54 protein-coding genes (2 of these 54 cut by a window edge) are annotated in these 56633 nt (G+C 68.4%); 21 read left to right on the top strand and 33 right to left on the bottom strand.

From position 1 onward, the window contains the following. Positions 1 to 790 carry the 5' portion of a hypothetical protein gene (locus tag AJAP_RS00555; protein ID WP_228694829.1) on the bottom strand. The gene continues 68 nt to the left of window position 1, outside the view, so only the first 790 of its 858 coding nucleotides appear in the window; it begins with the start codon at positions 788 to 790; its stop codon lies off the left edge, out of view. Between the two features lie 63 nt (positions 791 to 853). Continuing rightward, positions 854 to 1687 carry a helix-turn-helix transcriptional regulator gene (locus tag AJAP_RS00550; RefSeq protein ID WP_148311424.1) on the bottom strand — a complete coding sequence of 278 codons (834 nt, stop codon included), beginning with the start codon at positions 1685 to 1687 and terminating at the stop codon, positions 854 to 856. A 108-nt stretch (positions 1688 to 1795) separates the two neighbouring features. Here AJAP_RS00550 and AJAP_RS00545 point away from each other — a divergent pair, with 108 nt between their 5' ends. From AJAP_RS00545 to AJAP_RS00535, 3 genes are read left to right on the top strand one after another with little or no spacing between them, the layout of a single operon-like run. Then, positions 1796 to 3226, top strand: a complete 1431-nt coding sequence (locus tag AJAP_RS00545) for an MFS transporter (protein ID WP_038507217.1) — start codon at positions 1796 to 1798, stop codon at positions 3224 to 3226. 53 nt (positions 3227 to 3279) lie between these two features. Next, positions 3280 to 3798: an RNA polymerase sigma factor gene (locus AJAP_RS00540; protein ID WP_038507214.1), complete on the top strand. Its 519-nt coding sequence runs from the start codon at positions 3280 to 3282 to the stop codon at positions 3796 to 3798. After that, the gene (locus tag AJAP_RS00535; RefSeq protein ID WP_038507212.1) at positions 3791 to 4678 is read left to right on the top strand and encodes a VOC family protein; all 888 of its coding nucleotides are present in this window, start codon (positions 3791 to 3793) and stop codon (positions 4676 to 4678) included. The genes AJAP_RS00540 and AJAP_RS00535 overlap by 8 nt, the downstream gene beginning before the upstream one ends. Positions 4679 to 4861: 183 nt before the next feature. Here AJAP_RS00535 and AJAP_RS00530 read toward each other — a convergent pair whose 3' ends face one another. Genes AJAP_RS00530 through AJAP_RS00520 form a run of 3 tightly spaced genes read right to left on the bottom strand, consistent with a single transcriptional unit; the run spans position 4862 to position 8272 of the window. Continuing rightward, entirely contained in the window at positions 4862 to 6625 is a 1764-nt protein-coding gene (locus AJAP_RS00530) for a gamma-glutamyltransferase family protein (protein WP_038507209.1), read from the bottom strand. A gap of 32 nt (positions 6626 to 6657) precedes the next feature. Next, positions 6658 to 7068 carry a hypothetical protein gene (locus AJAP_RS00525; RefSeq protein WP_038522124.1) on the bottom strand — a complete coding sequence of 137 codons (411 nt, stop codon included), beginning with the start codon at positions 7066 to 7068 and terminating at the stop codon, positions 6658 to 6660. 10 nt (positions 7069 to 7078) lie between these two features. Then, positions 7079 to 8272: an FAD-dependent monooxygenase gene (locus AJAP_RS00520; protein WP_038507206.1), complete on the bottom strand. Its 1194-nt coding sequence runs from the start codon at positions 8270 to 8272 to the stop codon at positions 7079 to 7081. Between the two features lie 113 nt (positions 8273 to 8385). Between AJAP_RS00520 and AJAP_RS00515 the strand changes: the two genes are divergently transcribed. Continuing rightward, complete coding sequence (locus tag AJAP_RS00515) at positions 8386 to 8964, top strand: TetR/AcrR family transcriptional regulator (protein WP_038507202.1); 579 nt, start codon at positions 8386 to 8388, stop codon at positions 8962 to 8964. Here AJAP_RS00515 and AJAP_RS00510 read toward each other — a convergent pair. Continuing rightward, positions 8959 to 10269, bottom strand: coding sequence for a UDP-glucose dehydrogenase family protein (locus tag AJAP_RS00510; protein WP_084097986.1), 1311 nt, complete (start codon positions 10267 to 10269; stop codon positions 8959 to 8961). The genes AJAP_RS00515 and AJAP_RS00510 overlap by 6 nt on opposite strands. A 158-nt stretch (positions 10270 to 10427) precedes the next feature. Here AJAP_RS00510 and AJAP_RS00505 point away from each other — a divergent pair, with 158 nt between their 5' ends. Then, a complete protein-coding gene (locus AJAP_RS00505) occupies positions 10428 to 11186 on the top strand; it encodes an SDR family NAD(P)-dependent oxidoreductase (protein WP_037333780.1) in 759 nt (252 codons plus the stop codon). Between the two features lie 70 nt (positions 11187 to 11256). On the opposite strand, the gene AJAP_RS00500 is transcribed toward AJAP_RS00505, so the two are convergent. The 3 genes from AJAP_RS00500 to AJAP_RS00490 all read right to left on the bottom strand — a co-directional run bounded on the left by AJAP_RS00500 (position 11257) and on the right by AJAP_RS00490 (position 14419). Beyond that, positions 11257 to 11931, bottom strand: a complete 675-nt coding sequence (locus tag AJAP_RS00500) for a class I SAM-dependent methyltransferase (RefSeq protein WP_038507199.1) — start codon at positions 11929 to 11931, stop codon at positions 11257 to 11259. Between the two features lie 117 nt (positions 11932 to 12048). Then, a complete protein-coding gene (locus AJAP_RS00495) occupies positions 12049 to 12657 on the bottom strand; it encodes a PadR family transcriptional regulator (RefSeq protein WP_038507195.1) in 609 nt (202 codons plus the stop codon). A 79-nt stretch (positions 12658 to 12736) separates the two neighbouring features. Next, positions 12737 to 14419, bottom strand: a complete 1683-nt coding sequence (locus tag AJAP_RS00490; RefSeq protein WP_174492085.1) for a TM0106 family RecB-like putative nuclease — start codon at positions 14417 to 14419, stop codon at positions 12737 to 12739. 54 nt (positions 14420 to 14473) lie between these two features. On the opposite strand from AJAP_RS00490, the gene AJAP_RS00485 reads away from it, so the two are divergent. Next, positions 14474 to 14938, top strand: a complete 465-nt coding sequence (locus tag AJAP_RS00485; RefSeq protein WP_038507189.1) for a DUF6474 family protein — start codon at positions 14474 to 14476, stop codon at positions 14936 to 14938. Between the two features lie 72 nt (positions 14939 to 15010). Here the strand turns inward: AJAP_RS00485 and AJAP_RS00480 are convergent, their stop codons facing one another. Genes AJAP_RS00480 through AJAP_RS00465 form a run of 4 tightly spaced genes read right to left on the bottom strand, consistent with a single transcriptional unit; the run spans position 15011 to position 18561 of the window. Next, positions 15011 to 15970, bottom strand: a complete 960-nt coding sequence (locus AJAP_RS00480) for a glycine betaine ABC transporter substrate-binding protein (RefSeq protein ID WP_038507186.1) — start codon at positions 15968 to 15970, stop codon at positions 15011 to 15013. Between the two features lie 2 nt (positions 15971 to 15972). Continuing rightward, positions 15973 to 16749: an ABC transporter permease gene (locus AJAP_RS00475; protein WP_038507183.1), complete on the bottom strand. Its 777-nt coding sequence runs from the start codon at positions 16747 to 16749 to the stop codon at positions 15973 to 15975. After that, entirely contained in the window at positions 16746 to 17927 is a 1182-nt protein-coding gene (locus AJAP_RS00470; protein WP_378411237.1) for an ABC transporter ATP-binding protein, read from the bottom strand. The genes AJAP_RS00475 and AJAP_RS00470 overlap by 4 nt, the downstream gene beginning before the upstream one ends. Beyond that, entirely contained in the window at positions 17914 to 18561 is a 648-nt protein-coding gene (locus AJAP_RS00465; RefSeq protein ID WP_007030477.1) for an ABC transporter permease, read from the bottom strand. Before AJAP_RS00465 ends, AJAP_RS00470 begins: the two co-directional genes overlap by 14 nt. 291 nt (positions 18562 to 18852) lie before the next feature. On the opposite strand from AJAP_RS00465, the gene AJAP_RS00460 reads away from it, so the two are divergent. The 4 genes from AJAP_RS00460 to AJAP_RS00445 all read left to right on the top strand — a co-directional run bounded on the left by AJAP_RS00460 (position 18853) and on the right by AJAP_RS00445 (position 21776). Beyond that, positions 18853 to 19344, top strand: coding sequence for a hypothetical protein (locus AJAP_RS00460; RefSeq protein ID WP_143202513.1), 492 nt, complete (start codon positions 18853 to 18855; stop codon positions 19342 to 19344). Between the two features lie 69 nt (positions 19345 to 19413). Next, positions 19414 to 20184: a YcnI family copper-binding membrane protein gene (locus AJAP_RS00455; protein WP_038507180.1), complete on the top strand. Its 771-nt coding sequence runs from the start codon at positions 19414 to 19416 to the stop codon at positions 20182 to 20184. After that, positions 20185 to 20748: a copper resistance CopC family protein gene (locus AJAP_RS00450; protein WP_038507177.1), complete on the top strand. Its 564-nt coding sequence runs from the start codon at positions 20185 to 20187 to the stop codon at positions 20746 to 20748. Then, positions 20745 to 21776 carry a copper resistance D family protein gene (locus AJAP_RS00445; RefSeq protein WP_038507174.1) on the top strand — a complete coding sequence of 344 codons (1032 nt, stop codon included), beginning with the start codon at positions 20745 to 20747 and terminating at the stop codon, positions 21774 to 21776. The genes AJAP_RS00450 and AJAP_RS00445 overlap by 4 nt, the downstream gene beginning before the upstream one ends. On the opposite strand, the gene AJAP_RS00440 is transcribed toward AJAP_RS00445, so the two are convergent. Further along, complete coding sequence (locus AJAP_RS00440; RefSeq protein ID WP_038507171.1) at positions 21773 to 22339, bottom strand: dihydrofolate reductase family protein; 567 nt, start codon at positions 22337 to 22339, stop codon at positions 21773 to 21775. The genes AJAP_RS00445 and AJAP_RS00440 overlap by 4 nt on opposite strands. Positions 22340 to 22636: 297 nt before the next feature. Between AJAP_RS00440 and AJAP_RS00435 the strand changes: the two genes are divergently transcribed. Continuing rightward, positions 22637 to 24628 (top strand): tetratricopeptide repeat protein, encoded by a 1992-nt coding sequence (locus AJAP_RS00435; RefSeq protein WP_228694828.1) that lies wholly within the window; start codon positions 22637 to 22639, stop codon positions 24626 to 24628. 212 nt (positions 24629 to 24840) lie between these two features. On the opposite strand, the gene AJAP_RS00430 is transcribed toward AJAP_RS00435, so the two are convergent. Both AJAP_RS00430 and AJAP_RS00425 read right to left on the bottom strand, forming a co-directional pair. After that, entirely contained in the window at positions 24841 to 25779 is a 939-nt protein-coding gene (locus AJAP_RS00430; RefSeq protein ID WP_267284126.1) for a phosphotransferase family protein, read from the bottom strand. Continuing rightward, complete coding sequence (locus tag AJAP_RS00425) at positions 25739 to 27046, bottom strand: helix-turn-helix transcriptional regulator (RefSeq protein ID WP_162483765.1); 1308 nt, start codon at positions 27044 to 27046, stop codon at positions 25739 to 25741. Before AJAP_RS00425 ends, AJAP_RS00430 begins: the two co-directional genes overlap by 41 nt. 423 nt (positions 27047 to 27469) lie before the next feature. On the opposite strand from AJAP_RS00425, the gene AJAP_RS00420 reads away from it, so the two are divergent. Together AJAP_RS00420 and AJAP_RS00415 are read left to right on the top strand one after the other, a co-directional pair. Then, the gene (locus tag AJAP_RS00420; protein WP_016330535.1) at positions 27470 to 27844 is read left to right on the top strand and encodes a hypothetical protein; all 375 of its coding nucleotides are present in this window, start codon (positions 27470 to 27472) and stop codon (positions 27842 to 27844) included. Positions 27845 to 27857: 13 nt separating this feature from the next. Continuing rightward, a complete protein-coding gene (locus AJAP_RS00415; protein ID WP_038507162.1) occupies positions 27858 to 28271 on the top strand; it encodes a hypothetical protein in 414 nt (137 codons plus the stop codon). Positions 28272 to 28584: 313 nt separating this feature from the next. On the opposite strand, the gene AJAP_RS00410 is transcribed toward AJAP_RS00415, so the two are convergent. Then, entirely contained in the window at positions 28585 to 29841 is a 1257-nt protein-coding gene (locus AJAP_RS00410; RefSeq protein WP_038507159.1) for an MFS transporter, read from the bottom strand. Next, a complete protein-coding gene (locus tag AJAP_RS00405) occupies positions 29834 to 31156 on the bottom strand; it encodes a GH1 family beta-glucosidase (RefSeq protein ID WP_038522109.1) in 1323 nt (440 codons plus the stop codon). The genes AJAP_RS00410 and AJAP_RS00405 overlap by 8 nt, the downstream gene beginning before the upstream one ends. Before the next feature lie 126 nt (positions 31157 to 31282). Here AJAP_RS00405 and AJAP_RS00400 point away from each other — a divergent pair, with 126 nt between their 5' ends. Then, a complete protein-coding gene (locus tag AJAP_RS00400) occupies positions 31283 to 31927 on the top strand; it encodes a TetR/AcrR family transcriptional regulator (RefSeq protein ID WP_016330531.1) in 645 nt (214 codons plus the stop codon). Positions 31928 to 32344: 417 nt separating this feature from the next. Here AJAP_RS00400 and AJAP_RS00395 read toward each other — a convergent pair whose 3' ends face one another. Beyond that, positions 32345 to 33529 carry an amino acid deaminase/aldolase gene (locus AJAP_RS00395; RefSeq protein ID WP_038507157.1) on the bottom strand — a complete coding sequence of 395 codons (1185 nt, stop codon included), beginning with the start codon at positions 33527 to 33529 and terminating at the stop codon, positions 32345 to 32347. Between the two features lie 89 nt (positions 33530 to 33618). Here AJAP_RS00395 and AJAP_RS00390 point away from each other — a divergent pair, with 89 nt between their 5' ends. Then, entirely contained in the window at positions 33619 to 34923 is a 1305-nt protein-coding gene (locus AJAP_RS00390) for a D-arabinono-1,4-lactone oxidase (RefSeq protein ID WP_038507153.1), read from the top strand. Here AJAP_RS00390 and AJAP_RS00385 read toward each other — a convergent pair. The 5 genes from AJAP_RS00385 to AJAP_RS00365 all read right to left on the bottom strand — a co-directional run bounded on the left by AJAP_RS00385 (position 34920) and on the right by AJAP_RS00365 (position 42038). Continuing rightward, positions 34920 to 35867, bottom strand: a complete 948-nt coding sequence (locus AJAP_RS00385) for a ribose-phosphate diphosphokinase (RefSeq protein ID WP_037333840.1) — start codon at positions 35865 to 35867, stop codon at positions 34920 to 34922. The two genes, AJAP_RS00390 and AJAP_RS00385, sit on opposite strands and share 4 nt — an antisense overlap. Before the next feature lie 50 nt (positions 35868 to 35917). After that, the gene (locus AJAP_RS00380; protein WP_038507150.1) at positions 35918 to 36568 is read right to left on the bottom strand and encodes an NAD(P)H-binding protein; all 651 of its coding nucleotides are present in this window, start codon (positions 36566 to 36568) and stop codon (positions 35918 to 35920) included. Between the two features lie 19 nt (positions 36569 to 36587). Continuing rightward, positions 36588 to 37238, bottom strand: coding sequence for a hypothetical protein (locus AJAP_RS00375; protein WP_037333848.1), 651 nt, complete (start codon positions 37236 to 37238; stop codon positions 36588 to 36590). A gap of 319 nt (positions 37239 to 37557) precedes the next feature. Next, positions 37558 to 39816, bottom strand: a complete 2259-nt coding sequence (locus tag AJAP_RS00370; protein WP_228694827.1) for a serine/threonine-protein kinase — start codon at positions 39814 to 39816, stop codon at positions 37558 to 37560. A gap of 11 nt (positions 39817 to 39827) precedes the next feature. Beyond that, positions 39828 to 42038 carry a serine/threonine-protein kinase gene (locus tag AJAP_RS00365; protein WP_038507142.1) on the bottom strand — a complete coding sequence of 737 codons (2211 nt, stop codon included), beginning with the start codon at positions 42036 to 42038 and terminating at the stop codon, positions 39828 to 39830. Positions 42039 to 42156: 118 nt separating this feature from the next. On the opposite strand from AJAP_RS00365, the gene AJAP_RS00360 reads away from it, so the two are divergent. The 4 genes from AJAP_RS00360 to AJAP_RS00345 all read left to right on the top strand — a co-directional run bounded on the left by AJAP_RS00360 (position 42157) and on the right by AJAP_RS00345 (position 46108). Next, positions 42157 to 43224, top strand: coding sequence for an HpcH/HpaI aldolase/citrate lyase family protein (locus tag AJAP_RS00360; RefSeq protein ID WP_038507139.1), 1068 nt, complete (start codon positions 42157 to 42159; stop codon positions 43222 to 43224). Beyond that, on the top strand, positions 43224 to 44078 hold the full coding sequence (locus AJAP_RS00355) for an HpcH/HpaI aldolase/citrate lyase family protein (protein WP_038507137.1): 855 nt from the start codon (positions 43224 to 43226) through the stop codon (positions 44076 to 44078). Before AJAP_RS00360 ends, AJAP_RS00355 begins: the two co-directional genes overlap by 1 nt. Before the next feature lie 237 nt (positions 44079 to 44315). After that, positions 44316 to 45437 carry an AAA family ATPase gene (locus AJAP_RS00350; RefSeq protein WP_038507135.1) on the top strand — a complete coding sequence of 374 codons (1122 nt, stop codon included), beginning with the start codon at positions 44316 to 44318 and terminating at the stop codon, positions 45435 to 45437. Then, a complete protein-coding gene (locus tag AJAP_RS00345) occupies positions 45434 to 46108 on the top strand; it encodes a DUF4276 family protein (protein ID WP_038507132.1) in 675 nt (224 codons plus the stop codon). The genes AJAP_RS00350 and AJAP_RS00345 overlap by 4 nt, the downstream gene beginning before the upstream one ends. Here the strand turns inward: AJAP_RS00345 and AJAP_RS00340 are convergent, their stop codons facing one another. Genes AJAP_RS00340 through AJAP_RS00305 form a run of 8 tightly spaced genes read right to left on the bottom strand, consistent with a single transcriptional unit; the run spans position 46109 to position 54413 of the window. After that, on the bottom strand, positions 46109 to 47488 hold the full coding sequence (locus tag AJAP_RS00340; RefSeq protein WP_038507130.1) for an amidase: 1380 nt from the start codon (positions 47486 to 47488) through the stop codon (positions 46109 to 46111). It lies immediately after the preceding gene. A gap of 11 nt (positions 47489 to 47499) precedes the next feature. Beyond that, on the bottom strand, positions 47500 to 48258 hold the full coding sequence (locus tag AJAP_RS00335) for an SDR family NAD(P)-dependent oxidoreductase (protein ID WP_038507128.1): 759 nt from the start codon (positions 48256 to 48258) through the stop codon (positions 47500 to 47502). Further along, positions 48255 to 49676, bottom strand: coding sequence for an aldehyde dehydrogenase family protein (locus AJAP_RS00330; protein ID WP_038507125.1), 1422 nt, complete (start codon positions 49674 to 49676; stop codon positions 48255 to 48257). Before AJAP_RS00330 ends, AJAP_RS00335 begins: the two co-directional genes overlap by 4 nt. Then, positions 49669 to 50439, bottom strand: a complete 771-nt coding sequence (locus tag AJAP_RS00325; protein WP_083649885.1) for an ABC transporter ATP-binding protein — start codon at positions 50437 to 50439, stop codon at positions 49669 to 49671. The genes AJAP_RS00330 and AJAP_RS00325 overlap by 8 nt, the downstream gene beginning before the upstream one ends. Then, positions 50436 to 51173 carry an ABC transporter ATP-binding protein gene (locus AJAP_RS00320; RefSeq protein WP_038507123.1) on the bottom strand — a complete coding sequence of 246 codons (738 nt, stop codon included), beginning with the start codon at positions 51171 to 51173 and terminating at the stop codon, positions 50436 to 50438. Before AJAP_RS00320 ends, AJAP_RS00325 begins: the two co-directional genes overlap by 4 nt. Then, entirely contained in the window at positions 51170 to 51982 is an 813-nt protein-coding gene (locus tag AJAP_RS00315; protein WP_038507120.1) for an ABC transporter permease, read from the bottom strand. The genes AJAP_RS00320 and AJAP_RS00315 overlap by 4 nt, the downstream gene beginning before the upstream one ends. Beyond that, entirely contained in the window at positions 51982 to 52926 is a 945-nt protein-coding gene (locus AJAP_RS00310; RefSeq protein WP_038507117.1) for an ABC transporter permease, read from the bottom strand. The genes AJAP_RS00315 and AJAP_RS00310 overlap by 1 nt, the downstream gene beginning before the upstream one ends. Beyond that, positions 52923 to 54413, bottom strand: a complete 1491-nt coding sequence (locus tag AJAP_RS00305; protein WP_038507114.1) for an ABC transporter substrate-binding protein — start codon at positions 54411 to 54413, stop codon at positions 52923 to 52925. Before AJAP_RS00305 ends, AJAP_RS00310 begins: the two co-directional genes overlap by 4 nt. Before the next feature lie 60 nt (positions 54414 to 54473). On the opposite strand from AJAP_RS00305, the gene AJAP_RS00300 reads away from it, so the two are divergent. Both AJAP_RS00300 and AJAP_RS00295 read left to right on the top strand, forming a co-directional pair. Then, positions 54474 to 55217, top strand: coding sequence for a FadR/GntR family transcriptional regulator (locus AJAP_RS00300; protein WP_038507112.1), 744 nt, complete (start codon positions 54474 to 54476; stop codon positions 55215 to 55217). A 20-nt stretch (positions 55218 to 55237) separates the two neighbouring features. Further along, positions 55238 to 56293, top strand: coding sequence for a patatin-like phospholipase family protein (locus tag AJAP_RS00295; RefSeq protein WP_038507109.1), 1056 nt, complete (start codon positions 55238 to 55240; stop codon positions 56291 to 56293). Positions 56294 to 56365: 72 nt separating this feature from the next. Here the strand turns inward: AJAP_RS00295 and AJAP_RS00290 are convergent, their stop codons facing one another. Next, positions 56366 to 56633, bottom strand: partial view of a class F sortase gene (locus AJAP_RS00290; protein ID WP_051972292.1) — the end only. Its footprint extends 326 nt past the window's final position; the window shows 268 of its 594 coding nt (coding positions 327-594); its start codon lies off the right edge, out of view; the stop codon is at positions 56366 to 56368.

Raw genomic sequence — 56633 nt, 5'->3', positions numbered from 1 at the left:
CCTGCACGGCCAGCACCGCCGCGTGATCCGCGGCTCCCATGGTGAGCGCGGCGAACAGGCCCCACGCCCCGGTGCCCGCCATCGCGCCGGCGCCGGTCCACACCAGTACCAGCCGCGGCCAGAACCGCCCTCGCGAAACGTTCGCCAGCGCGAGAACGGCGAGGAGCGTGAGCACGGCGATCACGATGTCCTGGCCACGAGCGGCGATACCGCCGGGGCCGAACGCCCAGATCGTGTGAAAGGCCGCGCAGACGAGTGCGGCGGCGACGCCGAGCACACCCGCCGCGCCGATGGTCCCCGGCTTCACGGTGCCGGTGACGACGAACCACCAGCGATCGCGGGCGTAGAGCACGAACGCGGTCAGCAGCAGGATCCCCTGCCAGGCGAAACCGCCGTAGACGACGGCCCAGACCCAGTTCTCCAGCGGCATTTCGGCCAGTTGAGCGGTCGACAGGTCGGCGACGATCACCGGGAGGTCCAGCACGATCGGCGCGAGCAGCCCGGTGCCGATCCAGATCGGGAACAGGACGAGCGGCGCGGGGATCCGCCGTCCCCAGGAGTAGGTGAACGCCAGCGCCAGTACCACCGCGACGACGTCCATCCCGCCGGTCGCCAGGTTCGCCAGCAACATCAGGTCGGAGTCCACAAAGGACGGATCTCGGAGGCCGAGGCTGCCTCCGGTGACCCAGGACGCCTTCAACGTCAGGTACGGGAGCGTGCCGAGGATCGCCGCGTAGCAGACGATCAGGCGAGCGCTGGAGATCTTGGGTGGAGCCATCGCTACGGTCATGCATCCAGCGTCGGCGTTCACGCCGCGGAAAGGCTCCCTCGCGAGCCTGGTCCGCCTCCCCCTTCAGAAGGAGCTGGGCAGTTTCGCCGCGGTCTCTTCGTCCGCCGGGGTCAGCGTCGCCAGGGAGATCTCGGAACGCCGCCCGAGGTACAGGTACGAGAATTCGAACCGCAGCAGGCCGACGTCCGGATGCAGGTATCGCTTGAGCACGATCCGTTCGGTGGAGACGTCGTGTTCCTTCCACATCCGCTCGAACAGCTCGGACTCCTGCCGCAGGCGTTTGACCAGGTTCTTCCACGCCGGTTCGGCGAGGTGCTCGGCCATCGCGGCGCGGAAACCGGCGACCACCCGGGGCAGGTTGAGCTCCCAGTCCGGGAGCCTGCGGCGCCACTCGGGATTGGTCAGGCACTGGATGAGCGTGTTGCGCTCCTCGAACGGGATGTCGTCGAGGCCGCCCATCAGCCAGTCGTAGGCGCGGTTGTACGCGAGGATGTCGCACCGCGCGTTGCGCACGCAGACCGGGAACGGCTCCAGCTTGTTCATCATCCGGTGGATGTTCTGGCTGAGGAGCTTGCAGTCCTTCTCCAGCGGCGGTTCCGGCGCGCCGGCGAGGGTGAACAGATGCGTGTGCTCGTGCGGGTCGAGCCGCAGGGTGCGGGAGATCGCGTCCAGCACCTGCTCGGACGCGTTGATGTCGCGGCCCTGTTCGAGCCACGTGTACCAGGTGACCCCGACCCCGGCCAGCTGCGCGACCTCCTCGCGCCGCAGCCCCGGCGTGCGGCGCCTGCCGCTGATCGGCAAGCCGACTTGATCAGGCGTGATGCGCTCGCGGCGGCTGCGCAGGAACGCGGCCAGCTCGTGCCGCCGCACTTCGGCCACTCGCGAATCGACGGTCATGGTCACCTCATCAGGTTCGCAAAGCTCGAAGCCGGTTACCAGGTAGTGGTGGTACCAGGATAAACACACTCCTGGTACCAGGGTCGCGATCGGCTGATCGTGGTACTCATGACTTCGACGCAAGTTCCGGCGACGCCCGCGCGCGTCACCGCCGGCCCGGCCCTGACTTCGGCGGGCCTGGTCACCGTGCTGCTGGGGGCGGCACTTCCGCTCATCGACTTCTTCATCGTCAACATCGCCCTGCCCGCGATCGGTTCGGACCTCCGCACGTCGTCGGCCACCTTGGAACTGGTGGTCGCGGCCTACGGGATCGCCTACGCCGTCCTGCTCGTCGTCGGCGGACGGCTCGGCGACGCCTTCGGCCGCCGCAAGCTGTTCCTGATCGGGCTGACCGCGTTCACGTTCACCTCTCTGCTCTGCGGAATCGCGCCGACGGCGTTGACGCTGGTGCTGGCACGGGCCGCGCAGGGGGCGGCCGCCGCGCTGATGCTGCCGCAGGTGCTGTCGATCATCCAGGCGGCGACCACCGGCGAACGCCGCTCCAAGGCTCTCGGTCTCTACGGCGCGACAGCAGGGCTTTCGATGGTGCTGGGCCAGTTCCTCGGCGGAGCGCTGGTCGCCGCCGATCTCTGGGGTACCGGCTGGCGGCCGATCTTCCTGGTCAACGTGCCCGTCGGCATCGTCGGTCTGGTGGTCGCGCGGCGGCTGATCCCGGAGAGCCGTTCGCGGAACCCGATCGGCATCGACCGCCCCGGCACGGTCTTCCTGGCGATCGCGCTGGTGTCGCTGCTGCTCCCGCTGGCGGAAGGACCGGTGCTGGACTGGCCACTGTGGACGATCGCGTTGCTCGTCGTGTTCCCGTTCGCCGCGGCCGGATTCGTCCACGTCGAGCGCCGGATGGAACGCCGGGGCGGTGTCCCGCTGCTGCCGCCGTCGGTGATGCGGATGCCGAGTGTGCGCCAAGGCCTGCTGGTCGGGGTGCCGTTCTTCATCGGATTCAGCGCGTTCATGTTCGTGTTCGCGGTGACGCTGCAGGACGGCCTGCACCTGGGGCCGTTCGGTTCCGGCCTGGTGACGGCGCCGCTTTCGCTCGCGTTCTTCGCGATGTGCCTGGTCAGCAGCCGCCTGGTGACCCGGTTCGGGCAGCGGGTCGTGGCCGCCGGTCTCTCGGTGCAACTGCTCGGGCTGCTGGTGCTGATCGGGACCGTGCTGCTGGAATGGCCGAACCTGGGCGTGCTCGATTTCGCGCCGGGGATGCTGCTGTGCGGCCTCGGCCAGGGACTGGCGATGACGACGGTGTTCCGGATCGTGTTGTCGAAGGTGTCGCCGGAGATCGCCGGCGTCGGCAGCGGGATGCTCACGACGTCGCAGCAGGCCGCGATGGCGCTGGGCGTCGCGACACTGGGGACGTTGTTCGCGTCCGCCGGTGCCGGGCCACTCGGGATGAAGGGCGCGTTCGCGCTGGTCATCGGCATCCAGGCGGTGCTGACGGTCGGCGTGATCACGGTGGCGCGGCGGCTGCCGGACCCGCGGCTCTGAGAAAGTTCGGTTTCACCCGTCGGAGTTGTGGCTCCCCGAGCGACGATGGGGATGTGACGGAACCACGGGTGCATCGGGACCCGGCCTTCGCGCTGCTTTCGCTGTACGAGACGGCGTTGCCGGAGGTCTACGGGTACCTGCTGTCCCGGTGCGGTGATCGCACCCTCGCCGAGGAACTGACGTCGGAGACGTTCCTCGGCGCGGTGAGGGCCTGTCGCAAGGAGCTCGCACCGCCGGTGAGCACCGGGTGGCTGATCGGCGTCGCCCGGCACAAACTCGCCGATCACTGGCGGCGCAAGGAACGCGAGGAACGCGGGCTGCGGCTCGTCCACGAAGAGGAGTACACCGATCCGTGGGACGAACGGCTGGACGCGCTGCTGGCACGCGAGGTGCTCGCGTCGCTCGGGGCGCATCACCAAGCCGCGTTGACGCTTCGCTACGTCGACGGCCTCCCGGTCCCGGAGGTCGCCGAGCATCTCGAACGCACGGTGCACGCCACGGAGGCGTTGCTCGTGCGGGCCCGTGCCGCGTTCCGGCGTGCTTACCAGGAGAAGGAGGGTCGCGATGCCTGATCCATTCGACGCGCTTCGCGCGCCCTCGCAGCCTGTCGAGCCTGACCCGCTCTTCGCCGCCGAACTGCGCGACAACCTTCGTCGCGCCGTCCTGAACGGAGCCGAGATGACCGAAACACTCACCACCACCGATGCCGAAGTCCGCTCTTTGACGCCATATCTCGTGGTCACGGACGCCCGCGCCGCCCTCGACTTCTACGTCGAGGTGTTCGGGGCACGACGTCGATCCGACCCGATCGTGATGGAGGACGGTCGCGTCGGGCACGCCGAACTGGCCATCGGGGACAGCGTGCTGATGTTCGCGGAGGAGTTCCCCGAACTGGGCATCGTCGTGGCGCCCGCCGGTGGCCCGCTGATCCGGGTCGAGGTCGCGGACGCGCATGCTTCGGCCGCGCGCGCTGTGGAGCTGGGCGGAGAGCTGCGGCGTCCCGTCGCGGACGAGGGCCACGGACTGAGCGGAGAGATCAAGGACCCGTACGGCCAGCGGTGGCTCGTCGCGCAAGCGGCCCCTCGGCCGGCTTCCGGCGCTACGCCGATCCGGCACGGCGAAGCGGGCTACTTCACCTTCCAGGTCCCGGACGACGAACGCGCGAAGGCGTTCTACGGCGCCGTTCTGGGCTGGCAGTTCTCACCCGGACGGGTCGAAGGCGGTTGGGGTGTCGAAGGTTCCGGCCTGCAGGGCGGGCTCTGGGGCGGGCCGGGGCGGCAGGTGGGCTGGAAGGTCATGTACGCCGTCGACGACCTCGCCGCCGCCCTCGACCGTGTCCGCGCCCAGGGCGGCCAGGCGGGCGAAAGCGAACAGCAGCCGTACGGCCTGAGCGCCGAGTGCGTGGACAACCAGGGCATCGAATTCTGGCTCTGGGAACAGCCGCGCTCTTAAGTCACCACCCCACCCCCCACCACTCCCAGGGGGGCGACCCCGAAGCCAGTCTATCGCCGATGGGGTCTGGGAGGCGGACGTGAGTCGGGTTGTCCACAGGTGGGAGCCATTGTGGACAACCGCTTGCCGTGAAGGCCTCCTTCCCTACCCTGAAAATAGGGAAGGAGGCCTTCACGGCAAGAGTCAGCGGCCTGCCGCGTAGCCCTGCATGCCGCGTGCGTTCGCGGCGGCACGGAGCACGCCGCCGGACCGGGACACGGCCGAAAGCCGCCCGAGCGCCCAAGGCCCGGCGTCGACGACGGCGTGCCCGCGCTCGGCGAGGGCGTCCATTGTGGACCGACCGAGGCGTGACTCGACCACCAGTTCCCGCGGCGTCCACGAACGCGGATAGAACGAACTCGGGAACGCGGTGGTGTGCCACGCCGGCGAGTCGATCGACTCCTGCAGGTTCAGCCCGCCGAGCGTGTGCGCCAGCCAGAAACACAGCTGCCATTGGTCCTGCTGGTCGCCGCCGGGCGTGCCGAACGCGAGCACCGGCTCGCCGTCACGCAGGCCCATCGACGGCGAAAGCGTGATCCGCGGCCGCTTGCGTGGCGCCAGCGAATTCGGCAATCCCTGTTCCAGCCAGAACATCTGCGCACGCGAGTCGAGACAGAAACCGAGGTCCGGGATCGTCGGGCTCGACTGCAGCCAGCCACCCGACGGCGTCACCGAGATCATGTTCCCGGCCGCGTCGACGACGTCGATGTGCACGGTGTCGCCGCGAGTCTCGCCCAGCGGTCCGACCGTCGGCTCCCCCGTCGCACCGGAACCGGATTCCAGTCCGCGCAGCCTTTCGAGGATCGCGGGCAGCCGCGGCGAGGGTCCGCCGGGCCGCAGTTCGGCGGACGCCTCGTCGGTGATCAAGGCCCGGCGGGCGTCCGCGTACTCGCGGGAGATCAGCAGATCGATCGGCACGTCGGACGAGTCGCCGTACCAGGCCTCACGGTCCGCGAAAGCCAACTTCGCCGCCTCGACGGCCAAGTGCACCGTGCGTTCGGTCGGGATTCCGTCCACATAGGACAGTTCGTCACGCAGACCGTCCAGCAGCCGAGCCTGCTGCAGCAACGCCGGGCCTTGCGTCCAGGCGCCCATCTTCACCAGGCCCCAGTCCCCGAAGTCGACCTGCAGCGCGTCCTCGTACGTCGCTTCCCAGCCCGCGATGTCCTCGCCGGTGAGGAGACCGGCGTGATCGCGGCCGGAGTCGTCACGGAAAGCCTTGCGGCTGAACGCCTCGATCGCTTCGGCGACGAAGCCTTGCGACCACGCGCGGCGTCCGGCGTCGATCTGTGCCTCGCGGCCGCCGGCCGACTCGGCCTCGGCGAGCAGCCGCTCCCACGTGTCCGCGAGCGCCGGATTGCGGTGCAGGCCTTCGACCGGCTTGCCATCCCGCATCCAGAGCGCCGCGGACGTCGGCCAATGCTCGATGAAGAGGTCTTGGACCGCGCGGATCGTGTCGCCGACCCGGCTGACCAGCGGAATCCCGTTACGCGCATAGGAGATCGCGTAGCCGAGGACATCGCGCAACGACTTCGTGCCGTGATCCCGCAGGAGCAGCAGCCAGCCGTCCCACGCGCCCGGGACGGTCGCGGGCAGCAAACCGCTGCCGGGGATCAGATCGAGCCCCAGATCCGCGAAGTATTCGGGCGTCGCGGCCGCAGGCGAGACGCCCTGACCCGCGAGGACTCTCGGCGTCCGATCCGTCGCGGTGACGAAGATGCCGGGGACCTGCCCCGCCGGGCCGCACAGATGCGGCTCGGCGATCTGCAGGACGAATCCGGCGGCCACCGCCGCGTCGAAGGCGTTGCCGCCGTCTTCCAGCACCGCCATCCCGGTGGCCGAGGCCAGCCAGTGCGTCGATGCCACCATGCCGTGGGTGCCGGCCAGTTCCGGCCTGGTCGTGAACACGACGGTGATACTACGCTTTGCTAACTACTTTTTCAGTCCCAGTGGTTGAAGAGGGCCTCGCCGAGGTTCTCCGGCTTCCAGTGCTTCACGTCGGAGGGGGACATGTAGGGCCACTCCTCCAGGACGAGCGGCCCCTCGAGATCAGCTCGGCTGAACACCTTGGTGCCGGGAAGGATCTGCGAGACGATCATCAGCAACTCCGGTTCGTCGATGAAGGACGGCCGCCCATACGGCACGAAGCTGAGGAAGTACTCGTTCCCGGTCGGCTGGTGTTCCGCGGCGGCGAGGAGGTTCCACTCCTGCCGTAGCACCACGATGGCGCGATCGTCATAAGCAACGAGAGCCTGGTCGAAGTTGAGCGGATAAACCGCGCGCTGGAATTCCAGCGCCCGGCCCCCGGTCGACCGGGCCGCCTCATGACAGGCCCTCCGAAATTCCCTCACCCCACCGAAACTATCCCCGCGCGGCCACCGGAGCGTCATAGTTTTCCAGCGTCGCCGCGTTCGCCGCCCGCGACGTGATCCACGTGAACACCTTCGTCATCGGCCGCGAACCCAGGATCCGGTACAGGAAGTTCCGGTAACCGACCATGAACCGCGTCTTCGGCGCGAGGAACGTGCCGATACCGGCCGCCTGCTTCTGCGAGATCTTCACCGGACCGCGCAATTTCTCTTCGTACCGCGCGAAAGCGACCTCGTGGTCTCCGTGTGCCGAGGCGAGTTCCCCCGCCAGGATGTACGCGCCCATCATCGCGAGCCCGGTGCCCGAACCGCCCGGCCCCGCGCACCAGGCCGCGTCGCCGAGCAGCACGACCCGGCCCCGCGACCACTTGTCGAGGTGGATCTGGCTGAGCGAATCGAAGTACAGCGTGTCCGCGTCCTGAAGGCTTTCCAGCAGCGTCGGGATTTCCCAACCGAAGTCGGCGTAGCGCTCGGCGAGGACCCTCTTCTGAGCCTCGACGTCGCGTCGCTCCACCTCCAGCGACTCCGACGCGAAGACGAAACTGACATTGAGCGCCGAGCGATCGCGGCCGCTGGCGACCATGACCGTCCGGCCGGGGACGCTGCAGATCTGGCCGAGGTGGTCGAGGTCGAGGTGATTGGGCGCGCTGAAGCCCGCGGTGTGGAAGCCGAGGTCGGTGCGGAACAGCTCTTCGCCGCCGAACGTCAGCCGCCGCACGCCCGAGTGCAGCCCGTCCGCGCCGACGACCAGGTCGAATCTGCGTGACTCGCCGTGGGCGAAGCCGACGTCGACACCGTCCGAGACCTCGTCCAGCCGGGTGATCCAGTCGCCGAAAACGTACTCGACGTCGTCCTTCGTGTGGTCGTAGAGGATGCGTGTCAGATCTCCGCGCTCGATCTCGACTTCGCCGCTGAAGAAGACCGACGGCATCTGGGCGACCTTCTTGCCCCGCGTGTCGACGATGAGCTGCGCGCCCATCGCGGTTTCCTTCGCGCGGATGTCTTCGAGGATCCCCATGCGCTTGAGCAGCGTCATCTGCTCGCCGCGGAAGTCGACCGCGCTGCCGCCTTCACGCAGAGCGGGCGCCCGCTCGACGACGGTCGGCGCGAAACCGCGCTCCCGCAGCCAGAAGGCGAGGGCCGGACCCGCGATACCGGCGCCGGAGATCAGAACGGTGGTCGTCATGGCTTGCTCCCTGGGTTCGTGGTGATGGGAGCGACCGTACGGCAGATTTGCACGCTTGGTCAAGCCGCTTGGTCAAGCCAAATGGATAAACCGCGTGGTCTAGGATCGCGGGCATGGGTAATCGCGAGGACCTGATGGCGGGCGCCATCGAGTGTTTGAAGGAAAAGGGCTGGTCACGCACGACGGTGCGGGACATCGCGACGGCGGCGGGAGTCAGCCACGCGGCGATCGGCTATCACTTCGGATCGCGCGAAGCCCTGCTGCTCACGGCGTTCTCGCAGGCGATGGACGACTGGGGCAAGGAGATCCAGGTCGAGATGCGGGGTGCCGTCGACCCCGACGCGTCACCGTCCGAGCAGTACGCGGCTTCCTGGCGCGCGATGATCGACTCGTACGGGCGCAACCGCCAGCTGTGGATCGCCTCGATCGAGGCGTTCGTGCAGTCCGAACATCACCCTGAGCTGCGGAAACAGCTCGCCGCCGCGCAGCGCGAGGGCCGCCGGGGAATGGCGGCGGGCATCCTCGGGATCGACGAGGACACCCTCACCGAGGCGGACGAACGCCGGATCGGCGCGGTCGCCACGGCCCTGAATTCGGGCGTGATGCTGCAGCACATGCTCGATCCGGAGAACGGTCCGACGGCCGAGGAGGTCGTGGACGGGCTGCTCAAGCTCGTTTCGCTGGTGTCATGAAACGGCGACCTTCCGCCGCAGCGCCGCCCGCGGCCGCCCGACCCCCTGCCACGACAGGCCCGCGTCCAGGATCTGGTGCGGGTCGAGGAGATTGCGGGTGTCGACGACCGAATCGCCGTCCATCTGCTCGGCCATGTAGGTCCAGTCGAGCCGTTTGAACTCGTCCCATTCCGTCAGCACGACGACGGCGTCGGCCGCCTTCGCGACCTGGTACGGGTCGTCGACCACGGTCATGCCGTCGATATGCCCGCCGACGGCGGGGTCGTAGGCGGTCAGTTCCGCGCCGAGCGCGCCCAGCACGGACGCGACCGCGAGGGCGGGCGAATCGCGCAGGTCGTTCGTCCCTGCTTTGAACGCCAGCCCGAGGACGCCGATCCGCGAACCGGCCAGCGTGCCGCCGACGGCGCCGGCGATCTTCGCGACGATCCGGTCCCGCTGCGCGATGTTCTCCTCGATCGCCGAGGTGAGCAGCGTGAAGTCGTACTGCACCGACTCGGCGACCTTCACCAGCGCGCTGGTGTCCTTCGGCAGGCACGAGCCGCCCCAGCCGGGTCCGGGTTTAAGGAACGAGCGGCCGATACGCCGGTCGTAGCCCATGCCCTCGGTGACCAGGTCGATGTCGGCGCCGAGGCGTTCGCACAGTTCGGCGATCGAGTTCACATAGGACAGTTTCATCGCGAGGAAGCAGTTCGCCGCGTACTTCACCAGTTCCGCGCTGGCCGCGTCGGCGACGACGACCGGGGCGGCGAGGTCGGCGTAGAGATCGCCGACCCAGCGGGCGGCCGCGGCGTCGTCCGAGCCGACGACGATCCGGTCGGGGCCGAGGAAATCCTCGACCGCTGTGCCCTCACGCAGGAACTCGGGGTTCGACACCACCGGGACGTCCGTGCGGCCGAGCATCGCCTGGATGCGCTTCGACGTCCCCACCGGAACGGTCGATTTGGTGATCAGCGCGCACCCCGGCGGGATGACGTCTCCGATCTCGGCGGTCACGGCTTCGACCGCCCGCAGGTCCGCCGAGCCACCCGCACCCATCGGCGTTGGCACACAAAGGAAAACGGCCTCGGCGTCGCGAACGGCGTCGCGCGCCCCGACCACGAACTCGAGTCTCCCGCTGGTCAGCCCCCTCGACACCAGCTCGGACAATCCCGGCTCCAGGATGTCCACCCGTCCGGCGGAAAGCCTTGCGACCTTCGCCTGGTCGACATCGACGCAAGTGACTCGATGCCCCAGGCCGGCCAGGCAGGCCCCCGTGGTCAATCCGACGTAACCGGTCCCCACCACCACGATCCGAGCAGCGCTCATGCTGCTGAAGGTGACAGCCGGAGTTGACCTGCGAGCGAACGGAATGCTTCAGGCCCGAATACTCCTCACGACATGCTTCGCACCGGAGTGAGCCATCCCACCTGGGCCCGATGCGAACGAGCGTTAACCTATGAACGGTTGCCGACGAAAGGGAGAACATGCAGATCACCGATACCGCGGCGCTCGTCACGGGTGGCGCGTCCGGGCTCGGCGGCGCGACCGCGAAGGCGCTCGCCGCGAAGGGCGCGCGGGTCTTCGCGCTGGACCTCGCCGGCGCCATCGCCAACGCCGAGCAGATCGAGGGCATCACCTACGTCGAGGCGGACGTGACCGACCCGGAGCAGGTACGCGCCGCCGTCGCGACCGCGGCCGAGTCCGGGGTGCCGCTGCGGACCGTGGTGAACTGCGCCGGGATCGGGCCGTCCGCGCGGATCCTTTCGAAGAAGGGCCCGCACGACCTCGCCCTCTACGCGAAGGTCGTCCAGATCAACCTGATCGGCTCCTTCAACGTGCTGACGCTGGCCTCCGAGGCCATCGCCAAGACCGAGCCACTGGCCGACAACGCGCGCGGCGTCATCATCAACACCGCGTCGGTCGCCGCCTTCGACGGCCAGATCGGGCAGGTCGCGTACTCGTCGTCCAAGGGCGGCATCGTCGGAATGACCCTGCCCGCCGCGCGCGACCTCGCGTCGCACGGGATCCGCGTGCTGACCATCGCGCCGGGCATCGTCGACACCCCGATGCTGGCGACGGTGAGCGAGGAGTTCCGCGCTTCGCTGGCCGAGGGCGTGCCGTTCCCGAAGCGGCTCGCGCGGCCGGACGAGTACGCGCAGCTCGCGCTGTCGCTGATCGACCACGACTACCTGAACGGCGAGGTCATCCGGATGGACGGCTCGCTGCGCATGGCCCCTCGCTGAGCCTGCCCCCGCGTGAGAGGAAAGGTCCTTTCCTTGCGAAATTTGCAAGGAAAGGACCTTTCATTGCATCTCAGGGGCGGCGGAGGCGGACGTCCAGCGTGATGCCCGACGTCGTGATCTCACCCGTCCGGAACGCGGTTTCGGCGACCAGCCCGCCGAAATCGACCGGCGTGTACGCCCGCCGCCGCAGCCCGGTGAGCGCCTGCCGCACACCGAGTGCCGCCAGCTTCCCGAGCTTCATGCTCTCCACCTCGCGCACGATGTCGCCATCGGTCGAGTCGCGGTTCATGTCCTGCACCACGGCCGTCCCGCCCGGGCGCAGCACGCGGTGCATCTCGTCGAGCGCCTTCACCGGCCACACGAAGTTCTTGAACGCCGCCTGACAGACGACCAAATCGAACGACTCGTCGTCGAACGGCATCGCCGCGACATCGCCCTCGCGGAACGAGACCTCGACTCCTTCAGTTCGCGCGTATTCGCTCGCGATCTCGACGAACGTCGGCGCGACGTCGAGGCCGGTGACGGAGAACCCGAGCCGCGCGAGTTCGACGGCGAAGTAGCCGGGGCCGAAGGCGACCTCGAGGATCTTCGCGCCTTCCGGCAGGTCCGCGGTGAGTTCGCGCGCCTGCTGCCGCCATTGTTCGATCTGCGGTCCGGTGCCGCGCTGCCGGGCGTAGTTCCGCGCCAGCGCGCCGCCCATCTCCGGCAAGATCTTGAACCGTTTCCTGTCCTTGATGTTCGACATGTCTCTCCAGGTTGTCCACCCGGAGCCCGGTTATCCTCGAAGTGCCGTCTCGTGGCCGGGTTCCGGTTGCGGGATCGTCGCCCCGGCGGGGTGCTGCAACACCTCGCCGGGGCTCTTTCAGCTGCGGGTACTCCCCCTTTCCGCCAGCATGGCCCGCCACTGCGCGAGCCCCGGCATCGAGCCGGAAGTCAGTTCCCCGAGGATCGAGCGGACCCATTCGGCCTCGGCGACCCGGATCGCCAGGTGGTACTCGGTTTCGAGCAGCACCAGCCGCGGGATCTCTTCGAGGAGCCGCGTCAGCTCCGCTCGCGTCGAGGCGATGTCCTCCTCCAGCGCCGCCAGCCTGGTGCGGAACAGGGCGACCACCTCGTCCGGACCGAGCCATCCCATCACCGACAGCCCGGCGACGAACTTCGGCTCCTCCGGGGCGAGCCCGGCCAGGAGCTCGCGCAGCCAGTCGAGCATTTCGTCACGGCCGGCGTCGGTGATCCGGTACACCGTTCGTTCGGGGCGGGCGCCGTCGCGACCGCTCTCCGCGGCCTCGATGAGACCGTGTTTCCGCAGGTTGCCGACGACCGTGTAGAAGGAACCCCATTTGATCCCCATGTCGCGGTCCTTGCCGCGGCTCTTCAGGACCGAGGCCATTTCGTACGGATGCATGGGGCGCTCGTTCAGCGTGGACAGGATCGCCAGCGCCAGCAGATTCCCGACCTTGCGCCGCTTCACCGCGCCTCCTCGTGGACGAGTACTCGTCAACGAGTATCCACAGGGCCGCGAGTGATCGCAAGCTCGGCGGGAGCCGGGATCAGAGGTCGTTCATGTACGGCACGGACGTCTGCGCGTGGTCGGTCATCCAGTTCCGCAGCGCGTGCGTGGCCAGGACGTCGTCCTCGTTGTAGCGCAGCAGGCGCTCCCGCTGGACGTCGTCGGGGACGCCGCCGTCCATGCCGACGGCGTCGCGGTACCACCGCATCGACGCCTCGCCGCCCGCTTCCGGATCGCGCCACGCGAACCCGGCGACCGGGGCGATGACCTTGAGTCCCTTGCCGTGCGAACACAGGAACTGGTCGGTGACGCTGCGGAAGAGGTCGATCCATTCTTCGGAGTCCACAAAGGACGCGATCTCGGCCTTCTTGGGGACGCCGGGGTAGTCGCCGAACCGGCTCGCGGAGCCGAAGAGCCAGCGGTTCTCGGCGAGCGCGTTGTAGCAGTAGGCGCGGAAGGTCAGGCCCGCGGCGAGCGTGCGCTCGCGGACTTCGGTGAACCAGGCCCAGAACTCCGCGAACGACCGGGCCTCGTCGGCGGTCGGCAGCGGCTCCCAGGTCGCGAACGCCCGATAGCCCTGCTCCATCCCGATGTCGGCGCCGGTCAGCAGCGAACCCCACAGGTACGCGCCGGAATCACCGAAGCTCTCCATGTCGACGTCGACCTCGACGTCGCCGCGCGAGACCTCGACGCGGTCGACCTTGCGCACCATCGTGAGATCGGCGAGCCAGGCGCGCGCCAGGATGATCGAGTCGGCGAAGGTGCCGCCGGTCCAGTTCATCGGCGGGGGCTCGTCGGCCGGATCCAGCGCGGCCAGCTTGTCCACTGTGGACACCCCGGCGCGGCGCAGTTCCATCGCGTCCTCGCCGCGGACGACCAGGCTGACGTCGCGGGTTTCGGTGAGCACGACCTCGCACGTCGGCCACCAGGGGCAGCGCCGGCATTCGAGGACGCGGGAAGGCTCGGCGAGCGGCTCGTCCCCTTCGGCGGCGGCGGTCGCGATGGCGAGCCTGTCGGCGAAGCGGCTCTGGTACTCCGTCAGCGCGCTTCGGCCGCCAGGCCAGGTGGCCGCGGACAGGTCGTGCCAGACGACGACGTCCGCGTCGAGCCCGATGACGCCCCCGACCGCGCGGTGTCCTTCGTGCTTTCCGAGCGCTTCGAGCATCCGATAGAGGTGCGCGAGCCGCATCTGGTCCCGTGGCTGCGAGCGGACCTTTCGCGCCGCGTCGGGCACCCGGTTCGCCGGATCGAGGTCGGTCATCGCGGTGGTCGGCGCGCCCGCACCGCGATCGGTGATGCGGTGCCGCACGACCAGCACCGGCACGTAGCCGTCGCCGGTGTGGACCAGGAGTTCGGAGCCGCCACGCCGATGACCGGCGCGATCCACCGGGAGCAGCGCGCCCCAGATGTAGCGCGCTTCGGCGGCGAAGGCCTCTTCGGTGAGCTGCACGCGCTCGGCGGCAGGGAGGTCGCGAGGGATCTTGACCCAGGTCGCATCGGGTCCGGTGGCGTCCATGAGCCGCCGCACGATCGCGTCGCGATGCGCTGACGCGTCGGCGATCCGCTGCTGTGCGGCGGGGTCGGGCGGGGCGAGCGGGACCTCGCGCATCGCCGGATCGTGTTCCAGGTGCACGCGACGCCGGCAGCGGCTCACCGCTCCCGCGTCCAGTAGCACCTCGTTACTCACGGACAACACTCTAGAAGGCCACCGGCAAGCCGACATGCCCGCCACATCGGGGACCAGTAAGTTCGTCAGTGACACAGCGTGGGAGGTGCCATGGCGCGCAAGGCCAAAGCCATCGAGGGCGAAGGCAGGTTTACCCCGAAGAAGGCGAAGAACGCCGTCGCGGTGGCCAAAGTGGTCGGACCGGCCGTACTGCCGGTGATCGCGCCGTACGCCGTTCGAGCGGCGGGCGCCGCACGAGAGCTATACGACCGTTATCAAGCGAAGAAGCTCGGCGTCGCCGTCGACCAGCTCGGCGAGTTCAGCGGACGCGGTGCCGCGCTGCACGCGCGGATCGCGGGGCTGACGCAGGGGCTCGCGGAGCTGAAGAGGTCCGCGAAGGCGACAGACGCCGACGCGGCCTTCGCGAAGGACACCCAGGGGACGCTGGAGCAGCTTTCGGCAACCGTTCGCGCTTCGGAGCGGATGCCCGCCGCGCGGCGGAAGGCGGCGCACCGGGCCGTGGCCGGGGAGCTGGACCAGCTCGAGGGGAAGCTGCTGCACCGGCTGGGGATCTGAAGCCGCTCTCGAACGCCATGAAAGGTCCTTTCCTTGCAAATTTCGCAAGGAAAGGACCTTTCATGGCATCGGTTACTTGATGAAACCCTTCTTCTTCATCCATTCGTAGGCGACCTCGCCCTGGTCACGACCGTCGACGTCGACCTGCTTGCACAGCTCGATCATCTGCTCGTTGTCGAGGGCGGCGGCGACGGCTTCCAGCGGCCCGCGGATCTCCGGGTGCTGGTTCAGGAATTCCGTCCGCAACGTCGGCACGGCGTTGTACTGCGGGAACGCCTTCTTGTCGTCTTCGAGGACGCGAAGGTTCAGCCCGGCGATCCGGCCGTCGGTCGTGAAGATCTCGCCGATCGGGCAGGTCCCGCTCGCCACGGCCGAGTAGATCGTCCCGATGCCGAAGTTCTTGATCACCGGATTCTGGAACCCGTACGCCCGCACGGCGGCCGGGAAACCGTCCTGGCGGCTGGTGAATTCGGTTTCCAGGCAGAACACGTTCTGGTCCGGTTTCCGCTTCAGGAACTCCGCCAGGTCCGACGTCGTCTTCAGGTTGTTCGCCGCACCGTAGGCCTCGGTGACCGCGAAGGCGTACTGGTCGTTGAGCGGCGAGTAATTCAGCCAGGTGACGCCGAACTTCGCCTCGTCGGCCGCCTTCGTGGCTTCGTACTGGGCCTTTTCCCCGCCGGGGACGGGGAGTTCGTTGCCCTGGTAGTTGATCCAGCCGGTGCCGGTGTACTCCCAGGTGACGTCGGTCTGGCCGGCGAGCAGCGCCTGCCGCGACGAGTTCGAGCCCTTGATGTCGGTCAGGTCGACGACGTCCGCGCCCGCCGCGGAAAGCGCCATCTCGGCCATGTAGCCCAGGATGATGTTCTCGGTGAAGTCCTTCGAGCCCACCGTCACCTTGACGCCCTTGAGCGACTCGACGGGCTGGATGGAACCGGGTTCGATCTTGTACGGCAGCGCGGTGTTGACCTCGAGCCCGCACGCGGAAAGCGTTCCGCACAACAGGACCGCGCCGAGGATCGCTTTGAGTCGCATTGTCAGCGCAGTCCCTTCGGTCCGAAGAACTGTTCCGCCACCGCGCCGAGCCAGTCCACCAGCAGCGCCAGCGCGACGGCGAGCACCGAGCCGGTGATCAGCACCTTCGTCAGGTTGAGCTTGTAGCCGGTGTCGATCAGCAGGCCGAACCCACCGGCGTTGACGAACATGCCGAAGGTCGCCGTGCCGACGGCCAGCACCAGCGAGGTCCGCAGGCCGGCCAGGATCAGCGGGATGGCCAGCGGGAATTCGACCCGCCACAGCACCCCGGAGGCCGACATGCCGATCCCGCGGCCGGCGTCGATCAGCGACGGATCGACCTGCTGCAGGCCGACCATCGTGTTCCGCAGCACCGGAAGCAGCGAGTAGAACGCCAGCGGAAGCGCGGCGACCCACAGCCCGCCGGTGGCGCCGGTGACGATGAACCACAGCACCAGCACACCCAGCGCGGGCGCGGCCTGGCCGATGTTCGCGACCGCCAGGAAGACCGGCGCCGCCCATTTCGCCCACGGCCGCGTCACGAGCACGCCGAGCGGTACCGCGACGGCGACCACGATCGCGGTGACCACGACGGTCATCGCCAGGTGGTCGCGCAGCGCGGCGAACAGCCCGGCGGCGTTGAGGGTCTCCTTCTCCGTCGCGGTCAGCTCACTGCTGAACACCCAGATCAGCACCCCGGCGACGATCAGCAGCACCGCCGCGGGCTGGGCGAACAGCCGGACCCGTTCGGCGCTTCTCGACGAGGACTCGGTGGAGAACCCGGTATCGACGGCCGTCATGCGGTCACACCTTCCGCCGGGTTGTCGTCGGAGTGCTCCTCGCGCAGCTGCTGGATCGTCGCGATGACGGTGTCGAGCTCGATCGTCCCGGCGTATTCGCCACGGGCGCCGGTCACCGGGACGCTGCCGCCCTCGGCGAGCATGGCTTCGAGCGCGTCCTGCAGTGTCGACTGGAGGCTGACCGAGTCACGCAGCGGTTTGCCCGCGGTGGACAGCGACGACGCCGCGGTCAGCTCGCGGACGTGCACCCACCGCATCGGACGACGCCGCTGGTCGAGCACCAGCACGAAATGCTTGCGCTGCTGTGTCAGCTTCTCGCGCACCTCGGACGGCGATTCGCTCACCGTCGCCGTGAGCGCGTCCTGCTTCAGCTCGACGTCGCGGACCCGCAGCAGCGTCAGCTGCTTCAGCGAGGCACCGGCGCCGACGAAACCGGCGACCGTGTCGTCGGCCGGGTTCGCGAGGATCGCGTCCGGGGTGTCGTACTGCAGGATCCGGGACTGGTTGCCCAGCACCGCGATCTTGTCGCCGAGCTTCACGGCCTCGTCGAAGTCGTGGGTGACGAAGACGATCGTCTTCTTCAGCTCGGTCTGCAGCCGCAGCAGTTCGTCCTGCAGGTTGCCGCGGGTGATCGGGTCGACCGCGCCGAACGGCTCGTCCATCAGCAGCACCGGCGGATCCGCCGCGAGCGCCCGCGCGACGCCGACCCGCTGCTGCTGCCCGCCGGACAGCTGACGCGGGAACCGGTCGCGGAAATCGGCCGGGTCCAGCCCGACCAGGTCCATCATCTCCTCGACCCGGTCGTCGACCTTCTTCTTGTCCCAGCCGAGCAGCCCCGGCACCACGGCGATGTTCTGCGCGACGGTGAAATGCGGGAAGAGCCCGGCCTGCTGGATCGCGTAGCCGATGCGGCGGCGCAGGGTGTCGACGTCGAGCTTCAGCGCGTCGTCGCCGCCGATGGTGATCCGGCCCGACGTCGGCTCGATCAGCCGGTTGATCATGCGCATGGTCGTGGTCTTGCCGCAGCCGGACGGGCCGACGAAGACCACGATCTTGCCCGCGGGCACCACCATCGAGAAGTCGTCGACCGCGGGCTCCCGGGTGCCGGGGTAGCGCTTCGTGACGTTCTCCAGCTCGATCTCGACGCCGGATACGGTTTCGGACTCAGCCACGGACACCCCTAGAGACGGTCAAACGGTTGATCAGGACGTAAACGGCGTCGAGGACCAGTGCGAGGACGACCACGCCGAGCGTCCCGGTCAGTGCCTGGTTGAGGGAGTTCGTGCTCCCCGCGTTGGTGAGGCCGGAGAAGACCTCCGAGCCGAGGCCGGGGCCCTTCGCGTAGGCCGCGATGACCGCGATGCCCATGAGCATCTGCGTCGCGACCCGCATGCCGGCGAGGATCGCGGGCCAGGCGAGCCGCAGCTCCACCCTGGTCAGCACGCCGAACCGGCTCATGCCGATACCGCGCGCCGCGTCGCTGACCGCCGGATCGACGCCGCTCAGCCCGACGATGGTGTTCCGCACGATCGGCAGCAGCGCGTAGAGCACGAGCGCGATGACCGTGGTGTTCGCGCCGAGGCCGAACACCGGGATGAGCAGCCCCAGGAGGGCGAAGGAGGGAACGGTGAGGATCGTGCTCGCCAGCGCCGTGGCCACGGCCGAGCCGATCGGGCTGCGGTAGACGGCGACGCCGATCACCACGCCGAGGACGGCGGCCAGGATCGTGCACTGCACGACCGCGCTGACATGGAGGAGCCCTTGGAGGGCGAGTCTGTCCCACCGATCCGAGATGTACTCGAAGAGGTTCATCGCGTGCTGGTTCTCCCGCCGCCTCTGGGTGAGCCTCCTCACCCATTCGGAGTAGCTGTATCGGGAGCCTGACTACCCAAAAGCCGCGCGGTCAAACCCCTGTTTACCGCCTTTTATCCCGCCAACCTGCCCGATCCGGTCCGATCGGGCAAACGCAGACGGTGTCTTTCCCACTGCTCAGCAGCCGGGAGGAGATCGACCACCCGGACGTACGTCGAATACTCTTCACCCGTGAGTAAAGGCGACCATCACCGAAGCGCGTTACGCGTGGTGCGTGGTGCCTTGCTCGGAGTGAGCTCCGCGGCGCTGGCCGTGACCGCTCACATGATCGGGGACGGCGACCTCCCCGATACGGCGATGACGGTGTTGCTCACCGTGCTGATCGGCTGGAACGCCGCCGCGCTCGCCGCGAAGGCGCGCGGGCCGCTGGCCACCATCGTCGATCTCGGCGCCGGTCAGGTCGTGATGCACCTCGTGCTCAGTTCGCTGAGCACGCACGAACTGGTGCACGACGAACCGGCCCCGGTTTCGGGCGGGCTCGCGATGACCGTCGCGCACGTCGTCGCCACGCTGATCACCGCGGTGCTGCTGGCCAAGGCCGACGGACTGCTGCTCGGCGTCCTCGCCTGCCTGCGCGCGCTGGTTCCCTTCATCCTCAACGCGCTCCCGGTCCCCGCCGCGATGGCGTCGCCGGTGCTCGCCCGTCCGGCTGGCCCCGGTCACCTCGTGCGGGTGGACCTCCGCCGTGTCCACGGCAGGCGTGGCCCGCCGCTGTTCTCCTGAACCCACGACATCCCCCGTCAATCCGGCGAGGCCCCGAGCCCGCCGTCCCAGTCACGTTCAGGAGTTTTCGTGTCCAAGCACGTCTTCAAGCGCGCCGGTTTCCTGGCCGCCACCGTCGGTATCGCCGGCCTGCTGTCCGCCGGGGTCGCCTCGGCCCACGTCACCGCCAACGTCTACGGCCCCCAGCCGTCGAAGGGCGGTTACGGCGCGATCTTCTTCCGCGTTCCCAACGAGGAGAAGGACGCCGGCACGGTCAAGGTCGAGATCACCGTCAAACCCGAGTACGCGCTCAGCTCGGTGCGGGCCAAGCCGGTTCCCGGCTGGAAGGCCGAGGTCGTCAAGTCCAAGCTGCCCGCCCCGGTGACCACCGCGTCCGGCACGCAGATCACCGAAGCCGTCTCCAAGGTCTCCTGGACCGCCGAACCCGGCACCAAGATCGCCGCCGGATCGACCGAGTTCCAGGAGTTCCAGATCAGCGCGGGCCAGTTCCCGACCAACGTCGACGCGATCGAGTTCCCGGCCACCCAGACCTACGAGAACGGCAAGGTCGTCGAGTGGAACCAGCCGACCCCGGCCTCCGGCGAGGAGCCGGAGCACCCGGCGCCGACGGTGAAGCTCGCCGAGAAGACCGCTGACGGGCACGGTGGCGGCCACGGCACCGACGCGAAGGCGTCCGAGGAGTCGCACGCGGCTTCTTCGTCGTCCGACAACACCGCCCGCTGGCTCGGCGGCGCCGGCCTGGTCGTCGGCGCGCTCGGCCTCGGCGTCGGCGCCGGTGCCACCCTGCGCGCCCGCCGCGCCACCGCCGTCTCCGGCAAGAGCGACACCGAAGGAAAGTGAATGCGTAAAGCGATCGTCGCGCTGGCGATCACCGGGGTGGCGTGGCTCGCCACCGCCACCCCGGCGCTGGCGCACAACGTCCTGATCTCCTCCGACCCGGCGAAGGGCGCGTCGCTCGCCGCCGGGCCCGCGAAGATCACGCTCACGTTCGACCAGTACGTCCAGAACGCGAACGTCAACCAGATCGCGGTCGTCGGGCCGGGCGGCGGCCAGTGGGCCGAGGGCCAGGTCGAGGTCCGCGACAGCGTCGTGACCGTGCCGCTGCGGCCGCTCGGCCCGGCTGGCGAGTACAAGATCGGCTACCGGATCCTGTCCGCGGACGGGCACGCCGTGACCGGTGAGGTGCCGTTCACCCTCACCGCCGCGGGCACCGGGACCCCGGCGAGCGCCGACGCCGCGCGCAGCAACGCGGGCCAGGCCGAGACCGCCCCGGCGACCGGCGGCGAAGGCTCGTCCGGCGTGCCGATCTGGGTGTGGATCGCGGGCGCCGTCGTGCTGCTCGCCGTCGGACTGACCGTCGCACTGCGCACCGGCGCCGGTGACAAGGAGAAGAGCGGCTCATGACCCAGGCCGAGACCACCTCGCGAGCCCGCGTCGCCGTCCTGTTCTGTGTGGTGACGGCGGGGATCGTCGGCGCCCTGATCGGTGTCGCGCTGACGGCGACCGCCCCGGTGCCCGGGGTCGCGCAGGTCAGCGAGGTGGTCTCGGTCTCGATCCCGATCGTGCGGGTCCTGCTGGACATCTCGGCCGTCGCGACGATCGGGCTGGCGCTGCTTTCGGTACTGGTCGGCTACGACCGGCCGAAGCTCTCCGAGCCGATCATGCGGATCGCGCGGCCCGCGAGCGTCGCGGCCGCGCTGGTCTGGGCGACCACCGCGCTCGTCGCGCTGATCCTGCAGACCGCCGAATACCGGCCGGGCTCCAGCACGCTGTCGATGTCGGACGTCGGGAGCTACATCGCCGACGTCGGCGCCGGGAAGGCGCTGCTGATCGTCGCGGTCCTTGCCCTGCTGCACGCCGGGCTCGGGATCCTCGCGCTGAAACACGGCGAGAAGGTGCCCGCCGAGGTCCGCGTCGGGCTGGGGCTGTTCGCGCTGCTGCCGCTGCCGGTCACCGGGCACGCGTCGAACTGGAACTACCACGACTACACGATGATCTCGATGGAACTGCACGTGATGAGCGCCGTCGCCTGGACCGGCGGGCTCGGCGCGATGGCGGTGCTGCTCGTCGGGAACCGGACGCTGCTGGCGCACGCGCTGCCGCGGTTCTCCAAACTGGCGACGCTGTGCCTGATCCTGGGCGCGGCGACCGGCCTGTTCAACGGGCTGATCGAGATCTCGCTCAACCCGTCGCTCGGTTTCTGGGAAGGCGTCTTCACCACGCCGTACGGGCAGCTGGTGCTGTTGAAGCTGTTGTGCACCGGCGTGATCGCGAGCCTCGGCGCGTACACGCGCTGGAAGCTGATGCCGCAGATCGTGCGGCACAACCGCACCGCACTGGCCGCGTGGGCGACGCTGGAACTGACGGTGATGGGGCTCGCGTTCGGCTTCGCCGTCGTCCTCACGCGAGCCCCGGTCGTCCCGACGACTTAGGCCTTCACCGCGTACCGCAGGATCACCACGCCGTTCTCGAACGCGGTGGCCTCGATCGGCTTCAGGTCCCGCCGGTCCTCGAACAGGCGCGTCCCCTTGCCGCGCGACACCGGGCTGACCATCAGGCGGAACTCGTCGACGAGACCGCCGTCCAGCAGCGACCGCATGAGCGTCAGGCTCCCCCACAGCCACAGGTCCTTGCCGCTCTGTGCCTTGAGTTCGCGGACGGTGGCGGCCGCGTCGCGCGTCACGGTCGCGGCGGGGAAGCCGCCCCAAGGGGCGTCCTCCAGTTCGGACGAGGCGACGAATTTGGTGAGACCGTTGACCTTCTCGCCGTATTCACCCTGCTCTTCGGCGTACGGCCAGTAGTCCTTGGCCATGGCGTAGGTGTTCGCACCCAGGATCATCGTGTCGACCGAATCGACGAGTCCCATCACGCTCGCCTTGAACGCCGGCTCGGTCTTCTCGGAGAAGGGCTCTCCCGAGACGAAGCTCAGGCCGCCGTCCTCCTCCGCGACGATGCCGTCGACCGTGACCCACTGCTGAACGATGAGCTTGCGCATGACTTGTCCTCCCGGCAGGCGCGGCCACTCCGGCCGCGATCGCCCCGGGGACGCGGCCGCCGGTCCGTTCTCGACATCACCAGCGCGACTTTTCGGAAGCTGTTACACACCTTGCTCCATCCGGCCGCATTTGGCCGGTTTCGCTGTCCTCCGCGGGGCTCCACCGGAATGCTCTACGCGTTCGCTGGGGTTAACCCGAAGAGGGGATGGTCGATGGGCGGCCCGTTGCCGGGTGAAAGTGAAGTCAGCACGCCACAGGTACCGCGGCAGCGATCGGCGGTCAGGCTCACCCGGCAGGTGAGTTCGGGCCCGCGTCAGCTCCCGCCCGCACCCGCGCATTTCACCAACCGCGCCGCCGAACTCAAGCTGCTGGAGAACCTCCTCGCCCAGCACGACACCGACGGGCCGGCCGTGCAGCTGATCAGCGGCCAGGGCGGGATCGGCAAGACCGCGCTGGCCACCGCGTGGGGCAGGCAGCTCGGAGACCGCTTCCCCGACGGACACCTTTGGGCGGATCTCGGCGGGTTCAGCACCAACGGTCCGCTTTCGGTGAGCGAAGCGCTCGGCCGGTTCCTTCGCGCGCTGGGTGTTCCGCCGGAGGGGCTGCCGTCGGACGTCGAGGAGCTCACCGCGCTGTACCGCACGACGACCGCCGAACGGCCGTTGCTCGTGCTGCTCGACAACGCCGGGTCGACCGAACAGGTGCTTCCGCTGCTGCCTGCCGGCGTGGGAAGCCTCGTGATCGTGACTTCGCGACGCCGTCTGGGCAGGCTCCAGACCGAACATCGCGCGCGGCTGGTCGAGCTGGCGCCCTTCGGTTCCGCGCACAGCGCCGAACTGCTGGGCCGCGCGGTCGGCGCGGAGCGGGTCGGCGCCGAAGCCGCGCGGGCGCGGGACATCGCCGAGCTGTGCGGCGGCCTGCCGATCGCCCTCACCACGGTCAGCGCCAAGCTGGCCGGACGGCCGAAGATGTCGCTGGAGAAGATCGCCACCGAACTGGGGAAGGAATATCGTCGACTGGCCACGCTGTCGACGAAAGAGGCGCAATCGGTGGAAGCCAGCTTCAACCTCTCCTACGACGAGCTCCCCTCGGACGCGGCCGCGCTGTACGCGGCGCTCGGGCTGCACCCCGGCCCCGATTTCGGCGTCGGTGTGGCCGCCGCGTCGATCGCCGTCCGCGAGGAGGTCGCCGAAGACCTGCTGGACCAGCTCGTCGACGTCGGACTGCTGATCGACCGCGGCGACGACCGGTACACCTTCCACGATCTCGCGCGGCTGCACGCCAAGGAGAAGACGGCGGGCAACGAGTACGACCGCGACATCGCGGTGCGCCGCATGCTCGAGTGGTACCTCTTCACCGCGTCGAAGACCACCGCCATGACGGTCCCCGACCAGGACCCGATCCCGTACCGCTACGAGTACCGGCCACCGTCGCCGATGTCGTTCGCGTCCTCCGACGAGGAGCTCGCCTGGCTCGAACTGGAACGCGAGAACCTCATCGCCGCCGTCAAGACCGCCGAAACCTGGCAGCTGCCCGAACTGGGCTGGCAGCTCGCCGCCGCGATGTGGCCGCTCTTCTTGCTGCGCAAGCACTATCCGGACTTCCTGGAGGTGAGCCAGGCCGGTGTGCGCTGCGCACGGGCGTGGGGCGACGCGTCGGCGGAGGCGTTGATGCACAACCGCGCGGGCGCCGCCTGCCGCGGCACCGGCCGGTACGACGAAGCCGTCTCGCACTACGAGGCCGGACGCGAAGCGGCGCGGAAGGCCGGCAACGAGGTCGTCGAGATCCGGTCGGTGGAAGGCCTCGGCCTGGTCGCGCTGGCACAGGGCAGGCTCGACGACGCGGTGCGGTGGTTCACCGAAGACCATCGCCTGAGCGAGAGCCAGAGCCGCACGCACGACGTCGGCCTCGCGCTGATCAACCTCGGTTCGACCCAGCTCAAGGCCGGACGGCCGGAACCGGCGATCGAGCACCTCACCCGCGCTCGCGAAGTGCTGGCCGCCGACCCCTACAACGTGGCCCGCGCCCGGACCGATCTCGGCCGCGCCCTCACCGCGACCGGGGATCTCGCGTCCGCCCGGACCGAACTCGAAGCGTCGCTGGCCACGATGGAGGCCAGCGGGTCGAGGTTCGAGGTGGCCAGGGCCCTGTCCGCGTTCGGCGAGGTCGCCGAGGCGGAAGGGAACACCGACGAGGCGAGGCGGCACTACGACCGGGCGTTGCCCATCCTGGTCGGCCTCGGCCGCCCGGAGGCTGACGCTCTGCGCACGCGGCTCGAACAGCTGTGACCCCACGGCACCGATCGGTACTCAGCGACCGAGTGAACGCGCCGACCCGAATGACTCAGCGTAGCTGCAAGTTGCACATTTGGGGGAGCATTGGGCCGGGAGAAGTGATTAGCCCGGGCGAATTCGTCACCGTTTGATCGACGAATTCGGACAAGCGACGAACGGTCATTCGCCGTCGGCGAATGCACGTGCAGATGCCTTTCCCGGGTGAGTCAGCGATAGCGGTTCCAGCGTGCGCCGGTGCGTCCGTTCCGAAGATCGTTCAATCGTTTTCGCAGCTCATCCCGCACGCTGGGATGACTGCGAAGAATGGGGAGAACACTCGTCGTGAGCTTCAGTTCACGGATCGCGCGCAGTACGGAGAAGCCGGACCACGTCGTCACGTCGAATCCGTACCGCTGCGCGAACACGCGATAGCGGGCCGGTGGATCACCGAACCGTTCATGGCCGACGGCGAGCGGCGTCAGATCCCATTCCGGCGGCCCGACACAGGACGAATCGAAATCGCACAGCACCGGCCCGTCCGGCCCGGGGATCACGTTCCCGGTGTGCGCGTCCCCGTGGACCAGGCCCCTGGGCAGGGGGAAGTCCAGGTCCGCGAGCGCGGCTTCGACCTCGGCGCAGCGTTCGAGCAGGAACCGCCGGTCGCCCTCGTCCAGCTCCTCCGCGTCCGAAACCCGGGCGCGGACCGCGGCGAACGGCGCCCATTCGGCGAGCCCCTCGGGCGGCGGGAGCGCGTGGACCTGGCGCAGCAGCGCGGCGAGATCGGCCGACTTCGCCTTCCGTCCGGTCTCGGGCACCTTCCACCAGACCGTCACGAGATGTTCGCCGACCGGCAGCGGCTGGTCGAGGCCGGGAACGAGGCGGATGGCAGGCACCGCGTGCCGTTCGAAGTGCCGCGCGACCCGCACGACGGTGCCGACGCGATGCCGCAGGCGGGTGGAGCCGACGATCCTGACGACGAACGGCGCGCTCGCCAGCTCGTAGACGGCGTTGTTGGTGAACCTCAGCAGGCGGGCGCCTTCGGGGTCCACGCCCAGCAGATCGCACGTCCGCCCGAGGGCGTCGCGCAGGATGCCGGGCGTGAACCGGCCGCCCGGACCGGTCGGCTCAGGCGGCGTAGAAGGAGTTGAGGCGGTCGGCGAGGTCACGGGCGTCCGCGTTGTTCCGGCGGCGCTCCGCCTCGACCTGCAGTGGCCGCATCCGGTCCTTCACCCGCTCCGACTTGATGCCCTCGGCACAGTCGACGGCCTTCGAGCCCACCTTGGCGCCGTGGTCGAGATCGCCTTCGAGCAGGTGGTTCGTGGCCAGGGCGCTGAGCATGAACGTCTTGCTGCGGGCCATGTCGTCGGTGTAGGACTCGACGGCCTTGGTCAGCGCCGGGATCGCGTACTTGGTGTGCTCGGCGTTCTTCGCCGCGAGCACGGTGTGCACGGTGCCGATCATGGCGTAGACGTCGGTCTCGGTGAAGAACTTGACCCAGGATTCGGCCTCGGCCAGGTTGGCGCGGGCGAACTCGTCCTTGCTCCGGCCGAGCAGCTTCACGGCCTGCTCCTCGTTGCCCATCATCGCGTAGGCCCAGGCCTCGTTGGCGCAGAGCACGGCGACCGCCAGCTCGGAGCCCGATTCCTGGGCGGCGATCTGGCCGAGCTGGAACAGTTTCAGCGCGTCGTTCGGGGCGTCCTGGTGCAGGTAGACGCGGCCCATCCGGTAGAGGACGTTCGCGACCAGCGGGTGGTTGTCGCCCTGTTTGGCCAGGTCCAGCGCGTTCGCGAAATGTCCGCGCGCGGAATCCATGAGGCCGGTGTCGAAGGAGGTCCAGCCCGCCAGGCTGTGCAGGTCGGCGAGGGCGACGTACAGGCGGTTCTTGACCGGCTCGGTGCCGCTGGACTCGAGCATCTGCTGTCCCCAGGACAGCTGGGCGACCACGGCGTCGCGGCAGAAACCGCCGCCGTACTGGTAGTCGAGGGAACGGAGGGCTCTGGTCGCGGCTTCCACCTGGCGCACGTCGGTCATGCCGATCCGCCCGGGGGCGGGCGTCTTCGCCGGGCCCGCCGACCACGTACCCGATTCCGGGCCGAACACCGCCGCACCCATCGTGACCTGGGCGGCGTGTGCGAGGAACCTCCGTCGCTTCACGGACTCGTCCTCCTCCGCCTGCTGGCCGTCGGCAGCACCGACGACCTTTATCGCTGTCGCCTCGTCATAGGCGAGACCCATGTATCCCCTGGGGACACCAAGGCCGTCAGCGATGCGGGTGAGCACGTCGTACGCCATCACCTGGCGACCTTTGAGGATCTCGGACACCTCGGACTGCGACTGGCCGGTCATCGCGGCGATCTGACGCTGCGAAACACCGTGCTTGCGCAACAGCCGGTACACGGACGAGATCTCCCGTGTGGCCAGTGCGGCTCGCATCTCCGGCTGCTCCCAGGCATCCGGTGGCACGGGGTGACTCTGGCGACCCGAACCGCTTGCAGCGTCCGAGCCGGCGACAGCGCCGCCACCGATACTGGCGTCCATTGCGCCCCCTCACAGTTCCGTTGGGGTCGAGAAACAGCGTAGGCACACCTATTCAACCGTGCGAAACACCGGATCGCCCGTCGTGATCGGCCCGGCAGAAGTCGTTTGACCGCTTACCGTGAAACCCCGTCCGGTCACCGCTATGACGGCGGTTCGACCTTCTATCGCACTCGGTTTCACATCACTGTAGTTGTCAGATCTCCGTGACCGACCGGCCACCGGCCGCGATCACGGAGAGCTACCAAGTCTCCGAACCCCCTACAGGTGCGGACACGCGGATACGAAGACGACGTGGAACGAGAGAGCGGAGAAGAGCCAGTGGAGTTCGTGGACTCGATCGCAACAGGCTCCATCACCGCGGGACGGCCCGGTATGGCCACGCGCCACCTGCGTGCGGCCGGCCCCGCCGGTCAGCAGACGGTCGCCGTCGCCCCCGGCGCGAACCGTCCGGTCTCCCCTTCCGCCCCGGTCGACCCCCGTACCGCGAGTGTGCGCCGTTACGAAGGCGGACAGCTGGTCTGGCGGGTGCAGTGCGGCGATCTCATCAGCCGTGAACGCGCCGTCACCGTGTTCGTCGAAGACAACCAGGTGGTTCTCGTCTCGCCGCCAGGAGAGACCGCGCGCCTGACGTCCGGCCAGCTCGGACAGCTCAGGGCAGCGCTCAACGAAGCCGCCAAAATGGCGGAAAGGTAACGGTGAGTTCTCCGTGGATCAGGTCCTAGGGCAAGTCCTCCGCAACGCGGTTTGGGAACGCCTCGACATGCTCTCCGATCTCGCGAACCGGGCCGACGCGCAGTCGCTCGTCTCGGTCGCCCGCTCGGAGCTCCCTCGGCTCGCCGAAGGCTGGCGCGCGATGCTTCAGGCGCACGAGCCCGACGAGCGCGGGGACTGCCCCACCTGCTCGACCCGCTGGCACAAGTGCAAGGCCCCCTGCTCGGTATGGCAGGTCGCGCACGAGCACCTGGTCGCCGGCGGCCTCGCCCCCCAGCAGATCGCGGCCACCCAGGACCACCGGCGCGAAAGCCGCCGCCGCGTCCCGGGGCAGAACCGCGGGGTGAGCCCGGCCGAAACCACCGGCAGGCACGCGCTGGTCAACCCGCGTCGTCCCATCACAGCTTGAAAGACCGGCGAGTGAACGGCGGTCCGAGCAGCCCCCTCGGCAACCACGCCACGATCTCGCCTTCGCCGGCGGCGGTTCGCGCGTACCCCCGAACGCGACGAACCGCTCTCGGTAATCACTCCGGTCCCCACCGCGATTAATCGAAAATTATCGGCAGAACACCTAGCGAAGGCAGTAATCGGTCGCTAGGTTGATGATCACAAACGCAGCGCGATACCTGCCCCGGAGCGCGCTGTCATCCCCCGAACCCCGCGGGCCGGTGCCGTTGCACTCCCCTCCCCCGACCGGCACCGGTCCGCGGTCTCCAAGAGTCCTAGCTGACGCCCTTCACCCGCGTGACCAGCACCGCGGCGATGACGGTGGACAGCGCCGAAGCCGCGAAGAGGCTCGGATATCCGCCCAGGTAGGCCAAAATCGGCGCGGTCAGCATCGGCGCCACCACCTGCGGCAGCGAGTTCGCGATGTTGATGACGCCGAGATCCTTCGCCCGATCCTGCGCGGTGGGCAGCACCTGCGTGAGCATCGCCAGCGCGACGGCCATGTACGCGCCGAAACCGACTCCCAGCAACGGTGACGCCGCGAGCGCGGCCGTCCAGTTCTGCCAGACCACCAGCAGCAGGGCGGCGACGGCCATCACCGCCGAAGCCGCGAGGACGTACGGCTTCCGGCGTCCCGTCTTGTCCGAGAAGTGCCCGGCGATGAGCGCGCCGACGACGAGCGCCGCGCCGTAGAGGCCCATCATGATCAGCAGTCCGGTGTCCGGATCTTCGTAGTGCACCGCGTCCTTGAGGAAGAACAACAGGTACAGCGTCCCGAAGGCGTTGCCGAGGTTGATCATGAAGTGACAGCCCCACGCCCAGGCGAAGTCCGGATGCCTGCGCGGGGAGATCCACAGATTCGCGAGCACGTCCCGGGTCCTGGCGGACGGCCGGAACGCGACCGGCAGCCGCGCGTCCGGCGTGCGCAGGACGAACGCCGCCGCGCCCGCCAGCACGACGGCCGCGCAGACCGCGTAGCCCAGCGGGAGCCCGGCGAGGTCGAGCATCACCACGACCACCACCGCGCCGAGCACGGTCCCGAGCATCTGGGCGATGCCGACCAGGCCGCCGACCTGAGCGCGCTGGGGTACGGGAACACGATCGGCGATGGCCGACACCAGCATCGCGAGCATCCCGTTCAGTCCGGCTTGGACCAGGCACCAGCCGAGCACCATGACCGCGACGTTCGGCGCGAACGCGAGGACGAGCAGTCCGGCGGCGGCGACCGCGGCACCGGCCGCCGTCCACGGATGACGACGGCCGCGAGCGGAACAGGTCCGGTCGGACAGCAGGCCGACGGCCGGGTTGGCGATCAGCGCGACGACCGCGCCGATGCCGGTGACCAGGCTGAACACGGCTTCCTTGTTGGCGGCGTCCAGCAGTTCTGCCTGTTTGGGCAGGAGAACCTGGATGGGCGCGTAAACGCCCAGCCAGAGCGCGATGTTCGCGAAGAACAGCAGGCTCATCCACCCCACGCGGACCCTGGCGACCGGCTCGGCGAGCGCCTCGGGCAGATCCCGGACCTCACTCATGGCGGATCAGTTTCCGGTACCAGCCGAAGGAGTCCTTCGGCGTGCGCTTCTGTGTCTCGTAATCGATGTGCACCAGACCGAAGCGTGGCTGGTAGCCCTTCGACCATTCGAAGTTGTCCATCAGCGACCAGACGAAGTACCCGCGGACGTCGACGCCGGCGTCCATCGCTTCGCGCACGGCGACCAGGTGGCTGTCGAGGAAGTCGATGCGTTCCTGGTCGTGGACGTGGCCGTCTTCGGCGACGACGTCGTCGAAGCTGCAGCCGTTTTCGGTGATGTAGACGGGCGGAAGGTGCTCGCGGTAGCGCTCGTGGAAGCCGACGAGCAGATCGCGCAGCCCGTGCGGGACGATCGGCGAATCGTTGGTGGTCATGGGATATCCCTCGATCGCGCGAAGCTCGAAGGGCAGCGGATTGCCTTCGCCGGGCGCGGCGACGCCCTGCGGCTCGTAGTAATTCACCCCGTAGAAGTCGAGGGGCTGCGCGATGGTCGGCAGATCGTCGGCGAAACCCGCCGGGAGATGCGCGACGACTTGTTCGGGATATCGGCCGAGCAGCACCGGATCCGCGTAAGTGCGATTGATGAGGGCGTCGATCCATTCGCCCGCGGCCTTGTCCTCCGGCGAATCGGTGGCTGGCCAGATCGGCGAATGATTGTTGGCCGTACCGACGCTCCGGGCACCGGCCGCGCGCAGCGCTTGGACCGCGAGACCGTGCGCGAGATTCTGGTAGTGCGCGGTGGGCAGGGCGTCGAGCAGGAGGGTCTTGCCGGGCGCGTACTCACCGATCGCGTAGCCGAAGATCGACATGACCATGGGCTCGTTGAGCGGGATCCACATTTTCACCCGATCGGAGAACCTCTCGCCCACGATGGCGGCGTACTCCCCGAACCGTTCGGCGGTATCACGGGAGAGCCAGCCACCCTTGTCTTCGAGCGCCTGTGGGAGGTCCCAATGGAAGAGCGTCCCGGTCGGCGCGATACCGGCGGCGCAGACCTCGTCCAGCAATTCGTCATAGAACGCAAGGCCTTCGGCGTTGGGCTTGCCGTCGCCGTCGGGCTGGATACGGGGCCAGGCGAAGGACATGCGGTAGGCGCCGACGCCGAGTTCGGCCATCAGCGCGATGTCCTCGGAGTAGCGGTGGAAGTGATCGGCCGCTACCTTGGCGTGCTCAGCCCGCGCGATCTTTCCCTCCGTTTCGGTGAACGTGTCCCAAATGGACTGTCCCCGGCCGCCTTCACCGGTCGCCCCCTCGATCTGGAAGGCGGAGGTCGATACACCCCACAGGAATTCGGACGGGAAGGTCGGATTCTCCACCGGCGGCACACCTTTCCTCTTCAGACTCGGCCGAACATGAAAAGTTCTCAGATACTATGCCTTCACTCGACCGGGGGGAACCCTGTCGGCACGATAAAGTCGCAGATCAGCGAAGGAGGAGCCCGAGTGTCCGACATCCAGGCCGCGAAACCGCAAGCGGAGACGACTCCGCTCCGGCGGCAGCCCGTTCAGCAGCGCAGCGCCAAGCGGGTGGAGCAGATGCTCGACGCCAGCGCCCAGCTGATCGACGAACTCGGCTACGACGCGTTGACGACCACGCTGATCGCGAAGCGCGCCGGGGTGGCCGTCGGTTCGCTGTACCAGTTCTTCCCCGACAAGCGGGCCGTGGTGCAGGCGCTGACGCAGCGGAACCTCGAGCGGTTCGTCGCCTCGGTGTCGGAAACCCTGAACGAGCTCGCACCCGAGCACTGGTGGGACGTCGTGGACTCGATCCTCGACATCTACTTGGCGATGCACCGCGAGGTCCCCGGCTTCTCGAAGGTGCACTTCGGTGACGTCGTGGACCGGCAGCTCCTCGACGAGACGCGCGACAACAACGCGGTCATCGTCGACGCGCTCACCGACGTGCTCTCCGCGCGGATCCAGTCGCCGCCGGACGACATCCGGTTCGCGCTGACGATCGCGAACGAGACCGCCGACGCGCTGCTGAAGCTGGCTTTCCGCCGGGACCCGCGAGGGGACGAACGGATCGTGGCGGAGGCCAAGTCGGTGGTGAAGGGCTACTTGGCGAGCAAGTTCGGGGAAGCCTGAGGCTCTCTTCGGGCGGTTAGGGGGGCTGAAGGACGCTTTCGCCGCATGCGATGCGGTGAAGGACGCTTTCAGCCCACGTCTGTCCACTGTGGACTCCCGGTGAGACTGCCCGGACGCCCCGAAGGCCCCCTTTGAGACGTTGACTGTCTCAAAGGAGGCCTTCAGGACACCTTGCTCCATTCGTGTCCACCGGCGCCCGAACCCGTCGCCCCACCAGTCACACGACCCCCAGCAACCACGCCCTCATACCCGCTGACCTGGCATTACCCGGTTGTCCACACAAGTTGTCCACACCCACCCACAGTTGTGGACAACCTCGCCCCTCACTCCACCGAACCCCGTCCCCCGTCGCCCCCTCCCGATACGCTGGTGCGGGGCGCGCCCCCCAGGGACGGGTGGGGGGTGGGGTTGCGCGGATCAGCCGAAGTTTTGGGATTCGCCTCGGTAGGTGGGGACGGTCCGGTCGACGCGGTCGCCGACGACGACGTGGTAGTGCGTGAAGCGTTCGGCGAGTTCGCCGGCCTTCGCGTGGCGCAGCCAGACGCGGTCGCCGAGGCGGAGGTGGCGGGCCGCTTCGCCGGAGACGGGGGTTTGGACTTCGCCGGCGCCTTCGAAGCCGAGTAGCGAAAGGCCTTCGGGCAGGTAGGGCTTCGGGAGCCGCGAAGACTCCGCGGGGCCCGAAGCGATGTAGCCGCCGGAGAAGAGCGTCGCGACCTTCGGGGCGGGGCGCCGGACGACGGGCAGCGCGAACATCGCGGCCGGGCGCGGCGAGAAGTGCGCGTAGCCGTCGAAAAGGGTCGGCCCGATCAGGCCGGAGCCCGCCGCGATTTCGGTGACGGCCGCTTCGGCGCCGGTCGATTCGACGCTGCCGCTGCCGCCGCCGTTGACGAACTCCAGATCCGCCAGCGCCCGGACGGCGCGGACCGCGGCCGCACGGCGCTTCGCGATTTCCACAATGGACTTTCGCTGCATCCAGCCGATGACGGAGTTCTTGGCCCCGCTGCCGGCCGCGTCGCCGAGCCCGGCGATCTGACCTTCGTACGCCATCATCCCGACGAGCCGGAAACCCTTGCGGGACAAGATGGTCCGTGCCAGATCCGCAGCTTGCCGCGGGCTGAACACCGGCGAGCGCCTGGTGCCGATGTGCACTCCGGGCAGCGGCCGCCACGAAGCGTCGAGTTCCAGGCAGACCCGGATTTCGGGATGCCCCTGCCCCAGCGCGGCATCGACCAGGTCGAGATGTTCGGGCGAGTCGGCCATGATCGAGATCGCCGCCCGCGCCCGGTCGTTCGCCGCCAACCGCCGCAGCGCGCCATGGTCGGCGGTCGGGTACGCCACCACGATGTCGTCGGACGTCCCCTGCTCGACATGCCAGACGGCTTCGGCGAGCGAGTAGCACATGAGACCTTCGAAGCCGGGCCGCGCGAGAACACGTTCGAGCAGGTACCGGCAGCGTACGGATTTGCTGACCACGCGGATCGGCTTCCCGGCCGCCCGCCGCAGCAGGTCGGCGCCGTTCGCGTCGAACGCATCCAAGTCGACAATCGCGAACGGAGGATCCAGGTCCTTCGTCGCCAAGTCGTACACCGTCGCACTGGTCACCCGAACTAAGGTACGACAGAAGGGCTTGAAACGCGAATACTATTCACTTACTGTTTCGGCACTCACAGCCTCTCGGAATAGGTGGGCGCATGACACGGTGGAGCAACTGGGCCGGCACCGCGACGGCGTCGCCGCTGCGCGTGCATCGGCCGCGTGATACGGACGCGATCGCCGAAGCGATCAGCCGGTCCGCCGCGGACGGACGACGCCTGCGCCCGCTCGGCAGCGGCCACTCGTTCACCGCGATCGCCGCCGCGAACTCGGACGCCATGGACCTGACCGGCTGGACGGGGATCGCCTCCGCAGACGTCGCGAAAGGCCTGGTCACGGTCCGTTCGGGGACCACGCTCAAGCAGCTCAACGCCGAACTCGACGCGCTGGGCCTGGCGATGACCAACCTCGGCGACATCGACGCGCAGACCGTCGCCGGCGCGATCTCCACCGGCACCCACGGCACCGGCGCCCGGCTCGGCGGCATCGCCACCCAGATCGCCGCGCTCGAACTCGTGCTCGCCGACGGCACCGTGGTCACCTGTTCGGCGGACGAACGCCCCGACCTCTTCGCCGCGGCACGGGTCGGGCTGGGCGCGCTCGGCGTCATCAGCACGGTCACCCTGCAGTGTGAACCGTCGTTCCTGCTCTCCGCCCAGGAGCGGCCGGAACCGCTCGAACAGGTCCTCGAAGGCTTCGACCAGTTCGCCGACGAGAACGACCACTTCGAGTTCTACTGGTTCCCCTACGGCAAGAACGCCCTGGTCAAGCGCAACAACCGGCTTCCGGCGGGCAGCGAACACCGGCCGCTGAGCAGGCTGAAGGAGTTCGTCGACTACGAGGTCACGGAGAACGTCGCGTTCGGCGGCCTGTGCCGTCTCGGCCGCGCGGTGCCGAAACTCGTGCAGCCGCTCGGCCGGTTCGCCTCGAACATCCTCTCCGCCCGCGAGTACAGCGACACGTCGCATCGCGTCTTCGTGACCCATCGCGGCGTGCGGTTCGTCGAGTCGGAGTTCGCGATCCCCCGCGAAGCACTGCACGACGTCTTCTCCGAACTCCGCGCGTTCGTCCCGAAGCTGGAGAACCCGGTCGCGTTCCCGGTCGAGGTGCGCGTCGCCGCGGCGGACGACATCTGGCTTTCGACCGCCAACGGCCGCGACTCGGCCTACATCGCGATCCACCAGTTCGTCGGCATGCCCTACCGGGAGTACTTCGCCGGGTTCGCGTCGATCGTCGGCGAGGTCGGCGGGCGCCCGCACTGGGGCAAGATGCACGACCTCGACGCCGCGACACTGCGCTCGCGCTACCCGCGCTTCGACGACTTCCTGCGGGTCCGCAAGGAGGTGGACCCGGCCGGGATCTTCACGAACACGTACCTCGACCGGGTCCTCGGCACCGTTTAGGCCGTTTCAAACAGCGCGCTGACCGACTCTCCGTTGTGGATCCGGCGCATCGCCTCCGCCAGCGCGGGCGCGATCGACAGGACCCGCAGTTTCGGGCTCTGCTCCTCCGGCGGGATGGGCACCGTGTTCGTGCAGACGACCTCCAGCACGTCGGGCTGGCTGCCGATCCGCTCGAGCGCGCCGCTGGAGAAGAGGCCGTGCGTGCAGGCGACGCGGATCGAGCGCGGCTTCAGTTCCCGGAGCTTGTTGAGCAGTTCGATCACCGTGCTGCCCTTGGCGATCTCGTCGTCGAGGACGATCACGTCGCGGCCGGTGATCTCACCGATCACCGAGCTGATCTCGACCCTGTCGTCGGCGAAGCGCTGCTTCGCGCCCGCCGCGACCTGAACGCCGAGCAGCCGGGCGAAATGCGCGGCCTCCTTGGCGTTGCCGAGATCCGGCGAGACCACGGTGGTCGCGGACAGGTCGTACTGGCGGAAGTGCTTCGCCAGTTCCTGCAACGCGTGCAGGTGATCGACCGGAACGCTGAAGAACCCGTGCACCTGCGGCGAGTGCAGCGTCATCGCGAGGACGCGATCGGCGCCGGCGGTCGCCATCAGGTCGGCGACGAGACGGCCGCCGATCGAGATCCGCGGCGCGTCCTTCTTGTCCGACCGGGCGTACGAATAGTGCGGCATGACGACGGTGATCCGCTTCGCCGAAGCGCCCCGCGCCGCGTCCAGCATCAGCAGCAGTTCGACGAGATGTTCCTGCACCGGCCGCACCAAAGGCTGGATCAGGAAGACGTCGCGCTCACGGCAGTTCGCCTCGAGCTGGACTTCGAGACAGTCGTTGGCGAACCGCTGCACCTTCACCGGATGCAGGGGAACACCGAGATGGGCGCAGATCTCTTCGGCGAGCTCGGGATGGGCGCTGCCACTGAAGACCGCGATGTCCTCGCGCAAGGACCTTCTCCGTTCAGTCAAAAGACGGATTACGTCCACACACTAAAGTTTCACAGTGCGGAAAAGGCCTGAGAGATAGCAGTATCACCCGAGATCGCTTCGAGGACGCGTCCCGCCGTCGACGGGCTGTCGAGCAGAGCGACGAGGATCGCGGCGACGTCCTGCCGGGGAATGGGCCCGCGGCCGGTGGACTCGGCGATCAGGATCTCGCCGGTGCCTTCGTCGTTGGTGAGCTGCCCCGGCCGCAGGATCGTCCAATCGAGATCGCGGGCGCGCAGGTCGTCTTCGGCCGCTTTCTTGGCCTTGAGATAGATCCGGAAATCGTCCGGGACGTCCGCGGTCTCCCCTTTGTCCGCCCCCATGGAGCCGACCTGGATATGCCGCCGGACGCCCGCCCGCTCCGAGGCGGCCGCGAAGAGTTCGGCGGCCGCTCTGTCCACAGTGTCCTTACGAGCGGTCCCGCTGCCCGGCCCGGCGCCCGCCGCGAAGATGGCGGCGTCGGCGCCGTCGAGCACCTTGGCGACGGCGTCCACATCGGACTTTTCCAGATCGAGGACGACCGCTTCGGCACCGGCGGCTTCGAGATCGGCGACGTGATCGGGATTGCGCACGATCCCCACCGCCTGATCACCGCGCGCGGAGAGCAGCTTCTCCAGCTTCAGCGCGATCTGTCCGTGTCCACCCGCAATGACGACTCGCATGGACCCGACGTTAGCGCGTTCAGTCCACTTCGGCAGGGAGCTCGGTTTCGCGGAGCAGCTGCTCGTAGACGATCTCGTTGACCAGGCGCGAGACCGGGTCCTCGTCGAGGATCATGCGCTCGCCGTGGCCCTCGAGGTCGAGGTCGGCCACCGCGTTGGGGTCGGCGGTGACGATGCCGAGCCCGTAGGCGCGGGCACGCGGGAGGCAGTTGCCGACGTAGTCTTCCGTCAGTACGGCAGGCGATGGGAGAACCATCGCGGCCTCGCCGTAACGTGCGAACGGAACCGCGGAGGCCATCGCGGTGCGCCAGTGCCGGGCGACCGCGAGGACGCCGATGATCTCGGCGGCCGGCGCGGGTGCGGTCGCGGCCAGCTCTGGCCATGTCCAGGTGTCGACGGTGGCGCGATCGACGACGGGACCCATGCCCATCGCGATGCGCTCCGCGTGCACGTCGGTACGGAGCCGGGCGACCACGCAGATCTTGCGGCCGAGCACGGTGGTCTCCGGCAAGACGATGCCGTTCCAGCCGAGCAGGGCCGCCGCCTTGCGCGAAAGCTCCCCGACGCTCGCGGGCAGTTCGATCGGCGGCACCACCCGGCTCGGCAGTGACCGGCTGCGCTTCGCGCCACCGGCGACCGTCGAGCTCTCCATGTTCGGTGTAGCCGCCACGTTCCGCCTCCTTCGAACCTGGTTTCCCTAGGGCTCGTCATCCCCGTGCCACCTCGGTGGAAGCGGCACATGACCTGTCTAACAGGGCGGGGAGGCGGCGGCGCCGGACAACGGGAGTGGCTGCGATCGGCGGCACTTTGTCATCGGTGACCGGTCGGTAGGCGGTCATTCGACTTCAGTCCGACCGTGCCGCCAACCGAGTGAGAGGGAGGTAAGTGGTGTTACCCGGTGTCTCCGAACGGTCACGGGGAACGAAACGAGACGTTAGGCCATTCGGCCCAATGAATACTCATTCCACTTTGGACTTTCGCAGGTCAGGTCAGGAGATCGTCGCGGTACGAAGGAGTTCTTCGACGCCCGGTGTCCGCCACTCGTCCATCACCACGATTTGCCTGTCCGCAAGGAACCAGATCCGCTGCGTCACTTGCGTCTCGCCGCTGCCGCCCGTCTGTCCACGAGGAACACACTGGATCGTCCACTCCTCGTAGGTCGCCGTCGCCCCGCCGACCGGTGCGGTGGCGGAAGCCGTCCGCGCGGCGTCACCCTCTTGGCGGAGGTCCTTGCGCCCGGCGGCGTTGCAGGCCCGGCCGCCCGCGCTGCGCCGGTAGAACTCCCCCGGCCGGTACGGCGGCTGCTCGGCGGAGCGCTGGGTGTTATCCGTGACGAGGACGTACTTGCAGTTGAAGTACTTCTTGGGATCCGGGCAGCCCGGCGCGACGAGCACCTTCTCCAGCCCCTGCGAGACCTCGGACCAGCCTTGCGGCAGATGCAGGGTGAGCGCTCCGGCCGAGACGTCCGTGACGCCCTGCGCCGGCGGGGCGGACGACGTGCCTTTGACCACCTTTCCGCTGGTCACGCCGTCGACAAGGGCGGGGTTCAACAGTCCGGCGACTTTGTCGTAGGGCAGTGTGAGGTCTTGGACGCTGCAGGCGGTGGTGAAGCCCAGGTCGGTCATGTTGGCCGTGACCTCGAGGGCGGTCGGCGCGAACGCGAGCCAGACCTTCGGGTCTCCGGTGAGGTCGGCCGCCCGGAGCGGCCGGTACGGGAAAATGGTGCTCGGAGGGCCGCACTGCTCCTTGTCGGGCCAGAGGACCTCGGTCAGTTCCCGGAGGCCCTCGTCGGTGAACTTCCCGGGGGCGAACAGTTCGGCCGGCGTGAGCGCCTTGCCCTCCTTGAGGTCGATCGTCACCGTCGCGCGGCCGTGCCCCCAGGTCGGATGCGGTTTGTTCACGAGGTCGCTGGTGTAGCGGACGGAGAGGTACCGCTCGTTCTGCGAGCGGATGTCGGCCTTGGTGGTCAGCGTGTACGGACCGCGTTCCGGCTCCAGCTTGGCGGCGCCGGGGCCGGTTTTGCGGTTCCAGGCGTCGATCGGCGCCATCAGCGCGTCGTTGACCCGCTTGAGCCAGGCTTGATCGGGCGAACCGGTCACCACCGGGTGGTCGCCGGTGTAGGCGAGGGTCGTGCCGGGCACCGTCCCGGACTCGGTCTTCATGGCGACCTTGAGCGCGACGGCCTGCGTGGTCGGCGGTGGCGGTGACGGGGTGCTCGCGTCGGAGAAGACGACCACCGAACCGACCACGGCGGCCGTCGCCGCGACCACCCCGGCGGTGATCTTCAGCCCGACCGCGATCCCGCCGGTCGACGCTGCCGCCGCACCCGTTCCGGCGGCGGCGACACCGGGCGCGGCCGCCGTACCGGCGCTGAGCAGGACCAACGGCGTCGCCGCGACGAGCACGCCTGCCGCCTTCGCCAGCCGCGACCAGCCCTTGCGTTCCCATTCGTCGCCGTATCCCGCGCGGGCGACGCGTTCCAGTTCACTGACGAACATGAGCGCGTCGACCGGTCGTTTCGACGGGTCCTTCGCCATCCCCAGCGCGACGATCTCGTGCACCGGCTGGGGGACTTCGCCGAACGGGATGGGTGCGTGTTCGTGCAGGGTGCGCAGCACTTCGGTCTGCTCGGCCTCGTACGGCCGGTGCCCGGCGACGCACTGGAAGAACACGCAGGTCGCGGCGTAGACGTCGGTCGCGGGGGTGGCCTGCCCGCCGGACCACTGCTCGGGCGCCATGTACGCGGGAGTTCCGACGGACGGGCCGCGTTCACCCGCCAGGACGGCCGTGCCGAAGTCGACCAGTTTGCTCTCGCCGGTGTCGGCGACGAGGACGTTGGCCGGTTTGTAGTCCCGGTGGACGACGTTCGCGGAGTGCGCCGCGGCCAGCCCGAGCAGCGATCCCTTCAGGACCGCGAGAGCGGCTTCCGGTTCGAGAGCGCCTTCGGCCTGGAGAACGGAACGCAGGGAGACGCCGTTGATCGCCTCCATGACGATCGCCGCGCCCTGCGGCGTCTCGAAGAACTCGTACAGCTTCACGACGTGCGGGCTCGTCACCCGGTGCAGCGCCAGGGCTTCCTGGCGGAACGCGTCGAGATAGGCGGGCTCGGCGGCGAAGCGGGAGAAGAGGTACTTGATCGCGACGACGTGGCCCGTGTTGTCCTGGCGCGCGAGCACCACGCGGCCGAAGGTGCCGGTGCCCAGCTGCTCCAGCTCCGTGAAGCCGGGCAGTCTCCACTCGTCGCTCACGTCTTGAATGTTCACTGCCATCGGGCCTCTTCCAAAATCTTGTCGAGGCCTGGAGTGTTCCACTCGTCCACGATCACGAGCTGCGTTTTCGGCAGGAACCAGACCCGCTGAGTGACGCTACCGCCGCCGGAACACGTGAGTCGCCACTCTTCGTAGGCCGCCTTCTTCGTCCCGATCGAACGAAGCTCCTTCGTCTGGAGGACAGGTGACCCCTGCGTCTCCCCTGGTGCCCCGAGCGAGTGACATGGACGCGGGCCGGTGGATCGGTTGTAGGGCTTGCCTGGTTCATACGCCGGCGTGGCCGGATCGACCCGCGAGTTGTCGCTGAAGACCACGCCCGCGCAATGGAACGGCTGCGTGCACTGGTCGGCGGTCACCAGGTAGCGCTCGATGGGTTCGCCGGAGAGCAGTCGCCAGTTTTCCGGCGTGGTGATGGTGAAGGCGCCGACGTTGTCCTCTTTGGTCTTTTCGCCCTGCGTGCCGCCGAGCAGGTGCGCGACCGCGGGACTCAGCAGGTCACGCAGCCGGTCGTAGGGCACGGTGACGGTGGTCGGATTGCAGACCATCGGGTACCCGAGCGCGAAGGCGGCGACGCGGAACTCCATCCCGTTCGCCGCGGGCGCCGCCTGCACGATCGCCCCGTCCTGGGTGTACCGGTCCGACATCGCGCCCGCGGGGAGGTGCTCAAGCGCCGACGGCGGCGTGGCGAGACACTCGCCAGGCTTGGCCGAGGCGTACATCCGGTCCTCGACCATCCGCATCCGTTGGGCGTTGCCGTCGACGTCGGCGAACAGGCCCGCGGTCGGGATCACGTCGCCGTCGGCCAGGTCGATCACAAGGGTCCGGACGGCGTAGGCGCCGTGGTTCCCGAGCTGGACCGTTTCGACCGAGCGTTCGTAGACGACCGAGATCAGCGTGTCGTCCTGGCGCAGGACCTCGGCGGTGGTGGACATATGCGGGATGTCGCCGTCGGGTTCCTTCTCCGGCGGGCTGCCCGGCGGCCAGACGCTCTTGAGCCAGCCGTCGATCGGCGCCATCAGCGCCTTGTTGACCCGCTCCTCGACCGCCTTGTCCTTCAACCCGCTGATGCGGACGTACTTCCCGTTGAAGTCGAAGCCGTCGAGCTTCTCGGTGCGGGTGAGGAGGTCGACCTTCATCGCGGCGACGGTCGTCGTCCGTGGCGGCGCTTCGTCGTCGCTGTTCGTGTTGACCACCACGACCGTCCCGACGGCGACCGCGGTGGCGGCGGCGACCGCGGCGGTGATCTTGAGGCCGAGCGCGATCCCGCCGCCGGCGGTGGCCGCGACCCCGCCGCCCGCGAGGACCGGCGCGGCCGCGGTTCCCGCGCCGAGCAGGGCCAACGGGGACAGGGCGACCAGGACACCGGCGCCTTTGGCGAGCCAGTGCCAGCCGTTGCGCTCCCAGTCCTCGCCGTACGCCTTCCTGGCGGACGCCTCCAGCTCCGCGACGAATTCGGCCGCGCCCGACGGCCGGTGGGCGACATCCTTCGCCATGCCGCGCGCGATGAGGTCGCGGACCGGTTCGGGCACTTCGCCGAACGGGATCGGGGCGTACTCGTGCAGCGTGCGGAGCACTTCGGTCTGCTCAGCCTCGTACGGCCGGTGGCCGACGACGCACTGGAAGAACACGCAGGTCGCGGCATAGACGTCGGTCGCGGGGGTGGCGACGCCGCCCGCCCACTGCTCGGGCGCCATGTACGCGGGGGTGCCCGCGGCGACCCCGGTCTGCCCGGCGAGCACGGCGATGCCGAAGTCGACGAGTTTGCTCTGCCCCTCGCGGGTGACCAGGACGTTGGCCGGTTTGTAGTCGCGGTGGACGGTGCCCGCGGCGTGCGCGCCGGCGAGACCGAGCAGCGAGCCCTTGAGGATGGCCAGCGCGGCTTCGGGTTCGAGCTTCTCCTGGCGGCCGAGGATCTCTTTCAGGGAGATTCCGTGAACGGCTTCCATGATGATCGCGGCGCCTTGCGGGGTCTCCACGAACTGGTGCAGACGGGCGATGTGCGGCCCCGAAACGCGGCTCAGGATCTGCGCCTCATGGCGGAACTCGGCCAGGTGTTGGGGGTCGGCGGCGAACCTCGCGTACAGGTATTTGATGGCCACGACCTGCGCGGATTCGTCGTGGCGGGCCAGCACGACCCGTCCGAATCCACCTTCGCCCAGCGACCCCAGCTCGGTGAAACCCGGCAAGGCCCAGTCGTCCACAGATTCCTCCGCGATTCCCGATCGTGTCCCCTTGGAGGTGAGCTGCGCCGCAGCGGTTCCCCGCCTTCCGGGTTTAGGGTTACCCGTCGGTCACTTAGCCCGTAGCGATGGAGGAACGATGCGTTCGCCGAAGGATTTCTTCGCCCCGCTCGCGGTGGGGGCGCCGGAACCGCTCCGCCAGATCCCCGTACCTCCTTCGCGGATGATCCACTTCTTCGATCCCAGCAACGAGAAGATGGCCGCCAAGGTCCCGGACATCGCCAAGAAGGTCGACGTCCTGCTCGGCAACCTCGAAGACGCCGTGCGCGCCGACCGCAAGGAGGCCGCGCGGAACGGGCTCGTCGCCATCGCGAAGTCGACCGACTTCGGCAAGACGCAGCTGTGGACGCGCGTCAACAGCCTCGACTCGCCGTGGGTGCTCGACGACCTGATCACGCTGGTCACCGAGATCGGCGACAAACTCGACGTGATCATGGTGCCGAAGGTCGAAGGCGCGCAGGACATCCACTACGTCGACCGGCTGCTGGCGCAGCTCGAAGCGCGGGCCGGGCTGACGAAACCGCTGCTGGTGCACGCGATCCTGGAGACCGCCAGCGGCGTCGCGAACGTCGAGGAGATCGCCGGCGCGAGCCCCCGGATGCAGGGCATCTCGCTCGGCCCGGCCGACCTCGCCGCGAGCCGCCGGATGAAGACCACCCGGGTGGGTGGCGGGCACCCCGGTTACCTCGTGCGCACCGACCCGACCGGCGAGGACCTGAACGAGGGACGCACGACGTATCAGCAGGATCTGTGGCACTACACCGTCGCGCGGATGGTCGACGCCTGCGCGGCGAACGGGATCCTGCCGTACTACGGGCCGTTCGGCGACATCCGCGACGTCGTGGCCTGTGAGGACCAGTTCCGCAACGCGTTCCTGCTCGGCTGTGTGGGCGCCTGGAGCCTGCACCCGGTGCAGATCGACATCGCCAAGAAGGTGTTCTCGCCTTCGCCCGAGGACGTTGCCTGGGCGCGGCGTGTGATCGCCGAGATGGGTGATGGCACCGGTGCGGTGATGATCGACGGCAAGATGCAGGACGACGCCTCGGTGAAGCAGTGCCGGGTGGTCGCCGAACTCGCGGACGCCCTCGCCGCCGACGATCCTGAACTCGCCGCCGCGTACGACGCGGCCACGAAGGAGGCTTCCTGATGAACCCCCGGCGTTCCGTCCTCTACATGCCCGGCGCGAACGAAAGAGCGCTGGAAAAGGCCAAGACGCTGGACGCGGACGGGCTCATCCTCGATCTCGAAGACGCCGTCGCGCCCGACGCGAAGGAAGCCGCACGTGAACGCGTTTGCGCCGCGGCTTCGTCGAAGGAATACGGCTCGCGCGAGGTGACCATCCGCGTCAACGGCCTCGACACCGAATGGCACGACGCCGACCTCCGCGCCGCCGCGCAGGCGGGCCCGGCCGCGATCGTGGTGCCGAAGGTGAACTCCGCCGCCGAAGTGCACAACATCGAGCGCGCGCTGGAACTCGGCGGCGCGCCGGACCACACGAAGATCTGGGCGATGGTCGAAACCCCGGTCGCGATGCTGCACGCGGAGGAGATCGCCGCGGCGTCCGAGCGGCTGACCGTGCTCGTCATGGGCACGAACGACCTGGCGAAGGAACTGCACGCCGAGTTCGTCCCCGGCCGCGCGCCGCTGCTGGGCGGGCTCTCCCTCGCGCTGCTGGCCGCGCGCGCGACCGGCAAGGCCATCCTCGACGGCGTCTACAACGACGTGAAGGACCTCGAAGGCTTCGAGGCGGAATGCGTGCAGGGACGTCAGTTCGGCTTCGACGGCAAGACGCTGATCCACCCGGCTCAGCTTGAGCCGTGCAACCGGATCTTCGCGCCGTCCGAGGAGGAGATCACGCGGTCGCGCAAGATCATCGCGGCGTTCGAGGAGGCGCAGGCGGCCGGGCAGGGCGTCGTGACCGTGGACGGGCGGATGATCGAGAACCTGCACGTGGAGAACGCGCGGCGGATCTTGGCGCTGGCCGAGGCGATCGGCGGCTGAAGGGCGCCATACCCGCATGAGACGCGGCGAAGGGCCCTTTAGCCGCGTCGTATGTGGGGAAAGCGTCCTTCAGCTCGCGCTAAGCTGGTCGACGATAGCCCCGGATGGCCCCTGACCTGCTGGTCATGTCACCGGGGCTTTGATCTTTCCGCGGCTGGTAGGCGAAGCAGGCCCTGCCGCGACTTGCACGAACCGGCGAATCGTCATCTTTTCCAGACGATTGCCTAAGCTGTACCTATGACCCAACAGCGGCTGACGTCGATCCAGATCGAAGGTTTTACCTCGATCCGTTCGGCGCGCGTCGAACTGGGCGCGATGAACGTGCTCATCGGCGCGAACGGCGCGGGCAAGAGCAACTTCGTCCACGCACTCGAGCTGCTCGGCCGCATCGTCGAGAGTGAGCTGGGGTTGTTCGTCGGGCTCAACGGCGGGGCTTCAGCGCTGCTCAACGTCGGCGGCTCGCCATCCCGGATACACCTCGAGCTGCAAGCCGAATCCAGCTCCTACGAGGCCACTCTGGTCCCGGCTACCCGTGATGAACTGGTCTTCGAGACAGAGATCATGCGCGCTGGTCCAACGGCGAGTAGCCAACCTTCCGCCGAGTCGATCGGGAAGGGACATCGCGAAACACGGCTACCTGACGAGGTCAGCCGGAACCCGGAAGGGATCGCCTCCCGCTTTGTCGACCTTCTCCAGGGCTGCAAGGTCTATCACTTCCACGACACCAGTGCCGACGCACCGGTCAAACGCCTCGTCCCCACCGCGGATGACGTAAACCTCAGGAAAGACGCCGGCAATCTTGCCGCCTACCTCTACCGCCTACAGAGAAGCAAAGACCCCGCCGAGCTTTCCGCCTATCGCCGGATAGTCGGCGCGGTTCAACTCGTGGCACCGTTCTTCCGAGATTTCTTCCTGAAGCCGGACACGAATGATCTGATCCTCTTACGTTGGCGACAGAAAGACTCGGATGCCGTCTTCTCCGCCAACCAGATGTCGGACGGGACGCTGCGCTTCCTCTGTCTGGCGACACTTCTGCTACAGCCAGAACTGCCGGGCCTTGTTGTGCTGGACGAACCCGAACTCGGACTCCATCCCTACGCGATCATTCAGCTCGCCGATCTACTGCGCCAAGCGTCACGGCGAAGCCAGGTGCTCATCGCCACCCAGTCCGTGACGCTCATGAATCAGTTCGAGGTCGGCGACCTGATAGTGGTCGAGCGCAAGGCGGGTGCCTCCGACTTCACCCGTCCGGATCTCTCCACTTTGGAAGGCTGGCTCGCCGACTACTCACTTGGCGACCTCTGGGAGAAGAACCTGCTCGGCGGACGTCCCGTCCGAGAGGAAAGCAATCGCAGATGACGCCCGATTATCGACATCTGCACCTGCTACTGGAAGGACAGACCGAGGAAACAGTGGTCAACAACGTCCTGGAACCGTATCTGCAGGACCGAGGTTGGACGATCACGAAGTCGATCGTGACGACCAAGAGGCCCGCCACAGGACCTGCCAGTCAGGGCGGCGTGAGCAACTGGGCCAAGCTGGAACGTGAGATCAGGCTTCTGCTGCGGAACAGCGACATCCACACACTCACCATCTTGTTCGACTACTACGGCTTTCCTGCTGATGGCCCCGGCATGAGGAACAGGCCTTCAGCCTCCCCGTACGAGCGGGTCGAACACGTCGAGAAGTCTTTGGCTACGGCGATTTCCGATACGCGGTTCGTTCCCCACCTGGTCCTGCACGAACTGGAGACGTGGGTTTTCGCCGCCGCCGAGCAGATTGGCTGGCTGTTCTCGGGCACCGGCCTTGCGGAACGGCTCCAGAAAGACGTACACGGCGCGGGCGGTCCTGAGTTGGTGAACGACGGCATCGACACCTCCCCCTCGAAACGCCTCGCTCGCTACTGCAAGGGCTACTCGAAGACGAACGACGGGCCGCTGGCCATAGCGGACCTGGGCATAGACGGACTCCGCTCACAGTGTCCCCACTTGGACTCCTGGCTAACTCATCTCGATACCCGGCTGAACTAGTTAAGGCCAGGGGCGCGGAGTGGGGCGAAGGGTTTCGTAGGCGGCAGCGGCGCGAAGGACGTCGAGGTCCGCGAAGCGGCGGCCGCTGATTTGCAGGCCGATGGGCTGGTCGTCGCTCGTGTAGCCGCAGTTGATCGAGACGGCGGGCTGGCCGGACATGTTGTACGGCACGGTGAACGCGATGTGCTCGAACGGGCGGCGCGGGTCGTTGGTCGGCGAGGGCCAGTCGGCGGGCGGGGCCGAGACCGGGCAGGTCGGGGACAGGACGACGTCGAACCGCTCGGTCGCGCGCAGGGTCGCGACGGCGATGGCGTCGATCTGCGCGAAGCCGCGGTAGGCGTCGACACCGCTGACGTCGGCGCCGCCGGCGGCCCAGTCGGCGATGTACGGCAGCACCTTCGCGCGGCGGTCTTCGGGCAGGGCCGACATGTCCGACCAGGCCCGGACGCGCCAGAAGGTGTCGAGCCCGTCGAGCATCTCCCGGCGCAAGAACGGCGAAACCGGCTCGACGACGGCACCGGCCGCCTCGAAGACACGGGCGGCTTCGGTGACGGCGGCGATCGTCTCCGGCAGCACGGGAAGCCCGACGCCGGGGTCGAGGTGCAGCCCGATCCGCAGGCCCTTGACCTCGGCCGAAAGCGAAGCCCAGTCCACAGAGGACGCCGGCAGCGAGAGGTGATCGCGACCATCCACACCGGACAGAACGCTCATCAGCAGCGCGGTGTCCGCCACGGTCCGCGTCATCGGCCCGGCGACGCGGCCGAGGAACGGCGGATCCACCGGCACCCGGCCGAAGCTCGGCTTCAGCCCGACCAGACCGCACCAGCCGGCGGGCAGCCGGATCGAGCCGCCGATGTCGGTGCCGACGTGCAGCGGGCCGTAGCCCGCGGCGGCCGCCGAACCCGCACCGGCGCTGGAGCCGCCGGGCGTGCGCGTGGTGTCCCACGGATTTCGCGACGCGGTGTGGAAGCTCGACAGCCCGGAGGTCAGCATCCCGTAGTCCGGCATGGTCGTCTTGCCCAGCAGAACGCCACCGGACTCGCGCACGCGAGCGCTCGCCGGGGCGTCTTCGGGCGCGGGCGTCAGCGACGTGGCGGCCGTGCCGAGCGGGACCGGGGTGCCGCGCGTCGCGATGTTCTCCTTGAGCGTCAACGGAACGCCGTCGATCGGGCCGAGTGGTTCGCCCGCGTGCCAACGGCTTTCGGACGCCTTCGCGTCTTCGCGTGCTCCGCTCGGGTCGTACGCGTAGAGCGCGTGCAGTTCAGGCTCGCGCGCCTCGACGCGGGCGAGGACCGCTTCGGTGACCTCGACCGGCGACAGCGTCCCAGCGCGGTACTGGGCGACCAGTTCGACGGCGGTCAGATCGGGCAACTCCGGCACGGCAGGGCTCCTTACGTCGCGGGCGGTTCGAAGCGGCCGTCGACCGCGGTCCAGCCGCCGTCCACCGCCAGCACGGAGCCGGTGACGAACGACGACGCGTCCGACGCCAGGTACACGACGGCGCCCGCGAGTTCGTCCGGGCGCGCCCATCGGCCGAGCGCGCCCTTGGTCGCGTACGCGTCGTACCAGGCCGGATTCGCCTTGATCTGCGCGGTCAGCGGGGTTTCGACGACGCCGGGCGCGATCGCGTTCACCCGCACCCCCGCCGGGCCGAACTCCGCCGCGGCCGTGCGGAACAGCTGCACCAGCCCGGCTTTCGTCGCCGCGTACGGGCCTTGGCCTGGTTCGACGGTGGTGCCGCGGATCGACGAGAACCCGACGATGCTCCCCCGCCCGCGCTCGACCATCCCGGCGCCGAACGCGCGGACGACCTCGAAGGTCGCGCCGAGGTTCAGCGCGATCACCCGGTCGAATTCCTCGCGCGTGTACTCCAGCAGCCGTTTGCGCACGTTGGTCGCGGCGGTCAGCACGACGACGTCGATCTCGCCGAGCTCCTCCGCCGCCCGCGCCGCCGCGCCCTCCGAGAGCAGGTCGACCTCGTACGCCTCGCCCACGCCGGTTTCCTTGGCCGCGGCGACATCGCGGTCCGCGACGATCACCTCGGCGCCGTGCGCGGCCAGTGCTTTCGCGGATTCGCGGCCGATCCCGCTACCGCCGCCGAGGACGACGGCCCGCTTCCCGTCGAGCCGGAACAGGTTTTCGTACGTCACGGGCGCAGCACCGCCATTCTCGTCACGGTCAGTTCTTCGACCGCGAACCGCGGCCCTTCCCGCCCGATCCCGGAGTCCTTCACGCCGCCGTACGGCATGGTGTCGGACCGGAACCCGGGCACCTCGTTGACCACCACGCCGCCGACTTCGAGCTCGTCGAGCGCGCGGAACGCCGTCTTCAACGACGTGCTGAACACCGAGGCGTGCAGCCCGTAGCGCGACGCGTTGACCGCATCGAACGCTTCGTCCACAGAGGACACAGTGCGGATGCAGACCACGGGACCGAAGATCTCCTCGTCCCAGCATTCGAGGCCGTCGGGCACGTCGAGCAGCACGGTCGGCCGGATCACCGTGCCGTCGACACCGCCTCCGACCAGCCGCGCACCGGCCGAAGTCGCTTTGTCGACCCACTCCTGAACGCGCCGCGTCGAGCCTGGGTCGATCAGCGCCGAAACCCGCGTCTTCTCGTCGCGGGGATCACCGGTGACGACCTCGCCGAGCCGCGCCAGCACCCGTTCGGTGAATTCCTCGGCGACGGCGTCCACGACCAGCACTCGCTGCACCGAAATGCAGGCCTGCCCGGACGCGTAGAACCCGCCACGCAGCACGGCGTCCGCGGCCGCGTCGAGGTCCGCGTCCTCCGCGACCACCAGTGCCGCGTTGGAACCCAGCTCCAGCAACGTCTTCGTGGGCGCGGCGTCGCGCGCGATCCGGTGCCCGACCAGCGCGGATCCGGTGAACGACACCGCGCCGACCCGCCGATCCGTGACCAGCGCCGAGCCGACGGCCGCGTCGCCGGTGACCAGCTGGACCATCTCGCGCAGGTCGGTCAGCGAGCGCACCAGATGCACGAGCCACAACGTCGCCAGCGGCGTCTGCGGCGCGGGTTTCACCACCACCGGGCAGCCCGCGGCGATGGCGGGCGCGATCTTGTGCGACGCCAGGAGCAGCGGATAGTTGAACCCGGCGATGCCGACCACCACGCCGATCGGCTTGCGTTTCCAGAACCCGACCAGCCCGTCACCGGACGGCAGCAGGTCGAGCGGAACGGTCTCGCCATGCAGCCGCGAGACCTCCTCGGCGGCGGCCTGCCAGGTGACGATCGTGCGGGCGACCTCGACGCGGCAATCGACCAGCGGTTTTCCGGTCTCCAGCACCAGAAGCTGCTCGAAGTCGGAGCGCCGGGCCGCCAAAGCGGCGGCGACGTCGCTGAGAAGTGAACGCCGGGTCCGCGACGGCAGGGCCGCGACCTGCTTGAACACCGCGACCGCCTCGTCGATCGCCCGCGTGGCCAGCTCCGGCGTCCCGACCGGTGCCCGGCCGATCTCACTCCCGTCGAACGGGAAGTTCACCGGAAAATTGTCCACAGTGGACACCCAACCGTCACCGATCGGCAGTCCCTCCGGGTATTCAGCCATCGTCCCCTCCCCTCAACCGAGCCAGTTCGGCCCGCAGATTCGGCGCGGCCGCCAGCAGTTCCCTGGTGTACTCGTGTTCCGGCGCGTCGTAGACCTGGTCGACGTCGCCGATCTCGACGATCTCCCCGCGCCGCATCACCGCGACCCGGTCGCAGACGTGCCGCACCACGCCGAGATCGTGCGAGACGAAGATCAGCGTCAGCGAATACAGCTCGACCAGCGACGCGAGCAGGTCGAGGATCTGCTTGCGCACCGAGACGTCGAGCGCGCTCACCGGCTCGTCCGCGATGAGGACGCTCGGATTCGGCGCGAGCGCCCGCGCGATCGAGATGCGCTGACGTTGCCCGCCGGAGAACTGGTGCGGATACCGTCCCGCCGCATCCGAAGGCAGCCCGACGGCCTTCAGCAGCTCCGAGACCCGCGCGGGATCCCTCCGGCCCAATGGTTCGGAGATGATGTCGCGGACCCGCATCCGCGGATCGAGCGAACCCATCGGATCTTGGAAGACGATCTGCAGTTCCGACCGCAGGAAGCCGAGTTTGCGTTCCGGCAGGGTGTCCACGCGCTTGCCCTGGAACGAGACGCTGCCCGCCGTCGGCTTGTCGAGCGCGGCCAGCAATCTGACCAAAGTGGACTTTCCCGAACCGGATTCGCCGACGATCCCGAAGCGTTGACCGGCCTCGACGTCGAACGACACTCCGCGCAAAGCGTGGACATCACGCCTGGTGTACCGACGTTCGAGATCCCGCACTGAGATCATCATCGGCTCGCCTCCAGATCCGAAGCGGCCAACAGCTTCTTCGTGTACTCGTGCTGTGGCGCGGTGAGGACGTCGCGGGTGGTACCGGCTTCGACGATCTCGCCGTCCAGCATCACCAGCACCCGCTCGCACACCGACGCCACGACGGCGAGGTCGTGCGTGATGAACAGCAGCGCGCTCTCCCGCTCCCGAACCCCGTCGAGGATCAGTTCCAGGATCTGCGCCTGCACGGTGACGTCCAGCGCGGTCGTCGGCTCGTCGCAGATGAGCAGCTTCGGGTCGTTGGCCAGCGCGATCGCGAGGACGACGCGTTGCCGCTGCCCGCCGGACAGTTGATGCGGGTAGGCACGAGCGACCCCGGGCAGTCCGACGGACGCCAGCAAAGCCTCGGGATCCCTCCCGCCCTTGCGATGGATCCGCATCGGCTCGGCCACCTGCGCGCCGACCCGCATCGCCGGGTTCAACGCGGTCATCGGCTCCTGGAACACCATCGACATCTCGTTGCCGCGCAACCGCGACAGCTCCTTCTCCGGCGCGCCGAGCAGCTCGCGGCCGTCGAGTTTCACCGATCCGGAGGCGGCGAGCTCTTCGGGCAGCAGCCCCATGATCGACAACGCCGTCAACGACTTCCCGGAACCGGACTCGCCGATCAGCCCGACCCGCTCACCGCGAGCGATGCCGAACGAGACGTCGCGGACCAGCCCGGAAATGCCGAGACCATGGACTTCGAGGGTCATAGCCGCGCCGCCAATCGGGGATCGAGACGATCGCGCAGGCCGTCACCGAGCAGGTTGAACCCGAGGACGGCGATGGCGATCGCGACACCGGGCACGAGCGCGAGCCGCGGATGCAGGGTCAGGAACACCTGGGATTCCTGCAGCATGCGGCCCCACGACGGGGTCGGCGGCCGCGTGCCGAAGCCGAGGAACGACAACGCCGCTTCCGCGAGCACGGCGATCGCGAACGACACCGACGCCTGCACGATCAGCAGCCCGGAGATGTTCGGCAGCACATGCCGCGCCGCGATGTTCAGCCGCGACCGGCCCGCCGACCGCGCGGCCAGCACGAACTCGCTGCTCATCACCTGCAGCGTGCCCGAACGCGCGATCCGCGCGAACGACGGGATGGTCGCGATACCGATCGCCACCATGGCGGTCAAAGTGTCCGCCCCGAACACCGCGCCGAACATGATCGCCAGTAGCAACGCGGGGAACGCGAGCACGAGATCGTTGACCCGCATGACGAATTCGCCGAGCCACCGCGACGACATCCCGGCGAGGATCCCGAGCGGCGTCCCGATCACCGCGGCGATCCCGACCGCGACCACGCCGACGTACAGCGTCGTCCGCGCGCCGACCATGATCTGGCTGAGCACGTCGCGGCCGAAACTGTCGGTACCGAGCGGATTCGAGCCGCTGAAATCGTGCAGCCGGTTGGCCGCGTCGACCTTCACCGGGTCGAACGGCGTCCACACGAACGAAAGCAGCGCGGCGAGCACGATCAGCGCGACCAGGACACCGCCGACGACGAGACTGCGGTTACGCATCAGGAACCCCGCAATCTCGGGTCGAGCACCGTGTACAGGACGTCGACCACGAAGTTCACCAGCAGTACGCCGACCACCAGGACCAGCACGATCCCCTGCACGGACAACAGATCCCGCGACGCCACCGAGTCGAGCAGCATGCTGCCCAGCCCCGGCAGGACGAACACGCGCTCGACGACGACTGCGCCGATCAGCAGCGTCGAAAGCTGCAGCCCGAGCACCGTCACCACCGGCACGGCGGCGTTGCGCAGACCGTGGCGGAACAAGGCTTGGAACGGCCGCAGCCCCTTGGAGCGCGCCGTGCGCAGGTAGTCCTGGCCGAGCGTGTCGAGCACGGCCGACCGGACGTAGCGGGTGAGCACCGCGCCTTGCACCAGCCCCAAGGACAACGCGGGCAGGACGAGACCGCGGAGGAATTCGCCGGGGTCCTGCACCGGTGGTGTCCAGCCGCCGGAGGGCAGCCAGCGCAACTGCACCGCGAAGATCTGCACCAGGATGATGCCGGCGAGGAACGCGGGGATCGCGACGCCGATCTGCGACAGCCCGGAAACCGCCGTGCCGTCCGCCTTCCGGTGCCGTACCGCGGCGAACGTCCCGGCCGGGACGGCGATCAGCAACGCCACCAGCATTCCGGCCCCGACCAGCCACAACGTGACGCCGAGGCGGTCGGTCAGCGCCGGGCCGATCTCCTCGCGCGTAACGTACGAGCGGCCGAAGTCGCCTTGCAGGACACCGCCGATCCAGTCGAAGTACTGCGTCACGAGCGGCCTGTCGATGCCGAATTCGGCGCGGGTCTTCGCGACCAGTTCCGGGGTCGCGTTGACGCCGAGCGCGACCTGCGCCGGATCGCCCGGCAGCACGGCCATGAACAGGAACACCACGATGGACGCGACCAGCACACTGGCCACCAGGATCGCCACCCGGCGCACGATCTTGACCGTCATCGCGGCGCCAATCCCGTGAGATCGAAGGACTCGCTGACCTGGTTGCGGACGAACCCGGTCACCTTGTTCTTCGCCACGATCACGTTGGGGAACAGGAAGAGCCAGTCCGCGGCGGCGTCTTCGGACAGCCTCCGCGCGACCTGCCTCATCGCGTCGATCTGCTCCTGAGGCGTTCCGGCGTCGGCCTTCGCCAGGTTCTGCTGGACGAGCTTGCCGTCGTAACCCCAGTAGTACTTCGGCCTGCCGAAGGTGACGATGTCGCGCGCCTCGACGTGCTGGATGATCGACAGGTCGTAGTCGTGGTCGGTGAAGACCTGCTTGAGCCACACCGACGGGAAGTCCAGCGGCTCGATCGTCACCGTGACCCCGACGTCCGCCAGTTGCGACGACACCACCTGCGCGGCCGAAACCGCGTACGGCAGATTCGGGATCCGCAGCCGTAATGAAGGATTCGGTTGTCCCGCTTCCGCGAGCAGAGCTTTCGCCTTGGCGGGATCGAACGGATACGCGTTCGACAGGTCTTCGTACCAAGGGTCGGTCGGCGGAACCATACTGCCGATGAGCGTGCCGCGACCGGCCCACGCCGTGTCCAGCAACGCTTTCCGGTCGATCGCGTACGACAAAGCTTTTCGCACCCGGACGTCGTTCAGCGGCGGGCGCGCGTTGTTGAACGCGAGCGTGACCTCGCTGTTGGTCGTGCCTTCGACGACGGTGAACCGGTCGTCGCTCTGGAACTGCGGGATCGAATCCGGCACGGTGATCGCGGAGATGACGTCGATCCCGTTGCTGAGCAAGGCGTTGTTGAGCGCCGTCGGATCCTTGATGTACTTGAGGACCACGGTGGAGTAGGCCGGTTTCGTGCCCCAGTACGCGGGATTCTGCTTGAGGACGATGGAGTCGCCACGACGTCGCGAGGACACCGTGTACGGCCCGGTGCCGACCGGTTTGTTCGCCAGATCCGCGACCCCGGTCGGGCTGAACATCGCACCGAGGCGGCTGGTGAGGCTGAACAGCCAGCCGTTGCTGGGTTTCGTGAGCACGACCCGCGCGTGATCCGGCGCCACCACGTCGACCCGGTCGACGACGTCCATTGTGGACTTGATCGACACGGTCCAGTCCGTCTTCACGCGCATCAGCGAGAACTTGACGTCCTCGGCGGTGAACGGCGCCCCGTTGCTGAACTTCGCGTTCTTCCGAAGCTTGAAGTCGTAGGTCTTGCGGTCTTCCGAAATCGTCCACGATTCGGCCAGCAGCGGCACGATCTTCGCGTTCGCGTCGAGCTTCACCAGGCCCTCGTAGACGTTGTAGAGCAAGGCCTGCGGGATGGCGGCGCCGTCCGTACGGGTGAAGTCGAAGTTCGCGGGTTCGGCGGTGTAACCGATGGCGAGCGTGCCTGGATCCTTGGCCACGGTGGCACTCGAGCCGGCGGAGCAGCCGGACGCCACCAGCAGCAACGCCACCACTGCCGCGTGAATCCGGGCTTTCATCCTGCCCCCTGACCGGTAGACTGGTCTGACCAGTAAACCAGACGAGACGGCAGGGTCAAGATGGAATTCGAGCCGGTCGCCCCTGTCCGCGCGTACCAGCGTGTCGTCGAACAGATCGAGGAAGCCGTGTTCAGCGGCCGGATCAAACCGGGCGACCGGTTGCCGAGCGAACGCGAGCTGATGGTCCAGTTCGACGTCGGCCGCTCGACCGTGCGCGAGGCGCTGCGTGTACTGCAAGCAGCGGAAATGATCCGCTCGCGGCCAGGCGATCCGCGCGGGCCCGAGGTTCTGGCCGCCTCCCCCGCCGCGTTGCACCGGTCGATGCACCGGCTCGCGCGGGCCGACCATCTCGGGTTGTCCGAACTCCTGCAGTTCCGCATGGTGCTCGACGGTTCCGCACATCTGCTCGCCGCGCAGCTCAGGACGGAGGACCATCTCGCCGAACTGGACGCCGCGCTGGAGGCGATGCGCGCGGGCGTCTCGGAGGGATTCGCGGAGTTCTCCCATGCGGACGTCGCGTTCCACGAGGCCATCGCCCGCGCGACGGGGAATCCGCTGCTGGTGATCAGCGGGGAGGTCGTCCGCGGCGTCGTACTGGAACTCATCGAGGACAAACTGGAGCACGCCGACGACCGGACGGCGTTGATGCGCAGCTGGCTGACGCATCACGAAGAAGTGCTCGGCGCGATCCGGGATTCCGACGGCGAACGCGCTTCGCGGCTGGCGAAGCAAGCGCTCTACGACAACTACGCCGAGTACGTCCCCGAAGAGCAACGACGTCTCTTGCAGCCACTACTCGCCTGACCACCCCTACACTCACTCAGGTGGGGGATACCAACAAAGCTTCGACCACCCGGCAAGGCGTCGGTCTCGCGTTGTCCGGCGGCGGCTACCGCGCGATGTTGTTCCACACCGGGGCCCTGTGGCGGCTCAACGAACTCGGCTGGCTGTCGAAGATCTCGACGTTCTCCAGCGTTTCGGGCGGCTCGATCGCGGCAGGCGTGCTCGCGCACGCTTGGGCGGACCTGAAGTTCGAGAACGGTGTCGCGGACAACTTCTCCGACAAGGTCGTCGCGCCGATCCGGAACCTGGCCCGCAAACGGCTCGACATCCCGGTCACCCTGCTCGCCATGGCCGTGCCCTGGCGGAGTGCCGGCGAGGAGCTCGCGCGGGTGTACGCGAAACACCTGTTCGGCGACTGCTGCCTGAAGGACATCGACCCGACGGGGCCGCAGTTCGTCTTCACCGCGACGAACCTCCAGGACGGCGCGCTGTGGTGGTTCTTCCGGCAGAACGGCCCGCACGGGAACATCCCGCTCGCGACCGCGGTGGCCGCGTCTTCGGCGTTCCCGCCGATGCTCTCGCCCGTGGTGATCCAGGATCCGCATTCCGCCGAGCGGAAACGCAAGATCGTGCTGAGCGACGCCGGTGTCTACGACAACCTCGGCCTGGACCCGGTCGAGGGCCACGCGACGGTGCTGGTGAGCGACGCGGGCAAGCGGATGAAGGTCACGCGCAACGTCAAACGCGACTGGGGACGGCAACTGCTGCGCGTCCTCGACGTGATCGACAACCAGGTGCGCGAACTGCGGCGCGGCGCGTTGCTGAAGTCCTATGTGGAGAAGGATTTCACCGGCGCCTACTGGGGGTCTTACGTCGATCTCGCGAACTTCCAGCTCGAAGATTCGCTCGCGGCGCCCGCCGAGCGCACCCACGTGCTGGCGGAAACCCCGACGCGCCTGACGAAACTGCCGGAAGTGCTGCAGGAGCGGTTGATCAACTGGGGCTACGCGGCCTGTGACGCGGGGATGCGGAAGTGGGTCGACACCGAGGCGACGGCTCCGGGCGGGTTCCCGTTCCCTGCCGCCGGGGTGGGCTGAGCGCGTCCCCGAATGCAAGGAAAGGTCCTTTCCTCGCAAATTTCGCAAGGAAAGGACCTTTCATGGCGCTCGTCAGGCGACCAGGTTCGCGTAAACGATGATGTTGTCCTGGTAGCTGTGCTCTTCCTTGTCGAAGACACCGCCACAGGTGATCAGCCGCAGCTGCGGCTTGTCCGTGTTGCCGTAGACCGCTTCCTCGGGGAACTGGTCCTTGGGCACCTGGTCCTTCTTCTCGACCACGAACTTCAGGTTCTTGCCGTCGCTGCGCTCGACGAGCACCTCGTCACCCGGGTTGACGTCCTTGAGCTTGTAGAAGATGCCCGGCTGCTTGTTGCCGTCG

This window comes from Amycolatopsis japonica, from assembly GCF_000732925.1.
In the GTDB taxonomy this organism is placed as follows: Bacteria; Actinomycetota; Actinomycetes; order Mycobacteriales; family Pseudonocardiaceae; genus Amycolatopsis; species Amycolatopsis japonica.
The sequence above is the reverse complement of the archived record's forward strand: the minus strand, read 5'-3'. Positions and strand labels throughout refer to the sequence as shown.

Bases quoted from the DNA above. Each gene is read 5' to 3' on its own strand.
- AJAP_RS00520 (WP_038507206.1), bottom strand. From the start codon at position 8,272: ATGACGACCACCGTTCTGATCTCCGGCGCCGGTATCGCGGGTCCGGCC.
- AJAP_RS00480 (WP_038507186.1), bottom strand. From the start codon at position 15,970: ATGCGACTCAAAGCGATCCTCGGCGCGGTCCTGTTGTGCGGAACGCTT.
- AJAP_RS00330 (WP_038507125.1), bottom strand. From the start codon at position 49,676: ATGGCTGAATACCCGGAGGGACTGCCGATCGGTGACGGTTGGGTGTCC.
- AJAP_RS00355 (WP_038507137.1), top strand. From the start codon at position 43,224: ATGAACCCCCGGCGTTCCGTCCTCTACATGCCCGGCGCGAACGAAAGA.
- AJAP_RS00360 (WP_038507139.1), top strand. From the start codon at position 42,157: ATGCGTTCGCCGAAGGATTTCTTCGCCCCGCTCGCGGTGGGGGCGCCG.
- AJAP_RS00545 (WP_038507217.1), top strand. From the start codon at position 1,796: ATGACTTCGACGCAAGTTCCGGCGACGCCCGCGCGCGTCACCGCCGGC.
- AJAP_RS00305 (WP_038507114.1), bottom strand. From the start codon at position 54,413: ATGAAAGCCCGGATTCACGCGGCAGTGGTGGCGTTGCTGCTGGTGGCG.
- AJAP_RS00500 (WP_038507199.1), bottom strand. From the start codon at position 11,931: ATGTCGAACATCAAGGACAGGAAACGGTTCAAGATCTTGCCGGAGATG.
- AJAP_RS00300 (WP_038507112.1), top strand. From the start codon at position 54,474: ATGGAATTCGAGCCGGTCGCCCCTGTCCGCGCGTACCAGCGTGTCGTC.
- AJAP_RS00490 (WP_174492085.1), bottom strand. From the start codon at position 14,419: ATGTCGGCTTGCCGGTGGCCTTCTAGAGTGTTGTCCGTGAGTAACGAG.
- AJAP_RS00380 (WP_038507150.1), bottom strand. From the start codon at position 36,568: ATGCGAGTCGTCATTGCGGGTGGACACGGACAGATCGCGCTGAAGCTG.
- AJAP_RS00465 (WP_007030477.1), bottom strand. From the start codon at position 18,561: ATGAACCTCTTCGAGTACATCTCGGATCGGTGGGACAGACTCGCCCTC.
- AJAP_RS00350 (WP_038507135.1), top strand. From the start codon at position 44,316: ATGACCCAACAGCGGCTGACGTCGATCCAGATCGAAGGTTTTACCTCG.
- AJAP_RS00325 (WP_083649885.1), bottom strand. From the start codon at position 50,439: ATGATGATCTCAGTGCGGGATCTCGAACGTCGGTACACCAGGCGTGAT.
- AJAP_RS00440 (WP_038507171.1), bottom strand. From the start codon at position 22,339: ATGCGCAAGCTCATCGTTCAGCAGTGGGTCACGGTCGACGGCATCGTC.
- AJAP_RS00310 (WP_038507117.1), bottom strand. From the start codon at position 52,926: ATGACGGTCAAGATCGTGCGCCGGGTGGCGATCCTGGTGGCCAGTGTG.
- AJAP_RS00505 (WP_037333780.1), top strand. From the start codon at position 10,428: ATGCAGATCACCGATACCGCGGCGCTCGTCACGGGTGGCGCGTCCGGG.
- AJAP_RS00510 (WP_084097986.1), bottom strand. From the start codon at position 10,269: ATGAGCGCTGCTCGGATCGTGGTGGTGGGGACCGGTTACGTCGGATTG.
- AJAP_RS00390 (WP_038507153.1), top strand. From the start codon at position 33,619: ATGACACGGTGGAGCAACTGGGCCGGCACCGCGACGGCGTCGCCGCTG.
- AJAP_RS00475 (WP_038507183.1), bottom strand. From the start codon at position 16,749: ATGACGGCCGTCGATACCGGGTTCTCCACCGAGTCCTCGTCGAGAAGC.
- AJAP_RS00515 (WP_038507202.1), top strand. From the start codon at position 8,386: ATGGGTAATCGCGAGGACCTGATGGCGGGCGCCATCGAGTGTTTGAAG.
- AJAP_RS00485 (WP_038507189.1), top strand. From the start codon at position 14,474: ATGGCGCGCAAGGCCAAAGCCATCGAGGGCGAAGGCAGGTTTACCCCG.
- AJAP_RS00535 (WP_038507212.1), top strand. From the start codon at position 3,791: ATGCCTGATCCATTCGACGCGCTTCGCGCGCCCTCGCAGCCTGTCGAG.
- AJAP_RS00445 (WP_038507174.1), top strand. From the start codon at position 20,745: ATGACCCAGGCCGAGACCACCTCGCGAGCCCGCGTCGCCGTCCTGTTC.
- AJAP_RS00315 (WP_038507120.1), bottom strand. From the start codon at position 51,982: ATGCGTAACCGCAGTCTCGTCGTCGGCGGTGTCCTGGTCGCGCTGATC.
- AJAP_RS00550 (WP_148311424.1), bottom strand. From the start codon at position 1,687: ATGACCGTCGATTCGCGAGTGGCCGAAGTGCGGCGGCACGAGCTGGCC.
- AJAP_RS00450 (WP_038507177.1), top strand. From the start codon at position 20,185: ATGCGTAAAGCGATCGTCGCGCTGGCGATCACCGGGGTGGCGTGGCTC.
- AJAP_RS00410 (WP_038507159.1), bottom strand. From the start codon at position 29,841: ATGAGTGAGGTCCGGGATCTGCCCGAGGCGCTCGCCGAGCCGGTCGCC.
- AJAP_RS00425 (WP_162483765.1), bottom strand. From the start codon at position 27,046: ATGCGAGCCGCACTGGCCACACGGGAGATCTCGTCCGTGTACCGGCTG.
- AJAP_RS00320 (WP_038507123.1), bottom strand. From the start codon at position 51,173: ATGACCCTCGAAGTCCATGGTCTCGGCATTTCCGGGCTGGTCCGCGAC.
- AJAP_RS00345 (WP_038507132.1), top strand. From the start codon at position 45,434: ATGACGCCCGATTATCGACATCTGCACCTGCTACTGGAAGGACAGACC.